Origin of the sequence: Pseudomonas sp. B392_1p, from assembly GCF_052245235.1 — a bacterium.
GTDB lineage: Bacteria > Pseudomonadota > Gammaproteobacteria > Pseudomonadales > Pseudomonadaceae > Serpens > Serpens gallinarum.
The window spans coordinates 168,635-215,226 of sequence record NZ_JBQPXM010000008.1; the positions used below are offsets into that span (position 1 = coordinate 168,635).

The following is a 46,592-nucleotide window of genomic DNA, read 5'->3' on the forward strand; positions in this document are numbered from 1 at the left end:
CGTGCAGGTCAACGGCGGTGGCACCCATCAGGAATGCCTGGATGTCGGCTACGCCGTGGCCCATTCGCCCCTGATCAAGACCGCGCTGTTCGCGTCCGACCCCAACTGGGGACGCATTCTCGCGGCTGTCGGCCGCGCCGGTGTGCCCCAGCTGGACGTGGGCAAGATTGATGTCTACCTCGGCGAGGTTTGCATCGCCAGTCAAGGCGGTCGCGCCTCGACCTACACTGAGGAGCAGGGCGCAGCAGTCATGGCACAAGCCGAAATCACCATTCGGATCGAGTTGGGCCGTGGCGCGTGCAGTGAGACCATCTGGACGACCGACCTGTCCCATGAATACGTGAAGATCAACGCGGAATACCGCACCTGATCGGCTGGCCGCAGGCTGCACGTTCGCCGGGTGGGTAGGCGCGTTACGGAACCTGTTGGACGGCTCCGTCACCCATCCACCTTGCAATACCTGGCAGCTTGCGGAGGCTGTTATGTCCCTGACTCTGATAATCGGCAACAAGAACTACTCCTCCTGGTCGCTGCGGGCCGCGCTGGTCTTGGCGCTGACCGGCGTGCGGTACCAGGAACGGCGCATTGTCCTCGGCCAGCCTGAAACCCAGGCGCGGCTGCGGGAGTTCTCGCCCAGCGGCAAGGTCCCCGTACTGTTTACCGAGCTGGGCCCGGTGTGGGACTCTCTAGCGATTGCCGAATACCTGGCCGAGCGATTTCCCGAGGCCCATTTGTGGCCGCGCGGCGAGTATGGCCGGGCTCTGGCGCGTTCGATGTGCGCGGAAATGCACAGTGGCTTCGTGGCGCTGCGTACCCATCTGCCTATGGACCTCAAGCGCCAGGTCGAGCTGACTGATCTGCCCAGCGACGCCCGGGTTGATATCGAACGCATGTGCGCCTTGTGGCTGAGTTGCCGACAACGGTTTGGCGCCGACGGCCCCTTTCTCTTTGGCCATGCAAGCATTGCCGATGCGTTTTTTGCCCCTGTGGCCGCGCGCTTTCACAGCTACGCAGTCGAGCTGCCCCCCGTAGCGGCAGACTATGTGGCGATTATTTATCAGTGGCCGGCTTTCCAGCGCTGGTACCGGGCGGCCCTGCAGGAAACGGAGACCTTGGAATGAAACGTGTACATGTGGCCGCGGCGGTGATTCGTGGCGGCGACGGCCGCGTGCTGCTCGCCCGGCGCCCGGATGACAAGCATCAGGGTGGCTTGTGGGAGTTTCCGGGCGGCAAGGTGGAAGAGGGCGAGCCTGTCTTCGAGGCGCTGGCCCGCGAGCTGCACGAAGAGTTGGGGATTGTCGTGCGCGCGGCACAACCGCTGATTCAGATTCCCCACGATTATCCTGACAAGCACGTCCTGCTGGATGTCTGGGAGGTCACGGCTTTTGACGGCCAGCCCCATGGTGCCGAAGGTCAGCCGCTGGCCTGGGTGGCGCCCCGGCAACTGTCGGAGTACGAGTTTCCCGCAGCCAATGCGCCCATCGTTGCCGCCGCGCGGTTGCCGGAGCATTACCTGATCACGCCGGAGGGCCTGTCGGCGCAGGAATTGCTCACGGGGCTGAAACGGGCGCTGGAGCGTGGTGTACGGCTGATTCAACTGCGCGCACCGGCCATGTTTGATGCGCAGTACCGGGACTTGGCCGTGGATGCGGTTGGGCTGTGCGCCGGGCGTGCGCAACTGATGCTCAAGGGACCGCTGGAATGGTTGGGGGATTTTCCATCCGCAGGCTGGCACCTGAGCAGCCAGCAGCTACGCCGCTACGTTGAGCATGGACGGCCCTTCCCACCGGAGCGCTGGCTAGCGGCGTCCTGTCACAACGCTGAAGAACTGGTCATGGCCGAGCAGATGGGCGTGGACTTCGTCACGCTGTCTCCCGTGCTGCCTACCGAGACTCATCCCGAGGCTGCGCCATTGGGCTGGGAACATGCTCGAGAGCTGACCCAGGGCTGCACGCGACCGGTGTTTTTTCTCGGCGGGCTGGCGCCGGACGGTGTGATGCGAGCCAGGGAATGTGGGGCGCAGGGCATCGCTGCGATCCGAGGGCTTTGGCCGCAGGGCTAGCGGGTAGGCTGACCCCTTCTCAGTTCCGCCGCGCAACTCATCGTGAAACTGCCCAGCGCCGCTTGGCGGTTCTTTCTTATGGGGAAACGGGTGCCTGCAGAGCCTGCCTTGACAACAAGCAGGTGCTCTGAACAAAGCTGGCCCAAATATTGTATGAGGCGTCCTGCAGACGTTGATAGCGGAGCAATGCCAATTTTATGGCTTTGTTCGTGATGCGCGTGTGCATCCTGCCGGTCTGCCAACCAGTGCATGACCAGGCGCTAAGTGAGCCCTCCTGCTGTGCGTGTGGGTTCTGTAGTTGGCCAATCGTGGATTCATCATGCAATTTATCCAATCCAAGCGGCTTGTGACGAGCCTGAGCATTCTCGGTCTGATCGGTGTGTTCGCATTTGCCTGGTTCGACAAGCCCGGCGTCGAGCTGGCAGGTTTTGCGGTTGCGCAGGCAGCACTTCCCGCTGATTCAGCTCAGGTACCGGTCTACACCAGCCGTTTCGCATCATCGGACCTGGATGATTTCGTGCATTCCTCAGCTGTCGCCGCACTGCCTGACGGTGGTTTGATGTCGGTCTGGTTTGCCGGCACTCGCGAAGGCGCCGCCGACGTGCAGATTCGAGGGGCGCGCTACGATGCGCAGACCGGGGAGTGGGGCGAGGAAATGGTCCTGGCTACCCGTGAATCGACCCGTGATGGAATCCAGAAATACATCCGCAAACTGGGCAACCCCGTCATTGTCATGACGCCTGACAATCGCCTGTGGCTGTTTTATGTCTCGGTATCGCTGGGCGGCTGGGCTGGCAGCGCGATCAACGCCACTTACTCGGACGACCTGGGCACCAACTGGTCGACGCCGCGCCAACTGGTTACCTCACCCTTCCTGAACATCAGCACGCTGGTGCGCAGCGCGCCGGTGGTGCATGCCGATGGCTCGATCGGTCTGCCGGTCTATCATGAATTTCTTGGCAAGTTTTCCGAATACCTGTACCTGGATCGCGATGGCCAGGTGATCGACAAATTCCGCATCAGTCACGGCACGGATAATTTGCAGCCGACCGTGGTGCCGCTGGATGAGCAACGCGCGGTGGCGATGTTGCGCTATGCGGGCAAGGGAGAACGTCACGTACTGGCCAGCCGCACCGAGGATGGCGGTCGCACGTGGAGCGAGCCGCAGGCGCTGCAGCCGCAAAACCCGAACTCCTCCTTGGCGGCGGTGGGCACGTCAGGCCATGGTCTGCTGGTGGCCCTGAACGACCTGAGCAATGGTCGGTTCCGTCTGAGTTTGTATGGCACTGATGCAGACATGAGCCAATGGCGTCCGGTCGTCGAGCTGGATCAGTCGCCGGACCCGCAGGGCAATCCCTTTGCCGAGGCGGAATACCGCAACCTGATCAGTGAAGAGTTCATGCGCTCCAGTGGCGAGCGCCGCCAGGGCCTGCTGCCGGCCTTCATGTCCAATATCGATCAGCGCAACTGCAAGCGTGGCGAGTGCGATTTCGAATACGAATACCCCTATTTCATTCGCGGATCGAACGGGTTTTATCACGTGGTCTATTCGTGGAATAACACTTTCATCAAACACGTCAGTTTCAACGATGCTTGGCTTGAGGAACGTCTGTAATGCTTGATTTATGGCATATCCATCTCAGTTTTGCCCTGGTGGCGTTCCTGCTGCTGCCCACGGGTAAATTGTCGTTGCGCACTCAATGCATTGTGCTGGCCGGTCTGCTGCTGATCAGCTATGTGCCGGTGGACGATCTGCCACTGGCCATTTACCTGCGCACGCTTGCCCATGATGTGTCGATCGTTACCCTGCTGGGATTGGGTTGGGTCACCCTGGTGCGCTTGGGCTGTGTCGAACGCCTGGCAAGCCCGCAGCGCTGGCAGCTCATCGTGCTGTTTGGGGTGATGGGGTTAGTGCTTTATCCCGCCACATTGGGAATGACACCTTTCGATCCGTATCGCCTCGGGTACAATCCGCGCGCAATGATTGTGGTGATTGGAGCGCTGGCCCTGCTGATGCTGTACTGGCGCAACGGGCTGGCGGTGGCGATGCTCGCGCTGGCCACGCTGGGCTTCAGCCTGGAGCTGATCTCGTCGGATAACTATTGGGATTACCTGCTCGATCCGTTTGTCGCGATGTACTGCTGGGGTGCGCTGTTTGTCGGCGCTGTCCGGCTGTGCTTGCCGCGACGCGCCAACGTCCTGGCGGACTGAATCACCCGAGCAAAGCTGCGGTTCTGCGTTTTTGCGCAGGACCGCATTGTCATTTGTGGAAAGGCCCCTCCGGCTTTGGAACGTACATTACCAGCATTGTTAGCGAGCCACGAGCTGCCGGCGGCGTGCCTGGAATAAGAGGTGGAATGATGGATTGGCTGCAATCGCGCCGTTTGCACTATGTAGTCGGCGCAGTCGCGCTGCTGTTCGCGCTGTTCGCCGCGTTGCGGTTAATGTTCTTCTTTGGCTTTTCCGGGCTCGACAGCAGCGCCCTGAGCGGTGTTGAAGCCGTACCCGAAACCCTAAGCATCGGCCTGCGTTTCGACCTGCGCCTGGCGATCCTGGTGCTGCTGCCGGTCGCCGTCCTGGCCTGGCTGCCCCGCTGGAACCTGACCCGCGTAACGGTGCTGCGCTGGGTCGCTCGTGCTTATCTGGCCTTGGCGCTGGCCGCGCTGCTGATGATCTATATCATCGACTTTGGCCACTACGCCTACTTGGGTGTGCGCATCAATGCCACGGTGTTCCGCTTCCTGGAGGATGCGCAGATTTCCACCGACATGGTCTGGCAGACTTATCCGGTCGTGTGGATCACCCTGGGCTGGCTGCTGACCAGTGCACTGGCCTGGTTCGCCCTGGTGCGTCTGGAACGCATCACCCTGGATCGCCCCGCCAAGCGTCTGAAGAGATGGTCGCTGGTCTGGGGCAGCGTTGTGATGGTGCTGGTACTGTTTTTCGCGTTGCTCGGGCGTATCTCGGGTGTGAACCTGGAAAACCCGGTGCCGCTGCGCTGGAGCGATGCATTCTTCTCCGGCGACAACCAGGTGTCCGCCCTGGGCCTGAACCCCGTTCTGTTCCTGTATGACACCTCTCGTGTGTCACGCACGCCTTATGAGGAAGACGTGGTGCGCCAGTACTACCCGGCCATCAGTCACTACCTGGGTGTGCAGAAACCGGATGCCCAAGCGCTGAATTTCCAGCGTACGCAGGCACCGCAGCCTTATCAATTGCAGGCTGAGCGTCGACCGAATGTGGTCTTCGTCATGCTCGAATCCCTGGGTACCAGCGCAGTCGGTGCCTACGGCAATCCCCTGAACCCGACGCCGAATATTGATCGCCTGGCCAAGGAGAGTTGGTTCTTCGAAAATTTCTACGTGCCGGTGACTGGCACGGCCAAAACCGTGTGGGCGAGCATTACCGGGATTCCCGATGTATCCCGCGAGCAAACCGCTACCCGCAACCCGTTGATCACCAATCAGCACACCCTGATCAATGCGTTGGAAGGCTACGAGAAGTTTTACCTGATCGGTGGCAACTCCGGTTGGGCAAACATGAATGCCCTGGTTCGTCAAAGCATTGACGATGTGCAGCTGTATGAAGAGCGCCATTGGCAATCGCCACTGGTGGATGTCTGGGGAATTTCCGACCTCGACCTGTTCAAGGAGAGCGACACGATCTTGCAGGCGGTTGCCGACGACACGCCGTTCTTCGCTTATATTCAGACCGCCGGCAACCATCGTCCTTTTACCATTCCCAAGAACAATGACGGCTTCCAGGTCAGCGAGCTCACTCAAGACGAGGTTCGTGAGTACGGTTCGGTCACCAAGGCTCAATATGAAGCCGTGCGGCTGCTCGACTTCAACATTGGTCGACTGATGGAAATCGCCAAGGCCGGGGGCTGGTACGACGACACCATCTTTGTCATGTTCGGCGACCACAACACGCGCATCACCCAGTTGCCGCACATGCCGCCAGCCTTCGAAAAACTGGGGCTGGAAAGCAACCATGTACCGTTGTTGATTCACGGGCCGAAATGGCTGCAACCCAAGACGTTTGACGAAGCTGTCGGCCTGGCTGACCTACTGCCGACCGTTGCCGGCCTGCTGGGCTTCGAGTTCCAGAACGGCACCCTGGGCCGTGATATCCAGCAGCCCGCCCCAGAAGGCGAGCGGGTGGTGCCCCTGGTGTTGCTCGAAGGCACCTTCCCAATCATTGGCGGGGTCACCAAGGATTTCCTGGTGCAGATGAACCATGACGGCAGTAAGCCGACCATGCACGATCTCGCCTCGCAAATGCCTCTGGATAATGTCGCCGACGAGCATCCGGAAGAGTTCCAGCGGCTGTTGGAACTGACCCACGGCTTGCATGAAGCGGCGCGCTTAATGATGTATCAGAACGTACGCTGACGGCAGCTGACTAACCCAAGCCTCGCGCAGGCGAGGCTGACGGGCCGCGCAAGGGTCCCTGTCTATCGCAAAGCGTTGCGCTTGCCCGCAACGCTTTTTTTATGCCTGCTATTCAGGCTTGGCCGCAGCCTTCCACAGCACCTCGGCGACCTGCTGGCGAAGAGCAATCACGCGTGCGGCGACGAATAACAGGTCAGACATGCGATTCAGATACGCGAGCAGCACCGGGCGCAGCGTTTCGCTGGCGTTGAGGTGCTGGCAGCGCCGTTCGGCTGTGCGCGCGACGCTGCGGCACAGGTGGGCCTGTGCGATCAGCCGCGAGCCACCGGGCAGGATGAATTCCTTGAGCGGGCCGACTTCGTCATTCCAACAGTCGATGACGTCTTCCAGGCGGGCAATTTCACGCTCATCCACGGCCTGGTACTCCGGCATCGCCAGCTCTCCGCCCAGGTCAAACAGGCGATGTTGGCAGGGAAGCAGCACGTCGCTGACTTCGGCAAGGCCAGGCCAGCGAGCCTGCTGTTCGGCCAGATCGGCAAGCAGTAGGCCGAGCTGGCAGTTGAGGGTATCAACCTCGCCCATCGCCTCGACGCGCGGATGATCCTTGCCAACCCGGCGGCCATCGGCCAGGCCGGTCTCGCCGCTGTCGCCGGTACGGGTGTAAATCTTGGATAAACGGTATCCCATGGGGTTTAAAGTCCTGAACTGAGAGGTTCGGCCAGTGGCAGACGCAGTGTGAATGTCGTGCCCTGACCCGGTTTGGAACTGACTTCCATCTGGCCTTTGTGGTTGTTGGTAATGATGAAGTACGAAACTGACAGGCCGAGCCCTGTGCCCTGACCTACTTCCTTGGTGGTGAAGAAAGGCTCGAAGATACGCTTGCGCACGGCCTCATGCATGCCCACGCCATTGTCTGTCACCTGAATTTCCGCCCAGGGTGGAGTGTACCGGGTACGCAGGGTGATTTGTCCCGGCGGCCCGCCTTCGCGATGGTGGATAGCCTGGGCGGCGTTTTTCAACAGGTTGAGCAGCACCTGTTCCAGTTCATTGGCGATGCAGGGCACCGTCTCCAGCTGTGGGTCGAATTTTCGCTGGATGAGCAGCGATTTGAAGTCGAATCCCTCACTGAGATCGAAATCATTGCCGGCGATTTCCACTGCTTGATCGATCAACTGGGCGAGATTGCAGGGCGCCAACACACGGTCACTGCGCCGGCTGAAGTTGAGCATGTGGGAGACGATGCGCGCCGCACGTGTGCCTGCGCTCTGAATGCCATCGAGCAGGTGTGGAATTTCCCGAGCGCTCAGGTAATGACTGATGCGCTCCAGGCTGACTCCGCTTTCCAGTGCCTGTTGGCGGTTCTTCTCCAGGTCGGGCGACAGGCGTCGGCGAATGTTCTGCACGTTGTGCAGGATGGCGCCCAGCGGGTTATTGATTTCATGGGCCATGCCGGCGGCCAGGCTGCCCACCGAGAGCATTTTTTCCGACTGCACCATGGCGTCTTCCAAGGCCAACCGCTCGGTGATGTCGTCGATACGGATCACCACGCCGCGCCCGACCTTGCCGCTCAGCGGGTAAAAGGTCAGCGTGTAGTGGCGTAGCTCGCCATGGCGCGGCAAGGAAACCCGTTCGATGCGTTCGACCTTGCGCCGTTCCGCCGTCTCGCGCAACTGGGCGAGAAACGGCTTGAGCAGCGGGAAGGCCAGCAGCACCGGCTGGTTCAAGGCCTGCTCCAGGTCGGTGCCGGACAGTTGGCTGGCTTCGTGATTCCACTGGGTGACATACAGCTGATCATCAAGGGCGATAAGGGCCGAAGGCATCGAGTCGATGATGCTGTTCAGGTAATTTTGAAAGCCGGTGAGCTGTTTTTCGATCTTGCCGCGTACCTGCACTTCGAGCTCTAGCTGGCGGTTGGAGTGCCGGGTTTCCTCGGTCAGTGAGCTGGCATGGTCGAAGGCATTCTGCGCTTCGTCGCGCGCCCGCTTGAGTTGCTGCTCGCGAGACTGCATGCGCGACAGCATGGTGTTGAACGCCTCGGCCAGGCTGCCGATTTCATCCTGGTTGCCGGGTGCGGCACGTAAGGCATAGTTCTCCTCGCGGGTGACCTGACGTGTCAATTCCTCCAGGCGCCGGATAGGCTCGGTCACCAGGCGGCGAATCTCGCGCACCACCACCAGCCAGAGCAGGATGCTGAGCAGCAGGATTGCCAGGCTGGCACTCAGCGTGCCGGTATAGAACGCGCCCGGCAGTTCGCTGGAGGCGACCAGCAACAGATGGCCCGGCGGCCCCTCGGCTTGCGGCAACTCGATCAACAGGTTGGTGCGAAATTCGGTCAGGCGCCACAGCTCCAGGCGCTCCAGATGTGCGGGCAGATCAAGCTGCTCGCCCCGCTGAAGCTGTGCCAGGTTACGGCCTTGCGGGTCATACAGCGCCGCTGCCCGCAAGGGTTCATAAGGTTGCAACCGCTCCAGCAGGGCGTGGGCATGGGCGGGCGAACTCAGTGCCTGGCGGCTCAGCGCGGGACTGGCGATCAGTTGGCCGAGAGCCTGCATCGCTTGAGGCGTAACGCTCTGCTGGGAAATCCAGTAGGCGGCGCTGATAAAGGTCAGGTTAGCCGCAAGCAACACCGCGCTGAGCAACACCAGCAAGGCGACGAGCAGTTTCTGCCCGACCGGGAGATTGTCCAGGCGCCGACGCAGGGACATGAGAACTTCGCAGAATGGCTTGAAGGTTCCGGCAGGGTAGCCGGGCTTCAGGCGGTGGGCAATCCGCGAGCGCGCAGATGGCCGAGCAGGCGCTGCTGCAGGTCGTTCAGGTAGGGCAGCACCAAGCCCAGGCGCCGCGCCGCGGTGCAGGCATAGCCGAGCAAATAGGCGATTTCCGTACGACGCCCGCCAGCAACGTCCTGATGCATTGAGGAGTAATTGGCGGCGGTGGCCTGAATGACCTTGAGCACTTCCTCGTGCAGGCCCACGGCAGCCTCGGCATGACCCTGAGTGCGTAGCAGCAGGTCCAATTCAGCGCACAACGCTTTGACCTCGGCGCCATGCTCGGCCAGCTCGCCGTTACGGCAGTCGAGCAGGACGGTGAGCGGATTGATTGCACAATTCAGCGCCAGCTTGCGCCACAGGCGCGCCTGGATGTCGTGGGTCCACTGATGGGGAATGCCGGCGCTGGCCAGCTCACTCAGCCAGGCCGGTGGAGTGGGGTTATCGGGGTCGCCGAGCCAGGTTTGGCCTTGTCCGGCGAACACCACGCGAAAATCACCGTCGCGGTAGGCGCCCTCGGTGCTCGAAGCCCGAATGCAGCGAGCGTGGGGAACATGGGCGGCGACCGCGTCTTGGCTGCCCAGACCATTTTGCAGCAGGATCAGCTCGGCACCTGCCGCCAGGCGCGGCGCCACGGCCTGGATAGCGGAAAGGGCGTCATAAGCCTTGCAGGCCAGCAGCAGGCGGCTGATCGGCTCGCAAGCCTCGAGGCTTTGTGCCGGCAATGCAATGTGCTGGCTGTGTCCTGCTTCGACCAGCGTCAGGCCGCCGACGGCCTCATAGGCAGCCAGCCGCTGGGCATTGCGCAGCAGCAGGGTAACGGGGAAGCCGGCGCGGGCCAGACGGGTTGCCCAGAGGGTGCCCAGGCTGCCGGCGCCCAGAATGTGCCAAGTCATCAAGTAGTGCCTTTCATGCAAAGTGATGCGAGAAGGGGCGACGATAGCGCTTCAGGGCGTCAGGGGAAATGACGCGTATCAGCGAGCGGTCAGATGCTGCACCGCGATGCGCCCGCCGGCATGGGCCTGAGGTAAATGTTGCGCAGCCTGTGTCATCAGGTCTTCGGGGGTTTGCGGCAGCGCCTCGGCGTCCAGTCCGACGAGGCTGATCACGGCGTTGAGTTCCACCAGGCCTTCGCGTGTCTTGAACGGTTGCTGGCTGAAACCTTTGGCCAGACGGGTAAAGCTGTTGGCACGGCATTCGTTCAGCTCGCTGAGCAGAGCGATCAAGGCGAAGTGCTGATCGTCCAGGCGTACCAGGACGTCCAGAGGACGAACCAGCAATTGCAGACGTCGGGCGATGCCCGACAGCAACTCCTGGTGGAAAGCATCGCCATGACGCGTGCGCAGCTCCAGCAGTTTGGGCAGGCCAATCAACACATAGCACAGCGCGCCGCCGCGCGAGTCGATCTGGCGCAGGCTGTCGGCGAGTTTCTGGCGCAGGTAGCGAAGATTGCCCAGCCCGGTCAGCGGGTCCACCAGGTTGCGTTGTTCCAGGCAGGCAATGCTCTGGGTCAGCAGGCGGTTCTCCTGCAACAGGCGGTGAAGGGTATTGCACAGCCGGTCGCCGGCATAAATGCGCGGCACCAGTTGCTCACTGAGCTGAGTCTTGCTGATGAAATCATCGACACCGTGGTCGAAGGCTTCGCCCAGGGCGTTATCGCCTTCCTTGCCGGTGAGCAGCATGATGTAGGTGTAGTGATCGGACATCTCGTCGAGCTGGCGTACCCGGGCAGTCAATTCCAGGCCGTCAATGTCCGGCATCAGCCAATCGGCGAGCAGCACACCGGTCGGGCGTTCCTCGATCTGCTGCAGCGCCTGCTCGGCACTGCTGGCAAAGCGCACGTCCTGGTAACCGGCCTGGGACAGGGTGCGGCCGATCATGGCGCTGGAGAACTTGGCGTCATCCACCACCAGAATGCTGAGCTGGGGATTGGGCATGGGCAGGGCTCTGAAAAGGGGCGTGGCAAGGCACCGGGTGCGTATAATGACTGCCTCTTCTCAACCGTCAAGCTGGGTGCGCTCCGTTCCGTGAAGCCGGTCGCGCCAACTTTTGGAGGATTCTCATGCCATCGTTCGACGTAGTGTCCGAGCTGGACAAACATGAACTGACCAACGCTGTGGACAACGCTATCAAAGAGCTCGATCGTCGCTTCGATCTCAAAGGCAAATGCAGCATCGAAAGCAAGGACAAGGCACTGACGTTGACCGCCGAAGCCGAGTTCATGCTCGAGCAGATGCTTGACATCGTGCGCAGCAGCCTGATCAAGCGCAAGATCGACTGCCAATGCATGGACACTGAGGAGCCCTACGCTTCAGGCAAGGTGATGAAGCAGGAGGTGACGTTCCGCGAAGGTATCGACAAGGAGTTGGCCAAGAAGATCGTCGCCCACATCAAGGAGCTCAAGCTCAAGGTGCAGCCCGCCATTCAAGGCGAGCAGGTGCGCATTACCGGCAAGAAGCGTGACGATCTGCAGGAGGCCATCGCCGCCCTGCGTGCCAAAGAGTTCGGCATGCCGCTGCAGTACAACAACTTCCGCGATTGATCCTGCTGCGCGGTTGAAATTTCAAAGGCCAGTTCCGTAAGGGGCTGGCCTTTGTTTTTTTGGGGGGGGCGGGTTACGTCAGGGTGTGCGGGATTCGCTAAGCGCGTCCTCGGAGGGCTGTTGGCGCTCGCGCCCCCACTGCAGGCCGATCAGAACCAATGTGGGGATGCCGAGCAGGGCGGTCAGCACGAAGAATTCCTTGTAGCCGAGCATTTCCACCAGCGCTCCAGAGTAGCCGCCAATCAGCCGTGGCAACAGCAGCATGATTGAGCTGAGCAGAGCGTATTGTGTGGCCGAGAATTTCAGATTGGTCAGGCTCGACAGGTAGGCGACGAAGGCCGCGGTGGCCAGGCCGCCGCTGAAGTTGTCGCAGCTGATGGTCACCACCAGCATTTGCAGATTGGCTCCCAGGCTGCTCAGCACGGCGAACATCAGGTTGGTGACCGCAGCGGCCACTCCGCCGATGAATAGAATCGGCATGATGCCGAAACGCACGATCAACAGGCCGCCGGCTCCGGCACCCAGCAGGGTCATGATCAGGCCGAACAGCTTGCTGACACTGGCGATCTCGTCCTTGGTGAAGCCCAAGTCAATGTAGAAGACGTTGGCCATCACGCCCATTACCGTGTCGGAGAGCCGGTAGGTGGCGATCAGGCCGAGCATCAGCAACGCCTGCCAGCGATAGCGGGTGATGAAGTCGTTCACCGGGGTCAGCACCGGCGCTAGGCTGCGGCGACCCAGGGTAGACAGGCACAGGGCGGTGAGAATGCCGTAGAGCAGGGCGCGCAGGAAGGCGCGGTCTTCGGTGATCAGCTCGCTCGGGTTGTCGCCAAGCAGGGTTTGGAAGCCCGTGTTGTAGAGCTGGGTGAACAGGGCCGGCACGGACACCAGCAGCACGATCAGCACCATTACGGACAGCAACTGGCGCCTAAACCCGTAACGCTCGGTAGTCTGCTGCACTTGCGGAGTCAGCGGAGGTTCGCGCATCCAGATGCTGGTGATCAGGCCCGGCAGCATCAATAGCGCAAACAGCAGGTACGTGCTGCTCCAGGCGCTGAACTGATAGTCGCCGCCGGTGGAGCCAAACCAGCTGGCGAAATACAGAGCACCGGCCGTGGCGAGCAGGGCGGCGACGCGATAACCCGCCATGTAGCTGGCGGCCAGCGCAGCCTGACGGCTGCCATCGGCGATTTCCAGGCGGTAGGCATCCACGGCGATGTCCTGGGTGGCCGAGGCGAACGCCACCAGCACGGCCAGGGCGATCAGCCAGGGCAACTGGTGCTGGGGGTCGAAGAACGCCATGCCGACCAGCCCGAGGGTAACCAGCAGTTGCGACAGAATCAGCCAGGAACGTCGTCGGCCAAGGCGGCCGAGCACGGGCAGGCGCCATTGATCGAGCATGGGCGCCCACACCCATTTGAAGGCATAGGCCAGGCCGATCAGGCTGGCAAAACCGATGGTTTGCAGCGAGACGCCGGCTTCACGCAGCCACACCGACAGGGTGGCGAACACCAGCATGTACGGCAGCCCGGCAGCAAAACCGAGCAAAAGCAGGGCCAGTGTGGCCGGGCTGGCATAGGCGTTAAGGGCGTCGCGCCAGGAGCGTTTGGGCATGGAGGTCCGAACAGGAACAGACAAAGTTCTGCACTCTAACCGTAGATATCCGTTGGATGCCAGCCGTAACGCTGCATATCGACTCGATCGCCAGCCAGAATCAGACCTTCGGTACGCAGCCGAGCCCGCTGCTCGGCACCCGCCGGCGTTGCGGCTGGCAGGCTGAGACGCCCGCTGGCCGCGAGTACCCGATGCCAGGGCAGGCGGCTGTCATCCGGTAGCTGAGAAAGCGTACGACCCACCCAGCGCGCGGCGCGCCCCAGCCCTGCCAGATGCGCCAGGTGGCCATAGCTCACCACCTTGCCGTACGGCACCTGTGCGAGCACCAGGTACACCGCTTCGCGTCGGGCCTGGGGACTGTTCAGAGGATCAAAGCTGGGCATAGCAACCTGCGGGGCCATGGGAAGAAAAAATAATAGAGCGCGTGGATTAGCTCCGATTTATGAACTTATGGGTACGTTCATCGGTCCGCTTCTCCCCGAGCGGCTTATTCACGGATAATGCTCGGCTTTGTTTCGCCAGTCGACGGTTGGAAGTATTCATGTTGTCCCGTTCCCTGTTGTGTTCTTTGTTGCTATTTACTCTTGTCCCGGCCAGCGCTGATACCCTCTGGCTGAAGAATGGCGACCGGCTGACCGGCACTATCAAGGCCTTTGATGGCAGCAAGCTGGTTATTTACACCAGTTTTGGTGGTGAGCTCGCCGTGGACTGGTCGTCTATCGCCACCCTGGAAAGTACGCGGCCGCTATTGGTCAAGCAGGATGAATATTACGGCGAAATAGCCAAGTCCCTCGATCCCGCTGAGGATGGCTATGTCACCCTGGTCAATGGCAGCCAGCCGCGGACAGTGGAGCTCAGCAGTGTCCGGCAAATCGTCAAGCCAAAACCTTTGCTCACTGACCTCAGTTGGAGCGGGACGCTTGATGTGGCATTGAATTATAAAGACGCCGACAGCGAGACCGAGGATCATCATGTCAGCCTCGACACTAAATCCCGCCATGGCCGCTGGCGTCACAACACCACGGGCAAGTACAACCGTGAATTAAGTAATGACGTCGAGACTGAGGACAACTACCAGCTGGGTTACGCCCTCGACCACTTCATTGATGACAAGTGGTTCTGGCAGGGTCGCTTCGACTACAAACGCGACAATATCCAGGATCTGCGCCGCCAGCGTTCCCTGGGTAGCGGTCCCGGTTACCAGTTCTGGGACAACGAACTGGGCAGTTTTTCCCTGGCCTCACTGGCCAACCGCAGCGACTACACCTATGTCCACGGCGAGGACCGTTTCCATGCGGTGAGCCTGTACTGGAATTACAACCGCTACCTGCTGGGCAAACGCTTCGAGCTGTACAGCAAGGGAGAGGTCGGCAAGCCGCTGAATAACGTTGCCGATTACTCGCTGGATGGCGAAGCCGGGGTCCGTTACAAGGTCACCGACTGGGCTTGGCTGAACATGCGCGCCGAGCGGGATCTGATCAAGGGTGCTGAAAACAAACAGCTGGACGAGACCCGGTATCTGCTCGGCTTTGGCGTAGGCTGGTAAGCCGGCACTAGCGCCCTAACCGGCGCAGTTCATCAGACTCCACCACACGCACCCCCTGCCCATCCTCCAGGGCCAGGCGCCACAGGGCATGGGCCAGGCGGTTTGCTTCGATGCCGCGCCATTTGCCAGGCAGCAATTGTGCAAACGGCGCGGCGAGCCGCTCGCCCAGGCGAAAGTCACTGCGCTCGCCAAGCAGCAGCGACGGTCGGGCCAGGGTGAGCTGCGGCCACGCCTGGGCCCTGAGGGCCTCTTCCATTTCACCCTTGATACGGTTGTAAAACACAGTCGCCTGCGGATCGGCGCCCAGGGCGCTGACCACCAGCAAATGACGTGCACCCAATTCGCGGGCGCGCTGGGCAAAGGCGACCACCAAATCGAGATCGACGGCGCGAAAACCACTCTGCGTGCCGGCCTTCTTGATCGTCGTGCCCAGGCAGCAGAACGCGGTGTCGATGGGCCCAGTCAGCTGCGGCAGCAGTTCGCTCAATTCACCGACCGGATTGTCCAGGCGCGAGTGTTCCGCCAAGGCGCGGCGGCTCGGCGCCAGCACACGCTCCACAGTAGGTTCGTCGAGCAACCGGTCGAGCAGGTGTTCGCCTGTGAGTCCGGTGGCTCCGGCCAACAGAATGTGGCGTGGCGTGTCCATGCGTATCTCCTTGGGATTTCAAGGTGGGCGATTAGTGGCCGCCGTGTCGATAGTGCTGCCAGTGTGTCAGTACCGCGGGTGGCGCCCACAGTTGGGGGTGCGAAGGCTCGAAGCCGTCTGCGAGCTCGCGTGCGGCAACGCTTTTTCGGGCCTGCTCGAACGCCAGGGCCAGGTCATCGGTCTGCTGCAGCGCTTCGGAAAACAGGGCGCGGCCGAAATAGGTGAAGTCATTTTCTTCAGAACAACCAAACGATACCCGGTCGGCGCGGGCGGCGGTCATCACCAGGGTCTTGTCGTCCTTGAGCGGCGCAATGAAACCGCCGGAATAACAGGCGGAAATCACCACCACCTTGTGTCGGTCGGCCAACGGCCGCAGCAGGGACGCCAATTCGCTGGCCGGCAGGTCGAGCAATTGCAGGCGCGGCATATCCAGGTGCAATGCGTGGTCCGGGGAGCCGTGGCTGGTCAGGTAGAGGAACAGCAGGTCTTCCGGGCCGCTGCGCTGTGCAATCGTTTCCAGGGCGCGCTTGAGATTTTCGCGGGTGGCCAAGGGGCGGTCGGCCAGATGGTCACGATGATTGGTCAGCACAATTTGCCCATGGGCCGCGAAGCGTTCGCGCAACAGCGTGGAGACATAGTCGGCCTCGCGCATGAACACGCTTTGCTTGCCGTCGCCGGCCAGGGTCAGGCTGTACAACTCAACGGCTGGGGTGGACGCGGGCAGGCTGGCAAGGGCGTTATCAAATAACCGGCCCTGTTCGAGCAGTGCCAGTTCCATCGGGTCGCTCAGTCGCTGGCCTGCGTCATCCAGAACACGTACGCCCTCTTGCCAGATGCCGCTCAGTTGACTGCCGTCGGGGCGGGTCAGGGTGCCGGGGCCCTGGTAACGCCAGCGGTGGAATTCGCCCAGAAAATGACTGCCGTCGGCGCCACGATACTCACCTGGACCGCTGAGTGCACCGTCGCGAAACTGGCCGCTCCAGGTCTCGCCCTCGCCATTGCTGAAGACGCCATCGCCCTGGAAACGCTCCTCGACGAAGGCACCGATATACAGCGTGCCGTCGATGCCCTGGAACTGTCCTTCGCCCTCCAATAGGCCGTGCTCGAAGACACCGCTGTAACGATTGCCCTCAGCATCCACCAACACACCCGTGCCGCTCATTTCGCCGTCGCTGAAATAACCCTGGTAATGGCTGCCGTCTGCCCACTCCAAATTACCGAGACCGTGGTAGCGGTCGTTGAGAAACTCACCGCGGTAATGAGCATCGGCCAATTCGAGCACGCCGCTACCTTGCAGGCGCCCATGAGCAAATTCACCCTGGTACAGGCTGCCGTTGCTGTAGGTCAACTCTCCCATGCCATGGAACTGGCCTTGGTGGAAATTGCCGACATAACGATCGCCGCTTACGCCTTGCCAGGTTCCAGCACCGTGAAACAGGCCGTCTTTGAATTCACCCTCATAAAAGCTGCCGTTGGCGTAATCGAGGCGGCCCTGGCCCTGCAAGCGCCCATCGACCAGCGCACCGCGATAGCGCCCGCCATCGGGCAGCAACGCCGTGGAGGAAGTCGTCGGCGCGCTGTCGCCACAGGCGACCAGCAGCGAGGCAAGAGCAAAGCACAACGGTACGCGCATGGTCGCAGGTCCATTAACCGAGTGAGGCGGAGTGCAGTATGCCGCAAAGTGGGGCGGCCAGAGCAGACCGGTGAGAGCGCACACGTGCCTGGCGGGAGGCATATAATGCCGGGTTGTCCCCCCGTCGGAGGTAATTGATGTTGTTACGTGGCTTGACCTGGCTAATCCTGTTTCAATTGCTCGGGACGGCGCTCAATGTGTTGTTTCTCCCCATCCTGCCAGGGCCGATCATCGGCCTGTTGTTACTGTTCATTGCGCTCATCTGGCGCGGTGAAATCAGTGAGTCGCTGAACAGCGCCTCGATGACGCTGCTGAATTACCTGCCGTTACTGCTGATTCCGCCAGCGGTGGGGGTGATGGTTTATGTCGATGCCATTGCCGCCGACCTGTGGGCGATAGTCGGTGCGCTGGTGCTGTCGCTGGTGGTTTCCCTGGGCTTCACGGGTTGGCTGATGCAAAGACTCATCGACCGCCAAGCCCGCCGGAGCACTGACCCATGAGCCTCGATTACCACGCTGCCTGGCAGGCCGTCATCCACCATCCGCTGTTCGGTCTGGGCATTACCCTGGCCGTTTATCAGTTGGCGCTGGCCGGCTATGAGCGGACCCGCTCGGTGCTGTTTCAACCGGTGCTTTTTTCCATGGTGGTCGTCATCGGCGTGTTGCTGGCCTGCGGGCTGGCCTATGACGAGTATCGCGACAGCGTGTTGCCGCTGACTCTATTGCTGGGGCCGGCCACGGTCGCGCTGGCGGTGCCGCTGTTTCTCAATATGCGGCGGATTCGCCAGCTGTTCTGGCCGATCGTGCTGACCCTGTCGATTGCGGGCGTATTCGCTACCCTGACGGGAGTGCTGGTGGCCTGGCTGCTGGGCGCCGAACCGTTGATGCTGATGACCCTGGCGCCCAAATCGGTCACCTCGCCGATTGCCATGCTGGTGGCCGAGCAGATCGGCGGCGTGGCGGCCCTGGCCGCCGTGTTCGTGATGATCACCGGCGTGCTCGGCGCGATTAGTGGTCCGAGCATATTGCGCAGGCTGCGTGTTACCCACCCGGCGGCACAAGGGATGGCGCTTGGCTTGACCGCGCACGCCGTGGGTACTTCGCGGGCCCTGCAGGACAGTACGGAAAGCGGCGCGTTCGCCGCGTTGGCGATGAGCCTGATGGGCGTGACCACCGCGGTGATCCTGCCGCTGGTGGTGGCGCTGATTGCTTGAGGAGACGCCCATGAAGCTGCCCTTGTTTCCCCTGGATACCGTGCTGTTCCCCGGTTGCATCCTCGATCTGCAGCTGTTCGAGGCGCGTTACTTGGACATGCTCAGTGCCTGCATGAAGCGTGGCGAAGGGTTTGGTGTGGTCACTCTGATCGAAGGCGAGGAGGTCGGCGCGGCGCCGAGCTCGTTTTCCGGTGTTGGCTGCGAAGCGCTGATCCGTGACTGGCAACAGCAGCCCAATGGCTTGCTGGGTATCCGCGTCGAAGGCGGTCGGCGTTTCAACGTGGAGGATGCCGAGGTGCAGCACGATCAGTTGACGGTCGCCGAGGCCCATTGGTTGGCGGAGGGTCAGGACATGCCATTGACCGATGAGCACGCCGACTTGCTCGGTCTGCTCACGGCACTGGGCGAACATCCGCTGGTTTCCTCGCTGGAGATGGGCGATATGCCGAGCGGTGTTCAAGCTCTGGTCAGCCGCCTGGCCTACCTGCTGCCATTCAGTCGCGCGCAGAAGCTGAGCCTGCTCGAGTGTGAGGATGTCGCCGAACGCCTGAAGCGTCTCAATAGCTGGCTGGAAGATTTGCAGCGTTAGGGGCTATTCCCGCTCGCAGCGAAGCGGGAAGTGCTGACCCTGTTGAGGTGGTCTCAGCGGTAGCGGTACGACTCCAGGGCCGCAGGCAATTCCCAGGTGGCGATGCCGCCCAGCAGCGCCAGGCAAGCGGGCAGAATAATCCACCAGGCCTTGGACGGCAGAGCGGGCAGTGGAGAATGCCATTGCGCCAGGCTGAGACTCGCGGCGCACACCGTGGCGGCCAGTAGCGCCCCAGCGAGTACGTCGCTGGGCCAGTGTACGCCCAGGTATACGCGCGACAGGGCAATCAGCGTGGCCGGCAGAATGGTCAGCAGCAGCCAGCTCAGGTGCAGGCGCGGGGGTTGTCCACGTCCGGCCAGAATGCCCAGGCTCAGGAAGAAGGCGAAGGCGGCCGAGCTGTGGCCACTGGGAAAGCTGAAGGTAGCCAGCGGTTCGAGCAGTACATCTGGACGCACCCGAGCAAATAGTGCCTTGAGCAAACCGTTGCACAGCGCGGTGCCCAGCAGGGTTCCGAGCGTGAAGACGAAGGCTCGCCATTGCTTGAGCATGGCCAGCAGCGCGCACAACAGCACGCCGCAATACAGCTGGGTGCTGAAGTCGCCCAGGCGCGTGACTAGTACCATAACGCGATCGAGGCCAACGCTGCGCTCGGCTTGAATCACTTCCAGCAGCCCCTTGTCGAAGGCATCCAGAGATGGCCAGCCGAGGAACAGCGCCAGCAGGGCCAGCGCACATAACGTGGCGGTCAAGGGCGTAGCCAGGCGCTTGCGGCGCAGGCTCAGTTGCAGACTGATGATCAGCACCAGGCTCAGTCCGGCGGTGACCACGCCTGCCGATGACCAGAAACCTTCTGGCAGCGGCAGGCGCAGGGCAGCCCCGGTGGCCCAGCCCGGCACCAGGTAGGCAATCACCCAGCCGGCGGCGGCCAGCATGCTAACCAGGCAGAAACGCATGAATGGCATGTCGAGCATGCCGGCAATCATCGGCAGCATCGGGCGCAGCGGCCCGATGAAGCGGCCGAGCAGCAGACTGACCGTGCCGTAGCGCTCGAAATACAGCTCCGCGCCGACCATCCATTCCGGGTGATGACGCAGGCCGGGCAGGCGCCGGATGTTCTGGTGAAAGCGTCGGCCCAGTCCGTAGGAGAGCAGGTCGCCGAGCAGGCCGCCCAGGTAGCCGAGCAGCAGGGTTTCCCACAGGCTCAGCACGCCGCTGCCGGCCAAGACCGCGACGGCGAACATCAAGACCGTGCCGGGCACCAGAATGCCGGCAATGGCCAGGCATTCGACACAGGCAATGATGAAAATGGCCAGTCCCAGCCATTGCGGATTGCTGCCCAGCCAGAGGTTGATGCTGTCGAACCAGGGTCCCATGGATGCAGCTCCCATTGCGAAGGCGCGAAGCATAGCAATCCGGGTGGGGGACAGTGCAGGGGCAAATTGCTTTCCCCCGCGAAAAAGCGCGGTCGACCCTGGACATGAAGCGAACGGCAAGCGACTCGCGACGACCCCGCCGGAGCTCTGTGGGGCGGATGTCGCTTTCACATCTACCCATTCCGTTCGGTGGACAATGGAAACACGTTATCCCCCGGAGGTTGGCCGTGCTCGTGAAATTCCTCTGGAAGCCGCTTCAGGCGATGCGGAACGCCTTGGCCGCGTCTTGCAGGCGATCGGCCAGGTTCAGCAAATCTGCCCCTTGCTGGCGCGCTTCAGCGATACGGATGAGGTTGGTGTGGCCGAGCTGGTTCAGTTGTTCGCTATGGTCGTGAATATGGCTCACGGCGCCGGACTGGTCCGCGGTCGCTGCGGCAATTCGCTGGGCCGTCTGCGCGATGCTCTGAATGCTCTGCACCACTTCATGCAACGCCCCATCCGCCGCTTCGGCTTGGGCGGCGCTGCGTTCGGCCTGCTCAACCTGGTTGTGCATGGCACGCAGTGAATCTGCAGCGGCCCGCTGCAGCTGCAGGATGCGTTGCTGAATCTGCTCAGTGGCTTCGCCGCTGCGTTGCGCCAGGGTGCGCACTTCAGCGGCTACCACCGCAAAACCGCGCCCGCTGTCCCCTGCACGGGCTGCTTCGATGGCGGCGTTGAGGGCCAGCAAGTTGGTCTGCTCGGCAATATCGCGGATCACCGTCAGCACCTGTTCGATGCTGGAGCTTTCCGCCGCCAGTTGTTCAATGCCGCGCGCGTTGCCGCGCACCGCGTCTACCAGGCTGCGTAATTCGACCAGGCTGCTGTCGATTACCTGTTGCCCTTCCCGTACCGCCTGACCCGCTGCCTGGGTGGCGTCAGCTGCCTGATCGGCGTCGCTGGCCATCTGTTGAATGGTGTGCTCCAGCGAGCCCAGCGCTTCGCTTACCTGAGCATCGCCTTCGACCTGTTGCTCGGCGCTTTGGTGCAGCGCTTGGCTCAACGTGGCCAGGGCCTGGCTGCTTTCGCCTACCTGGCCTGCGTGTTGGCGCAGGCTGCCGACCAGTCCCGCCAAGTAGTCGCGCAGCCGGTTCAGCGAGGCGGCAATGTGCTGGATCTCATGCAGCCTGGAGCGCAGCATCATGGGGCGAGTGAAATCGCCTTTGGCCCAGGCTTCCAGTGCCGGGACGAGACGGCCAAGGGTTTGGGTCAAATGCTGCTGCAAGGCGTAGACCAGCAACGCAGCCAGCAGAATCAAGCCAATGGCCAATCCCTGCAGCAGGGCGACTTCGCTCTGAATGCGTCCATGTTCATCGCGCACGGTGGGCTCGAGTGTGGCCACTGCGTTCTGCAGGTTGGCAACGAGTTCCAGGGTTCGGGTGTGCAATTCGCCGCGCTGACGAATCAGCGCGCGCGTGCTATGCAGTTCCGCCGGATAGCGTGCAATCAGACTACTCAGCTCGCGCTTGAGGGCAATGCCTTGGTCTTCGCCGGAGCCCTCATTCTCGTCGGCGCTGGACAAGTCCAGCAACGCGGCGAAATGGTTGGCCGCCGACGGGCTTTGATCGTAGACGCCGAGCAGCGGTAGTTGTTGCAGCTGCTCGGCCCGCTGGGCGAGGTTGCCGAGCGCCTGTTCCACGCTCGCAGCTAGATCATCGCGGCCACTGCTCACCAGGTTGGCGCGTGCCTGGCTGAGGCGTTGCAGCTGCAACGCTGCCTCCAGCAGTGTGGCGTGATAGCGCATCGAGTCGAGCCCATCGGCGGCGTCTGCATAGTGGGCCAGTTGCGCCAAGGTAGCGTTGAGTTCGCGTTCGGCCTGCACCAGCAGACCTTGGGGATCGCCGGCCAGCTTGCCGGCTGCCAGCAGGTCTTCGGCGGTATACCGACGCAGTTCGGCGAAGCTCGGCCGCAAGGTTGCGGTCAATGCGGGAGGCAATTGTTCAAGACTGGCTGCGAGGTCGTCCAACGCTTGCAGTGCGGTGGCATGACGCACGGCATCACCCGTGTCGAGATAGCTGTGCACCTGACGGGTCAGGTGCTGGAGCTGCTGGGACAGCCCCAGGTACTGCCCCATCAGCACATAGGGGCGCTCCAAGGCACGCTGCGACCACCAGAGTGTTGCACCCAAAGTCAGGCAGACGCCCAGCAGCAAGCAGGTAATCAAGGGAGACAGCAACTTCAGGCGCATCCGCAACCTCGGCTGGGTTTTGAACTGTAATGCCCTGAAGTTATTGCATTTTTATGACGTTATCGTGAAACCCGCCGACAGGAGGGGGCCAAACAGGCGGACCTGATTACGGCCGCCACGCTTGGCCTGATACAGCGCCTCGTCGGCCTGTTGGCCGAGCGTCGCCGTGTCCTGATCGCTCAGCTCCGCGATACCGCAGCTGAAGGTACAGCTCAGGTCATCGGGCTGGGCCGGATGGCGCAATTCGGCGAAGCGCTGGCGAATGCTGTCGAGCACCTTGGCGGCGGCGGTGGCGGTGGTATCCGGCAGGATCACCGCAAATTCTTCGCCACCGTAGCGGCCGATCAGGTCGGTCTTGCGCAGGCGTTGCTTGAGGAACAGTGACAGGCTTTTGATCACGCGGTCGCCCATGGGATGACCATGCTGATCGTTGACCTGCTTGAAATGATCGATGTCGATCATTGCAAAGGACAACGGCCTGCCGTCGCGGCGGGCACGCACGCCGGCATCTTCGAGCAGCTGCAGGATATGCGTGTGGTTGTACAGGCCGGTCAGGCTGTCGCGCACCATGTGGGCTTTCAGGTTGCGGGCGCGCTGAGCACGGTTGCGCACCGTGGCAATCAGGTGATGGGGCGGGGTCGGCTTGGTGAGGAAATCGTCGCCACCTTCATTCATCGCATCGAGCTGTTTGTCCAGGTCGCTTTCGGCCGACAGGTAGATGATGGGCACGCTGACGTAGCGTTCATCCTGGCGGATCAGCCGGGCCAGCTCGGGGCCGGTACAGTCGGGCATGTAGAGGTCGAGGATAATCAGGTCGGGTTGGAATTCGGCAAGGATTTCCAGGGCATCGATCGGTTCATTGAGCGCGCGAGTGATGATTCCTGCGCTGTTGAGGATGCGCTCGGTATGCGTGGCCTGGGCACGCGAGTCGTCGATCACCAGGGCACGGTAGGGTTCCTGGTGGGCGCTGTGGGTGAGCGTTTCGATTTTTTCTAATAAGCAGGAGGCATCCAGGTTGCCGCTGAGCAGAGCCACGCCCCCGGCGCGTACAGCGGCCAGGCGGGTTGGCGCATCGGTTTCGCCTGGGTTGAAGAACAGCACCGGTAACTTGTCGCTGCGCGCCTGCTGGAGCTGCTGGATCAGGTGCAGGCCTTGGCGGGGCCCGGCAAAGTCGAAGTCCATGACGATAGCCGCCGGGTGGCGCTCGCGCAGTGCGGTGTGGAAATGTTCGGGGGTAGTCAGCGAGTGCGCCACCATGCCGAAAAACTCCAATTGACGAACCAGGCGTGAAGCCCATTCCTGATCCAGCAGCGCCAGGTAAATCGGCTTGCGCAACGAAGGCAGAAAAACCTGCTTGTCGTCGCCATAGCGCAGCCCGGTGCAAGCCAGGCGCTGCAGCAACTGATCAAGATCGCTGATCAGGTCACTGTCGAGTCGGCCCTGGTTGGCTTCGGCTCGCTCCACGCAGTGCTGGATGCCCCGCGCCAGTTCCACATGCTCGACTTGTCCAAAGCGTTCGGCTTGGCGCATCAGCAGCAGGTTGGCTTCGGCAAGCGAAGCCAGATCTGCAGGGTTCCAGTCGCCGCGTTGCAAACGCTGCCAGAATTCCAGGACCTGACGGGCCTGGTGGATCACGCGTTGGGCAAAATGCTGTTTGAGACGCAGGCTGGGTTCATGTTCGCTCATGGTGCGCGACTCTTGTTGATTAGAGGCACAGGCTATCCGTTCCGGGCGGCGGCGATAAGCCACATTTGAGCACGCTGCGTAGCAGCTCTCACAACGTCGCGCCGGCAAGCTGCCGGCCTTCCCTATATAGTGGGTACCGGATCTCAAAACATGCTGGCGCGCAACCCGCTGGATGGGTCACGGTCGAATCCCTGCACTGAAATAAACTGGAAGGACACTGCCATGTTGGACTGGAAGAACCGCGGCGGCGGCTCAAACGACTCTGTAAACGCTACCGGCGCGACGGCCAAGGAACGCAGCTGGCTGGGGCGTGGCCTACTCATCGTCATCGCTGTGCTCCTGCTGGTCAGTTGGGTCGTCGGCTGGTACTGGAGCCGCGAGCCCGCGCCTTTCGCGGTGCAACAGCACACCCAGGCCGCAGCGCAGCAGGCCCAGCGTCAATTGGTGATTGGTTACACCACGGTGGAAACCCTCAAACAGGTGGCGCGCACGCTGCTCGACAAGCCGGGCGGCTACCTGAGCAATGACATCGCCCCGCCGGGTTTGTGGCTGGACAACATGCCCAGCTGGGAATATGGCGCGCTGGTGCAGGTGCGCGACCTGGCGCGGGCGTTGCGCAAGGACTTTGCCCGCTCGCAGTCGCAGTCCACCGAGGACCCTGACCTGGCCAAGGCCGAGCCGCTGTTCAACTTCGACAACAACAGTTGGGCACTGCCGCCGTCGGAAGGCGAATACCGCCAGGGTATCCGCGCGCTGGATCGCTATCTGGCGCGGCTCTCCGATCCGGCCCAGACCCATGCACTTTTTTATACCCGCGCCGACAACCTCAACAACTGGCTGGGTGATGTCGCCACTCGCCTCGGTTCACTGTCCCAACGCCTGTCTGCGAGCATTGGTCGGGTACGCCTTAACGCCGATCTGGAAAACACCGGCGCCGGCCAGTCGCTGCAGCTCAGCGAAGACATTGTGGAAACGCCCTGGTTGAAGATCGACGACGTGTTCTACGAAGCGCGCGGTCAGGCGTGGGCGCTGTCACACCTGCTGCGCGCCATCGAAGTGGATTTCGCCGACGTGTTGGCCAAGAAGAACGCGACCATCAGTGTGCGGCAGATCATTCGTGAGCTCGAAGCCGCTCAGGAAACCATCTGGAGTCCGATGGTGCTCAACGGCAGCGGCTATGGCGTGCTGGCCAACCACTCGTTGGTCATGGCCAACTACATCTCACGAGCCAATGCCGCAGTCATCGATCTGCGCCAATTGCTTAGTCAGGGGTAACGATGTCGATTAGCGCAGCCGAACAGGCGCACCGGGCGGCGTCGGATGTCGAATCCGTCGCCTGGGTCGACGAGCAGGACCGGTTGCTGGGTTGCCTGCCGCGCGCCGAATTACGCGCGCGGGGCCTGATTGGGCGCTGCACGTTCATTCTGCTGTTCAATTCGGCCGGTGAGCTCTGCGTGCATCGGCGGGCCCTGAGTAAAGCGCTGTATCCAGGCTACTGGGACGTGGCCGCCGGTGGCATGGTGGATGCCGGAGAAGACTATGCCCAGGCCGCGGCCCGTGAGCTTGAAGAAGAGCTGGGCATAGCCGGGGTCGAGCTGCGGGCCCATGGTCGTTTTTTCCACGACACACCGGGCAATCGCCTGTGGGGCGCAGTGTATTCGACGGTTTCCGACGCCGCGCTGCACCTGCAAGCCGAAGAAGTACTGGAAGCGGTCTTTCAGCCCGTAGATCAAGTGTTGGCGAGCATTCCAGGGCAGTCTTTCTGCCCGGACTCGCTGCAGGCGCTGCGCCTGTATCTGGATTCCCTTTCGTAAGCTGGCCGCGCCCCCGTCGTCTGGCTGGATACGCAAGGCACGGCGGCCGCCCATCGGCTCGGCAGCGGCGCGCCAGAAAGACACCCCACTGGCGGGGTGCTCATCCAGCTGTGGTGAACTCGCCTATCTTTTTGAATCGAGCGACGCCGCCTTACAACTCGGCGCCGTCGTCGCCTGTGCACCGATGGGGGCAGGGCGTGTTTGTCGTTACACTGCGCGCCCCGTGCTCTTGCGAGGACTTAGTAATGTCCAAGAAAACCTCTTCCTTCGCCGCTTTGGGCGGTTTGGTTTATTCCACCGATGCCGGCCGGCATTGTCCCGATTGTGGCCAGCCGCAGGCCGCTTGCATCTGCTCGCAGAGCCAGATTCCCGCGGGCGACGGTATTGCCCGTGTCCGCCGCGAAACCAAGGGTCGCGGCGGCAAGACGGTCACCACCATCACGGGCGTGCCCCTGGCCGAACCGGAGCTCAAGGAGCTGGCCAGCGCGCTGAAGAAACGCTGCGGCTGCGGTGGCGGTCTCAAGGAGGGCGTAATTGAAATCCAGGGTGAGCATGTCGACTTGCTGCTGGACGAACTGATCAAGCGTGGCTTCAAGGCCAAGAAATCCGGCGGTTGAGCGCCGGTTAAAAAAAGCGGCAGCGGATAGTTTGCCCACCCTTCCCATTCCCGTATTGAGCTGTCAGGCTCTGGGCGACTTTGAGGTTTGCTGGAGAAAACAATGGCTCGACGTACACGCAAGGACGATGGCAGCAGCTGGACCGTAGCGGACAGCCGCAGTGTCTATGGCATTCGTCACTGGGGCGCAGGCTATTTTGCGATCAATGATGCCGGGCGGGTGGAAGTTAACCCACGCCCCGGCCTCGGCAAGCCCATCGATGTCTTCGAGCAGGTGCAGCAATTGCGCGGCAGTGGTTTGTCGCTGCCGTTATTGCTGCGTTTTCCCGACATTCTTCAGGACCGCGTGCGCCAACTGACCGGCGCTTTTGACGCGCATATCGAGCGGCTCGACTACCAGAACCGCTACAGCGCGCTATACCCGATCAAGGTTAACCAACAGGAAGCGGTGGTGGAAAACATCATCGCCACCGAAAACGTCGCCATTGGTCTGGAGGCCGGTTCCAAGCCTGAGCTGATGGCGGTGCTGGCGCTGGCGCCCAAGGGCGGCACCATCGTCTGCAACGGCTACAAGGACCGCGAGTTCATCCGCTTGGCGCTGATCGGCCAGAAGCTGGGTCACAACGTGTTTATTGTGATCGAGAAGGAATCCGAGGTTGCGCTGGTCATCGAGGAGGCAGCCGAACTCAAGGTCGCTCCGCAGATCGGCTTGCGCGTGCGCCTGTCTTCGCTGTCCTCGTCGAAGTGGGCCGACACGGGCGGTGAGAAATCCAAGTTCGGTCTGTCTGCCGCGCAGTTGCTGACAGTAATCGAACGCTTTCGCGCCGCCGGGCTGGATCAGGGCGTGCGTCTGCTGCATTTCCACATGGGCTCGCAGATCGCCAATATCGCCGATTACCGCCAGGGTTTTCGTGAAGCGATCCGTTATTACGGTGAGCTGCGCGCGCTGGGACTGCCGGTCGATCACATCGACGTCGGCGGCGGCCTGGGCGTGGACTACGACGGCACCCACTCGCGCAACGCCAGTTCGATCAACTACGACATCGATGACTACGCCGCCACCGTGGTCGGCATGCTCAAGGGCTTCTGCGACCTGCAGGACCTGCCGCATCCGCATATCTTTTCTGAAAGCGGCCGGGCGATGACTGCCCATCACGCGGTGCTGGTGGTGCAGGTGACCGATGTCGAGCGCCACAACGATGAAACGCCCGTCATCGACGCCGAGGTGGAGCATCCTGAGACGCTGCAGGAGTTGATCGGGTTGCTGGGTGACACCGACCCGGAAATGGTCGCCGAGACGTACTGGCGAGCCACGCATTTTATTGGCGAGGTATCGAGCCAGTATTCCGCCGGCAAGCTCAGCCTGCCGCAGAAGGCCCTGGCCGAGCAGTGCTACTTCGCCATCTGCCGGCGCCTGTACAATCAGCTCAAGGCCCGCCAACGTTCGCACCGCGCGGTGCTCGATGAGCTCAACGACAAGCTGGCAGACAAATACATCTGTAACTTCTCGGTGTTCCAGAGCCTGCCGGACACCTGGGCAATCGACCAAATCCTGCCGATCACGCCGTTGCATCGCCACGATGAAGAGCCGCTGCGCCGCGCCGTGCTGCAGGACCTGACCTGCGACTCGGACGGCAAGATCAAGCACTACGTAGACGAACAGAGCATCGAAACCAGCCTGCCGGTGCATGAGGTACGCCCCGGCGAGGATTACCTGCTCGGTGTGTTCCTGGTCGGGGCCTACCAGGAAATTCTCGGCGACATGCACAACCTGTTCGGCGACACCGACTCGGTGAATGTCTATCAGCGTCCCGATGGCAGCGTTTACCACGCCGGCATCGAAACCCACGACACCATTGAGGACATGCTGCGCTACGTGCACCTGTCGCCGGAAGAACTGATGACCTTCTACCGCGACAAAGTGGCCAGCGCCACGCTCACTGCCCGCGAACGCACCCAGTTCCTCGATGCGCTGCGCCTGGGCCTGACGCGGTCGTCGTACCTGTCCACGTGATTACCCAACCGTAGGGCGGTCGCGCCGCTCTACGGTTGCGGTGTCGGCGCAAACCAGCGGTCATGGCGCGCAAGTCGCCAACCCATAGTAGCCAGACAAAGGCCGCGGATGCCCATGAAGGTCAGGAACGCCAGCCACAGACCATGATTGCCCATGGGGCGCAACGCCAGCCCCAAGGGCAGACTCAGGGCCACGGCGATGAGCATGGCATTGCGCATTTCGCGGGCTCGCGTGGCACCGATGAACAGGCCATCGAGCAGGTAGCTCCAGACCGCAATCAGCGGCAGCAGAGCCAGATACGGCAGGTACCTATGGGCCACCGCGCGCACCTCGGCAATATCGCTCTGCAGATTGACGAACACCTCGCCACCACTGAAAAACAACAGGGCAAAGAGCAGGCTGGCCAGCAGCGACCAACCCCCGCTGATCACCAAGGCGCGGCGCAAGGCAAGCCGGTCGCGAGCACCGATGGCGTGCCCGCACAACGCCTCGACTGCATGGGCCAGGCCATCCAATGCGTAGGCGGTGACCAGCAGCCCATTAAGCAGCAAGGCATTGGCCGCCACCGTGGCGTCGCCCAGGCGTGCGCCTTGCACAGTGAACAGAAAGAACACGCCTTGTAGCGCCAGGCTGCGGATAAAAATGTCCCGATTCACCGCCAGCAGCGGGCGCCAGTTACGCCAGCGGCGCAGTGCGTGAACGTCCAGCCGGCCCGTTTGCTGACGCAGGGCCAGGCGCGTCAGCAGCAGGCCGAGCAAAACCCCGCTCCATTCGGCGAGCACCGCCGCCCAGGCAGCACCGGCCACGCCCCACTCGAGGCCAAGCACAAACCACAACGACAAGACAATATTGGTGATGTTTGTGGTGAGCAGCACGGCCAGAGGTGCGCGGGCATTCTGCGAGCCGAGGAACCAGCCGACCAGCGCATAGTTGGCCAGGGCGGCGGGCAAGCCGAGCAGGCGGATATGGAAGAATTCGCGCGTCAGGTCGTGCAGCTCGGCTGAGGGGTTCATCAGCCCGAGGGCAGAGGTGCTCAGCGGTACCGCCAAGCTGCCTAGCAGCAACGCCAGTAGCACAGCCAGCACCAGGCCCTGTAGCAACACCTGTCGCAAGGCGCCGCCATCTTCACGCCCACTGGCCTGGGCGGCAAAGCCTGTGGTACCCATGCGCAAAAAACCCAGGGTGCCGACGATCATCACATACAGAGTACTGCCCACCGCTACCGCGCCGAGTTGGTGGGCGTGGGGCAAATGGCCGGCCACGGCCGTGTCGACCAGTGCTACCAGCGGCACCGACAGATTGGACAGGATCATGGGAACGGCCAACGCCCAGACCCGGCGATGGGTCGGAGCATGGCGCCAGGCATTCAACATCACGGACATAAGGCACTCCACAGCGACCGCCGACTATAACGGTTGCAGGCACAGCGGACATGCACAGCGGAACTGAAAGTCCCGGTTAGCGTTCTGAACGCTGCTAGTCTGAGCAGGCTTGGGGCAATAAATGCCCTTGGGCAAGCCACACTCCTTTTCCGCAATCCAGAGGTCCAGAGCTTCGCATCTGGGCCTATCGGTGTGTCTGAAAGGGCGTGGGAACCCCTGCCAGGATGGCGGAGAAGAACGATAAGGAGATCGGCAATGAAGCGCTGGCAATGTCGCCGGCTGGGTACCGGACTGTGGATGATCGTGCTGGTTGGGTTGGCCTGGTCAATGTGGACTTATCGCCTGGATGCATTGGGTGTGTTGGGCGCCGCTTTACCAGAGTGCTTCGACGAGAGCGCGAGCCCAGCAACGGCAGAGCCGTATGAGACCTTCGAGCAAGGCATACGCCGCCAGTACGATGGGGCGGGGCGCTTGCTGCGTGAGTTTCAGGTTGATGCCGCCGGCAATCTGCAAGGGGACCTGCGCGAGTTCTACAGCACTGGCACGGTGCGTTACCAGATGGCCCACGTGGATGGGCGCCGGATGGGCCTGGAAAAATTTTATCGCACGGACGGAGGTCTGAGCCGGATTGCCTGGATTGATGCCAATGGCCGCGAACGGGCTGCGGCGAGTTTTCTTGCCGACGGTCAGTTGAGCAACCTGCAGTGCGGCCATCGACCCTTGCTGGAGGAGTTGGATCGGCAGTGGTGCGGATTTGCCGGGCAACCCAGCGAAGTGGTGCTGCACGGAGAACATGGGCCGGTGAGGCAGGAAAGCTGGCTGCTCGGTGAGCTGCAACGTCGCGACGAGCTGGACGAATGGGGGCGTTTGCGCAGCTCCTTTCGGCTGATCAATGACGAACAGCTTACGGTGCGTTATTTCCCCAATGGTCAGTTAAAAGCGGAAAGTACGTTTCGTGGACGAGGCCGGAACCAGGCCGAAGGTCTGCGCGAAGGACGGGAGCGAGAATGGGCAGAAAATGGCCAGCTCGTGCAGGAAACTGTCTGGAAGCAAGGGCATATCACTCACAGTACTCAGTGGTATCCCAACGGAGAGCTAAAGGAACGCCGCTTTGTGAAACCTGGCACCGAGGCGACGTCGCAGCCGGTGCTGCGGGTCGAGCACTACTGGGAAAACGGCAAGCTCAGCTACCGCGGCGCCCAGAGAGGAGGCGTTGGCGTGGGCAGCCACAAGCGTTTTGACGAGCAGGGACGTTTGCGACTGGAAATTCGCCTGGATCCCAATGGCACGCCGTTACTGCGCATCGAGTATGACCCCCAGACCGGCGCCGTGCTGCAGTCCGAACATCTGCAGCCAAAGCAAGGCGGGACCTCCGACACTGCTGCGCCACATGGGCGAGGCTATTTCTGAGGCGCGTATTGAGCACCGCAACCGATTGGCGCGTCTCAGCGCTGGGCCGGTGCAGGCCAATCGAGTATGCCCGAGTCACTGAAACGCGCCGAGCCGAGCATGCTGCCGCCGAGCTTGCCGCGGATCACATAGGGCACGCCCTGGCCGGGCTGATAGCCTGCCAGCCCCCAGGTCTGACGCAGGGCCGAAAAGGCGGAAATGGTCACCGGGACTTCGATCAGTGTTTCGCCGAAACCGGCCACCCTGCCACGCTGATCGCTCACCCCGCTGGCCAGGGGCTGACCGTTGATATCCAGCTCCAGTGCCACGCCCTGAAAGTCGATGCTGGTGTCATTGGGGTTCTGCACGCGCAATTTCACCTTGAAGCGCATTTCCAGACCTTGCCCCGGTAAAGGTTCCAGGCCGGCCAGGTCGATCTTCAACGGGTCGCGAGGCGCCAGGCTGGCGCAAGCGGCAAGCGTAGCCAGCAACAAGGTGCTGATCAGCAAACGCGAGATTCGGGACAGCGAACGACTGGGCATTGAGGGCTTCCGCTACGGCTATGGGAGAGGTTCGACCTTTAAGATGTTGCTTTGCTCCCGAAGATCGGCGCCGAGTGTAGCGCACGGCAGGTCGTGCGTTCTGGGCAATCACGGCTTATACCGGATCACCTCGCCGGCACAGATGAATGGCCGCATCAGGTAGAGTGGCGACCGTTACATTCTCACGCGCCTGGTCAATCGAGTCGGTATAATCCGGCGCCGCCTTCTTTTGGCGATCCTGTTTTGCTGCAAACCCAACCGTCTGAGTTTAGTGCGTGCCAAGCCGCTCCGACATGCTCGGATGGTCGACCTTTGTATAGCTGTCAAAAAACTGGGTAACCCTAGAATACGGTGAGCGATTAAAAAGCGGACGTTAAGCGCGGCATGATTCCTTGTGAGGTTCTGTAGGTTGGGTGGTAGCGACATGGCGTTAGCCTCCCACGCTTGAAGTCCTGACACACTCGAACCGTCAGGGCGCTATGTGATGCGCTGCAGATCCTCATAGGCGAGCATTAATTCAGAGGTGGATTTCATGACAACGGATCTAAAAAAGTACATTCGCAATGCTGCTTTCCTGGACAAGGTTGTATCGGCAGAAGAAGCAGCATCGTGGATCGAAGACGGCATGACGCTGGGTATGAGTGGTTTCACTCTGTTTGGTGAACCGAAGGAATTCCCTCGGGCACTGTCCGAGCGTGGCCAGAAAGAGAAGTTCAAGGTCAACCTGTTCACCGGCGCTTCCATGGGCCCGGCCGCCGACCAGTCCATGGCTGAGGCGGGCATCATCAACAAGCGCATTCCTTATCAGGGCAACCCGGTACAGCGCAAAAAGATCAACGCCGGCGAAGTGCTGTACATCGACCAGCACCTGTCGCACATGGCTGAACTGATCCGCCAGGGCGTCCTGCCGCAAGTCGACTACGCCATCATTGAAGCCGCTGCTATCACCGAAGACGGTCAGATCATTCCGACCGGTTCCGTAGGCAACTCGCCGATTTTCGTACAAACCGCCAAACACGTGATCATCGAGCTGAACACGTCTGCTCCGCGTGAGTACGAAGGCATGCACGATATCTACGTGCCGGGCGCCGCCGGTGAGAATTCGCGTAAAGATATTCCTGTGTACGACATCAGCACCCGAATCGGCACCGTGGGCATTCCGGTCGATCCGGCCAAGGTGCGCGGTATCGTACTGTCCAGCCAGCCGGATATCCCTTCGCCACTGTTCGAGCCGAACGAAGACACCCAGCAAATCGCTGACAACCTGCTCGACTTCCTGCGCGCCGAAGTCAAGGCAGGTCGCCTGACCAACAGCCTGGCTCCGCTGCAGTCCGGTGTGGGTTCCGTAGCCAACGCCGTGCTGAACGGCATGCGCACCTCCGAGTTCAAGGACCTGGTGGTTGCTTCGGAAGTACTGCAGGACGGCGTCTTCGACCTGATCGACGCAGGTGTGGTCAAGTTTGCTGCGGGCACCGCGTTCTCGCTGTCCAAGAAGCGCGTCGAGAACCTGGCTTCCGACATGGCCAAGTACGCCGGCAAGGTGGTGTTCCGTCCGCAGGAAATCTCCAACCACCCGGAAGTGATCCGTCGCCTGGGTATCATTTCTTTCAACACCGCACTGGAAGTGGACATCTACGGCAACGTGAACTCCACCCATGTCAGCGGCACTCACATGATGAACGGCATCGGCGGCTCGGGTGACTTCGCCCGTAACGCGCGTATCAGCATCTTCGTGACCACCTCCACCGCGAAGAACGGCAACGTTTCCTCGATCGTGCCGTTCGTGACCCACGTCGACCACACCAACCATGATGTCGACTGCATCATCACCGAACAGGGTTTTGCGGACCTGCGTGGTCTGGCCCCAGTTGAGGCGGCCGAGCGCATCATCAACAACTGCATGCACCCTGATTACAAGCATCAGGCAATGGCTTACCTCGAAGAGGCGAAGGCCCGCGGCGGCCATACCCCGCACGTGCTGGAAAAGGCTTTCTCCTGGCACACCAACCTGGCCGAACACGGCACCATGCAACTGAAGAAGTAATCGACACGCACCACCTAAAATCCGATGTCGGGTATCCGGCATCGGATTTTTTGTTTTTGACGTTCACACTCGGCCGGGCTCGAGCGAGTTGGCGCGCCGTCAGGGCACAGTCATTTTTGCCACTGATCAGATTGGCGAGGGCGTCCTGCTCACCCCGTACCTCAGCGCAGCCCTTTTCCAGAGCGTGATGGCCAGTGCGCAAGGTGCGCCACACGCAAATCGCCGCGGCTTCTGAACAAGACATCCCGCTGGAAAACCGGATAATGGCGGCCAATTCGTCCTGCTCGTCATTCTGGTAAACCACATGGAAATCAAGGTCAACTTTCTCGACAACCTTCGGCTTGAGGCCAAGTTCGATGATTTCACGGTGGTGGCTGATCAACCTATCCGTTACAAGGGCGATGGCTCCGCGCCGGGCCCGTTCGATTACTTTCTAGCCTCCTCGGCCTTGTGTGCGGCCTACTTTGTAAAGCTGTACTGCCAGACGCGGAACATCCCCACCGAAAATATCCGCCTTTCGCAAAACAACATTGTCGATCCGGAAAACCGCTACAACCAGATCTTCAAGATCCAGGTCGAGTTGCCGGCGGACATCTCTGAAAAAGACCGCCAGGGCATCCTGCGTTCTATCGACCGTTGTACGGTAAAGAAGGTGGTGCAAACCGGGCCTGAGTTCATCATCGAAGAGGTGGAGAATCTCGACTCCGACGCCCAGGCGTTGCTGATGGTAAATCCGGATTCCGAGACGAGCACCTATATCGCGGGCAAGGATCTGCCGCTGGAGCAAACCATCGCCACCATGTCCGGCATTCTGGCGGACCTGGGCATGAAGATTGAGATCGCCTCGTGGCGCAATATCGTGCCCAATGTCTGGTCGCTGCATGTTCGCGATGCGCACTCGCCGATGTGCTTTACCAATGGCAAGGGCGCGACCAAGGAAGCCGCATTGGCATCGTCGCTGGGCGAGTTCATCGAACGCCTGAACTGCAATTTCTTCTACAACGACCAGTTCTGGGGCGAAGACATCGCCAATGCGGCGTTTGTGCATTATCCGGAAGAGCGCTGGTTCAAGCCGGGTCGTAACGATGCGCTACCGGCTGAAATTCTCGACGCCCACTGCCTGGCGATTTACAACCCGGATGGCGAATTGCGTGGCTCGCACCTGTACGACACCAACTCGGGCAACGTGGAGCGTGGCATTTGCGCGCTGCCCTATGTGCGCAAGTCGGATGGCAAGGTGGTGTATTTCCCGACCAACCTGATCGAAAACCTGTACCTGAGCAACGGCATGAGTGCCGGTAATACCCTGGCCGAAGCGCAGGTGCAGTGCCTGTCGGAAATTTTCGAGCGCGCGGTAAAGCGCGAGATTATCGAAGGTGAGATCGCACTGCCCGATGTGCCGGACGCGGTATTGGCAAAGTACCCTGGCATTCTGGCCGGCATCCAGGGGCTGGAAGAGCAGGGCTTTCCGGTGCTGGTGAAGGATGCGTCGCTGGGCGGACAATTCCCGGTGATGTGCGTCACCCTGATGAACCCGCGTACCGGCGGCGTGTTTGCCTCGTTCGGCGCACACCCCAGCTTGGCAGTGGCGCTGGAGCGCAGTCTGACGGAGTTGCTGCAAGGCCGCAGTTTCGAAGGCCTCAACGATTTACCGCAGCCGACTTTCGAAAGTCACGCGGTGACGGAGCCGAACAACTCTGTTGAGCATTTCATCGATTCCAGCGGCGTCGTCTCGTGGCGCTTTTTCAGTGCCAAGGCTGATTACGAGTTCGTCGAGTGGGACTTCTCTGGCCAGGGTACTGACTCCAATGCCGAAGAAGCCGCGACCTTGTTCGGCATCCTCGAAGACATGGGCAAAGAAGTGTACATGGCGGTGTATGAGCACCTGGGCGCAACCGCCTGCCGCATGTTGGTGCCGGGTTATTCCGAAGTTTATCCAGTGGATGACCTCATTTGGGATAACACCAACAAGGCTCTGTTCTTCCGCGAGGACATCCTCAACTTGCATCGCCTGGACGACGACGAGCTGCAAGCGCTGGTTGAGCGGCTGGAAGAAAGCGAACTGGATGATTACACCGACATCAGTACCCTCATCGGCATTGAATTTGATGACAACACGGACTGGGGTCAGTTGACGATTCTCGAATTGAAGCTGCTGATCTACGTTGCCTTGCAGCGCTTCGACGAGGCGAAGGAGCTGGTGGAAACCTTCCTGCAGTACAACGACAACACCGTCGAGCGTGGCTTGTTCTACCAGGCCCTGAACGTGGTGCTGGAAGTGGTGTTGGACGACGAGCTGGAAATGGCCGATTACGAAGCCAACTTCCGCCGCATGTTCGGCAGCGCCCGCATGGACGCCGCGCTGGGGTCCGTTGAGGGCAGCGTACGCTTCTTCGGCCTGACGCCGACGAGCATGAAACTTGAAGGCCTCGACAGGCACTTGCGGCTTATCGACAGCTTTAAAAAGCTGCATAAGGCGCGGGCGAATGTGTCGGCTCTAACCCATTAAGCGCGCTGACAAGAAAAGCACCTTCGGGTGCTTTTTTTGTTGCTGGCTTTCTGTCGACCGCAACCTCGCTGAATTCAGCGAGTTTCGGTCGATTTCTGCGGTTAAGAGCGTGTGGCCTGCTTCGTTTAGCCTTGGGCAACCCTGGAATAAGGGTTTGAAAGAGAGCTCCGTGCGGACCCACACCCTTGGCCTTGAAAATTTGGATTCGGTTTCATACTCCTAAATCTGTCCTCTTCCGGGTTTCCTTACCGTTGGTCTCCTTTTCAGTTGCTTTTCCGTTAGCGCATTCATGGGGTGGCACGCTCAGTCGACATAAGCATTAAGTATCATTGCAGTGTACGAAACACTGAGAGTGCAGCGGAGTGAAGGCTTGAAAGGCAAAGCGGGATTTTTAACAGGCTCCATACTGCTTCTTGCGCTGATGCCCATGTGGGCCTTCGTTCTGAATGAGATCAAGCATGAACGCGCCTCGACCGAAAGCGCTGCGCGAAATGATGCGATGAACCTGGCGACAGCCTTTGAAGCGCATGTGCACAGCGTGATCAGGCTGATGGATATCATTTTGTTGGATATGCGCGAGGACGTGCTTGAGCATTCCGACTTTCACAGCTATGTCAGGGGAGAGGTGGAGCCCTACGGCAGCTTCGTTGCGCAGTTTGCCGTGATTAACAAGGAAGGTCGGTTGATGTATTCCAATCTCGCTCCGGAAGCCGAGCCAGTGGATCTGAGCGACCGTGAACACTTCCGTATTCACCGTGACAACCCCGACGTCGACCGTTTGTTCATCAGCAAGCCGGTGCTGGGTCGGGTATCGCAACAGTGGACGATTCAGTTCACCCGCCCCATTCTCCAGAACGGCCAATTTGCCGGTGTACTGGTGCATTCCGTGCCCACCAGTTTCTTTGCCGACTACTACGAGCAAATCGATGTTGGGCCAAACGGCAGCATTGTGTTGCTTGGCACTGACCGCAGCGTGCGCGCCATCGCCTCCGGCTCGCCCATCATCGAGCGTTACGGTCAATTCAAGGTGCCCCAGAGCAAACCCTACTTTGACGCGAGCAGCCCCGAGCGTGGCTATTTCGAGGGCGTAAGCAGCCTTGACGGCGAGTACCACCTTGGTGCTTATCGGCGCCTCAACGAGTATGGCGTCGTGGTGGTTGTGCTGTTGGCTCCTAAGGATTTCTTGGCGGCCTACCGGGAGCGCAGGGAATTGCTGATCATCTCGGCGGGCGTCATTTCGGTGCTGCTGTTCGCTGCGGGGATTTTGATCTTCGTGCTGAGTCGTCGGTATTTTCAAAACACCGCCAGCCTTCGCCAGGCCCATGATCAGCTGTCCCAGTTTGCCAATACTGACGCGCTGACCGGCGTGAGCAGCCGCCGCTCATTCCTCCACAGGCTTGAAGCAGAACTCGCTCGGACTGGTCGTCATGGTGATTGTCTGAGCCTGCTGATGTTGGATATCGACCATTTCAAACGCGTCAACGACTGTTATGGGCACCCCATCGGCGACGCGGTGCTCAAGCAATTCACCACCATCTGCACCCGCATGCTTCGCTCGCGTGACCTTTTTGGCCGGCTCGGCGGCGAGGAGTTTGCCATCGCCTTACCGCACACGGACGCCGAAGGCGCACGCTGCGTCGCCGAGAAAATTCGCCTTGCCATCGCTCAGGCACCGATCATGACTCCAGGCGGGACCATTCCCATCACCGTCAGCATGGGTTTGGCGTGCACGCACGTAGATCGTATTGATGTCGATCAGCTAATCGCCAAAGCCGACGGCGCGCTTTACGCAGCCAAGCACGAGGGTCGCAATCAAGTACGTGTTGCGGGTGAGCAGCAGGGTCAGTTTTAGATTGCCCTGCTGTCTCAGCCGCAAAACGGGTCGACTCAGCGTTTGATCAGAGAAATCTTCGTGCCTTCGATGCTGACTCCTGCCATCAGCCCTTGCTGGTCGAAGATGAACGCATAGGCATCATCCTTCAGTGTCGTACTCGACAGGTTCTTCGCGACGCCTTCGTCAACCACAACCACGGTCGGCCCTACACCGATTTCCCAGCCTTTGCTTTCGCGCACGTAGTTCAGAGCTTTGTCGGTCATTAGGAACACGGCATAACCGTAAGACTGGGCACCGGCCTGCAGGCCCCAGGATCCTGATACGGAGTTGTAGTAAGCATCCACGGTTGAGCCGCGCATCAACACGCCTTCGCCATAACTACCTCCGAACACCAGCCCTGCCTTGACGATATTCGGGAAGACCAGAACGGCCTTGGCGTTGCTCGAAATGGTCTCGGCAAAGGGGTGGGTCTTATAGAGTATTTCCAGGGCCTGCCGGGCGTCGGCATCCAGGTCTTCGGCAGTTGCGGCGCTTGCGTTGTTAAGCAGGCTCGCTAATGCCAGCCAGAAGGTCGCGAGAATGATTGCGAAATAGAACCTCAGGGGGTGGGTCATTTTCATGCTCCTCTCTACGGTAAAGCATCGATGAGTCCCGCCGAGCGGGTGCATGATCCGGAAGCAAATGCCGCCCGGTCGACCGCGCGCGTATGAGGCTGAACTAACCTTTTGGCGGTCTGCAGAACGGATAGTTCCGGTGGTCGCTATGCAGCGATGATCCCGTCGCCGGCCGGCCAAGGCAGCTTTAGAGCCGTTCAACATCTACGCCCATGCGGGGACTGCATGTCCGAATCCAGGGTTACGCGTCATACGCCTGTCGGTCGATTAGCTTCAGTGCTGGGTGCGCAGGTATTGATCGTCACGTTAGCCCTATCACCAGGCGAAATGGTTCTAGGTGAGACCTGCATTGCCGGCGGCGATGATGTCGAAGGCTCTGCCGAAAGGGCAGGTCCTGCCATCGTCACAGGCAATTCGGCTGAACAAGAGAGTGCACAGTTGCTCACAGCCGCGCGGTTGATCATCCCGGTTATGGATGTCCTGCGCGTGAGTCTTCGGGATTCCTTCCACGAATGCCGCGGCGAGCGCCGACACGAAGGTATTGATATTGCGGCTGCTCTGCGAACCCCAATCATCGCCGCCGGCGATGGAACTGTAGCCAAGCTATTTAATAGCGTGGCTGGCGGGCTCACGGTCTACCAGTTCGATCTCGACGAGACATTTGTTTACTACTACGCACACCTGGACGCATTCGCTCCCGGGCTAAGAGAGGGCGCGGCGCTGAAGCGCGGGGACCTGCTCGGGTATGTGGGGGTGACAGGCAACGCTGCGGCGGATGCGCCGCATCTGCATTTTGAGATTCTACGGTTGGGACCCGACAAGAAGTGGTGGGAAGGCGAGGCGGTGAATCCATACCCATTCCTCAATAATGCGGAGCGCTGACCGGTGGGATGGGTGCTGGGGGTATGAGTAAGAAAAAGCCTTGTGGCCGGCTTGGTTTAGGTCATAACCGCTCTGGAATAAGGGTTTTGAAGGGACTTCGTGCTGACCCGCACTTTGACTTGGTTGGCCTCTGATCTCCCAAGACTGGCTGCTATCGGCCCAAAAAAAGCGGCCTGTTCCGCAGTGGCTTATCAGACCACCTATTGAAGCCTTGATACGTCTCCAAAATAGGTGCGATCCGCAGCCCAACTCTAAGCGCGCCGCTCTCTCGCCTCGATCATGAGTTAAATTTGTCTTAATAACCAATTAAATGAGATTGCCTCATTTGTCATCAGTGGTGAAAATTCCCCCAGACAAAGCCCCCATTGATGGCCTCGGTACAAAAGTCTTTAGCCACAAGACCGATGCCAACAGTTAGGATTAATTTTAAGCATCAGAGCGACTGGACATATGAGCGCCGATTTCAAGTTCTCCGTTTACAGCATTGGTTTTGATGAGCACTACGTGCCGGCCGAGAACACTCGTCTGACCACCAACTTCGCCAATTTGGCCCGAGGTGAGCGCCGCCAGGAGAATCTGCGCAACACCCTGAAGATGATCAACAACCGCTTCAACACGCTGGCGTATTGGGACAATCCTACTGGCGACCGCTACTCGGTCGAGCTGGAGATCATCTCGGCTGCCATCGAGCTCGACGGGCAGGGCGCGGATCAGTCCCTGCCGCTGATCGAGGTGCTCAAGACCAACATCATCGATCATCACAAGAACGAGAAGATCGACGGCGTGGTCGGCAACAGTTTCTCCTCCTATGTGCGCGACTACGACTTCAGCGTGCTGCTGCTCGAACACAACAAGAACCAGCCCGGCTTTAGCACCCCCGAGGGCTTTGGTGAGCTGCACGGCAAACTGTTCAAGAGCTTCGTTAGCTCAAGCGCCTACCGCGAGAACTTTAAAAAGCAGCCGCTAATTTGCCTGAGTGTCTCCAGCACCAAGACCTACCAGCGCACTGAAAACCAGCACCCGGTCCTGGGCTATGAGTACCTGCAGGACGAGTACTCACTGACCGATGAGTACTTCGACAAGATGGGCTTGGCTGTGCGCTACTTCATGCCGGCCAACAGCGTGGCGCCCTTGGCGTTCTACTTCTCCGGCGACCTGCTGGCCGATTACAGCGACCTCGAGCTGATCGGCACCATCAGCACGATGGATACTTTCCAGAAGATCTACCGTCCCGAAATCTACAACGCCAACTCGCCGGCCGGCAAACACTACCAGCCCAGCCTGAGCCATGAGGACTACTCGCTGACGCGCATTGTGTATGACCGCGAAGAGCGCAGCCGTCTGGCCATTGAGCAGGGACAATTTGTCGAAGAGAAGCTCATCAAGCCCTACCAGTCGACGCTGGAGCAGTGGGTCAAGCGTTTCGCCGCCTGATTTTTGTTGAAGGAATTACCCTTGTGAAAAAGTTACTACCGACCTCCACCGCTGGCAGTCTGCCGAAACCGTCCTGGCTGGCAGAGCCTGAAACGCTCTGGTCGCCTTGGAAACTGGAGGGCGAGGCCTTGTCGGAGGCCAAGCAGGATGCCCTGCGCGTGTCCCTGCAAGAGCAGCTGCATGCGGGCATTGATATCGTCAGCGACGGCGAACAAACCCGCCAGCACTTCGTTACCACCTTCATCGAGCACCTGGAAGGCGTCGACTTTACCAAGCGAGAGACGGTCCGCATCCGCAACCGCTATGACGCCAATGTGCCGAGCGTGGTAGGCGATGTATCGCGTTCAAAGCCGGTATTTGTCGAAGATGCCAAGTTCCTGCGCGGCCAGACTACCCAGCCGATCAAGTGGGCGCTGCCCGGCCCGATGACCATGATCGACACCCTGTACGACGGTCATTACAAGAGCCGTGAAAAGCTGGCCTGGGAATTTGCCAAGATCCTCAACCAGGAGGCCAAGGAGCTGGAGGCTGCCGGCGTCGACATCATCCAGTTTGATGAGCCTGCCTTCAACGTGTTCTTCGATGAGGTCAACGACTGGGGCGTAGCCACCCTGGAGCGCGCGCTGGAAGGGCTCAAGTGCGAAACAGCGGTGCACATCTGCTACGGCTACGGCATCAAGGCCAACACCGACTGGAAGAAGACCCTGGGCAATGAATGGCGTCAGTACGAAGAGGCCTTTCCAAAGTTGCGGAAGTCCAAGCTCGACATCATCTCGCTGGAGTGCCAGAACTCCCGCGTGCCGATGGACCTGATCGAGCTGATTCGCGGCAAGAAGGTCATGGTCGGCGCCATTGATGTGGCCACCGACAGCATCGAAACCCCTGAGCAAGTGGCCGACACGCTGCGCAAGGCACTACAGTTCGTGGATGCCGACAAGCTCTATCCCTCGACCAACTGTGGCATGGCACCATTGTCGCGCCGCGTGGCCCGCGGCAAACTGCACGCACTTAATGCCGGTGCCGAGATCGTGCGCCGCGAGCTGTTGGGCTAAGCCTGCACGCTCTGGCTCACAACACCTGTGCGCCCCGTAAGCGGTGCGCGCAGATGTTTTTATGGCGTTCGAGCTCCTACGTTTCCCCTCTGTATGTGCTGTGGCTTTGCCCAGGCACTCCTGTTTCGCCTCTGTAGCTAGGATCAGTAATGTCTCTCGGCAGCCCAGTCATCGAACCTTTGAGCTTTCGCAAAGCGCTCGGGCACTTCGCATCAGGAATCACCGTGATCACCTCGGACGCCGGTGATGAGCCGGTGGGCTTTACCTGCCAGTCGTTCTACAGCGTCTCGGTCAATCCGCCGCTGGTTTCATTCAGCGTGATGGCCACGTCATCGAGCTACCCGAAAATCCGCCAGGCTGGTCGCTTTGCCGTCAACATCCTGTCCGATGAGCAAACCACGATTTCCAATCAGTTCGCCCAGCGCGGCGCAGACAAATGGCAGGGCATCGACCGGCAAACCTCGCCCTTGGGCAATCCGCTGATTGGCGGCTGCCTGAACTGGTTGGATTGCGAAATTCGCGCCGAGTACGAGGCGGGGGATCACGTGATCGTCGTGGGAGAGGTGAAGGCGCTGAATGTGCATGAGTCTTCTGAGTATTGCCCCTTGCTGTATTTCAAGGGGCAATACTGCACGCTCGATAAGCCCAGCCACTGCTAAAGCGCCCTCGGGTCGATTCTGTTAAAAAAGTCCCGTTGCGATATTTTCCTAAGAAAGAGCGTGAGCGACGTTGAAATCTAAATCACTCAGCGGACGTAACTGTCTTGGTTTTTGCGTAGCAACACTTAAACCAGATGTTTTTCGAGCGTCTGAATAGCCGCGCTCTCAGAAACTGACTTTTTCAACAGAATCGGTCGATAGCGGCCTGTCCGTCTGCTCGATTTGAAAGCGCCGTAAGCGGCCTAGAACACGTTTCGAGGCCGCTTCCGAGAGGAGCGTTAGCCATCAAGCACTGATCAGGGCTTGGCTAGATAACCGGGCAGTTCCTCTATCCGCTTAATCCAACCTTCAATGTGGCTGTACGGTCTTAGATCCACATCGCCTTCCGGGGCTAGCGCGACGTAAGGGTAGACCGCGCAATCCGCAATCGGGGGCCGACCAATCGCAAGCCAGTCATTTCGCTCTAGGTGTTTTCGGTCGATGGGGTTTAGCAGAGGCTGAAGTTATGCCGCGCTGGGCAGGCGAAAAGCAGATACAACGACTAAGGCCACCTTCGGGTGGCCTTTTAGCGTTTGGGGGTAATACTTCTCTGCTCAGGTGGGCGTGTTGCTGGTGGCGCGAGCCGCAGGGAGGTGTGAAGTGAACAAGCTATCAATTGTGGGTGCCGGTTTGGTGGGTGAGGCGGCGGCTCTGATCATTGCCCGGGAAGAGCTTTGTCGTGAACTGATGTTGATTGATGTGCAGGGTGAATTGGCACAGGGCAAGGCGCTGGATGTCTGGCAGGCGGCAGTTGAGTCAGGTTCTGATACCAGGGTTTACGGCGGGTCCAACGCCGAAATGCTGCAGGATTCTGACCTGGTGGTCATTACGGCGGGTGTGCCTCGCAAGCCTGGGCAGTCGCGCCAGGATGTGTTGAGTATCAATCTGCCAATTCTCGATGCCATCATGCGGGATATTAATCTTCATGCTCCGGAGGCGACGGTGTTGGTGGTGTCGAACCCGGTCGACGTGCTGACTTATCGGGCCTGGTGTCTTAGTGGGAAAGGACGCGACAGGGTGTTCGGTCAGGCAGGGGTGCTGGATACGGCGCGCATGAAGTGTTTCATTGCCGAGGAGACAGGGTTTTCTGCTCGGGATATCACGGCGTTGGTGCTGGGAGGGCACGGCGATAGCATGGTGCCGCTGATGCGATACTGCGCGGTCGGTTCGGTGCCGCTGTCTCACTTCCTGTCCAGTCAGCTGATTGAGCGGATTGTGGAGCGCACACGTCAGGGGGGCGGCGAAATTCTGGGATTGAAGAAGGTGGGGAGCGCCTGCGATGCGCCGGGCGTGGCCATTGCGCAGATGGTGGATGCTATCGCCCATGGGCGAAACCGCATTTTGCCGGCGGTCGCGATTCTTGAGGGCGAGTACGGGCGAACAGGGATTGCCATGGGTGTTCCCTGTGTACTGGCAGACAAGGGGATTGCGCGCGTGATCGAGTTGCCTCTGGATGCACAGGAGCAGGTGATGTTCGACCACTCTGCAGATCATGTGGTGCGTGATATTGCTGAAATGAATGCATTGTGAGCGGGGATGCGAGGGGGCTTCGGGGCGCAACGAGATTCGTCTCCCGGGAAGAAGAGTTACTGAGGTCTAGCCGAAGCGCCCAAACGGACCCCAGTAAACAGCACGAAGACCGCAGCCAGGGCTATCACCCCGCCGATTTGCTCGGCCACTCGCATGGCGATGGGCGAGGTCACTGATTTCGGCGCCGGGTCATCAGCATCATGCGCTCAACGCTAAAGGCCCAAGCCAGCGCCACGCCCAGCGCGGTGGCAAAGGCGCCGGTCACGATCAGAGTGGATAGCGTCGGCAAGAGGCTGCGAAGAAGCATATCAACGGGGCGTAGAGACCGCGGATGTAGGAATTAACTGCTCGGCTACAACGCTGAGATTGTTTAGCAGGTCTGCGGAATCCTTCTCGATCCGCTTGTGCAAAAAGATGCGGTTGGCCAGGCGACCGAATAGGTGAGAGAAACGGTACTCCAGCGTGCGAGTGAATCGAGTTTTCGTCGAAATCGTACTGCATTCGTAGGTCAAGAACATGACCAGGCCGTATCTACCGCGCGCCCGCGCTTTCCAGCGCTGTCCTGGCACGTATTCGATGACATCCCAGAGCAGATGGCCGGCGCGCCCGCCTGTGTATGCAAAATGGGCTCCGGCACAGAGGACACCGCTAGGGCCTTTGATGGACACCGGATAGGGATGCCATTCGTGCCAACGCGTCGGAACGGCCAGATAGCTCAGCACCCGCTCTTGCGAACGGTTGATATCGATATGGTGCTGCATGGAGGTCATGTTGTGGTCTTCTTCGTGCCCCTCTTTTTCCCAGTAGAGCGTCCCGTATATCCAGTCCCAGAGTGGAAACACGATGTTGAAATTGAATGTGTGCATCAAGTCGCGAGCGTGGTGCAGTTCGTGTAACCGACGCATGTGGCGGATCCACGGCAGCTTCGAGACGGGGTGTTGTTCTGGAAGGTGTTCGCAGGCATGCAATGCTTCGTAGGCGAGATAGCCGAGCAGCAGCGTTCCGCTAAAAAGGGCTGCCACATTGGTATTCCAATGGCCCAGCACCCAATAGCTCGCCAGGGTGAGCGCTGCAAACACGACTATCAGCCAGGCCGGAAACAAAATCACCCGCCAATCTCTGGCCCCTTCATAGCTCATCTGTCCGTAGGTGAAGAAGCTGTGGTGATCGCCGGTATGGCGTTGATAAAACATCTTGCTGAAACGACGTTTGACGTGGCCCAGATTTTTATGAATTTTGTACTCGCCCCAGTTTTGAAGCAGTAGTGCCGCCGGCACCGCCAGCCACTCCCAGGACTTGACGCCCTCGGTCCGACTCCAGAGAAATGCGATGCAAAGCGCGCCGAACAGAAAAACAAAGCCGCCATGCAGCCAGGCGCTGTAGCGGGGGTTGATGCTCGCGCGATACCGCGCACGAAAGCCGGTCGTATCGAACTGCATATCCGTACCCATCCAGTCGAGGAATTGACAGGACAATATTGCGGGAAGCATTATTTTTCTAATGGATATTAAGAAAGAGCTTTATTCGTGATTACGAATTTGCGTCAGATCGATTTGAACCTGCTCCTGGTGTTCGACGCACTGATGCAGGAGCAGAACCTTTCCCGAGCTGCCGTGCGGTTGCACCTAAGCCAATCAACCGTTAGCAACGCCCTGGCTCGCTTGCGCATTCAGCTCGGCGAGCCGCTGTTCCAACGCACCTCACGAGGGATGGTGCCCACCCCGCAGGCGCAGGCCATCTATGGGCCGGTTCGCCAAGCGTTGCATTTGCTGCGTATCGGACTGGGGCCGCAGGAAGAGATTGATGTCGAAAGCGATTTAACCTTTCGGGTGTCGATGAATGACTATGCGCAGGCGGTGTTTCTGCCAGGTGTGCTTTCGAGGTTGCATGCCGTAGCGCCGCGGTTGGTGCTTTCTGTGCACTCGGACGATGCGGACATTTTGGTCAA

Annotated in this window: 40 protein-coding genes and 2 pseudogenes (1 of these 42 cut by a window edge); 25 read left to right on the forward strand and 17 right to left on the reverse strand. The window is 60.4% G+C overall.

The genetic code is table 11. The features are described from left to right. The 6 genes from argJ to ACTV8E_RS13270 all read left to right on the forward strand — a co-directional run. A protein-coding gene (gene argJ, locus ACTV8E_RS13245; protein ID WP_251834897.1) for a bifunctional glutamate N-acetyltransferase/amino-acid acetyltransferase ArgJ crosses the window boundary here: on the forward strand, positions 1-370 show its final stretch. It extends 848 nt beyond the left edge of the window; only the last 370 of its 1,218 coding nucleotides appear in the window; its start codon lies beyond the left edge, outside the window; its stop codon occupies positions 368-370. A 112-nt stretch (positions 371-482) separates the two neighbouring features. Beyond that, positions 483-1,121 (forward strand): glutathione S-transferase family protein, encoded by a 639-nt coding sequence (locus ACTV8E_RS13250; protein ID WP_443199771.1) that lies wholly within the window; start codon positions 483-485, stop codon positions 1,119-1,121. Next, positions 1,118-2,062, forward strand: a complete 945-nt coding sequence (locus tag ACTV8E_RS13255) for a Nudix family hydrolase (protein WP_443199772.1) — start codon at positions 1,118-1,120, stop codon at positions 2,060-2,062. The genes ACTV8E_RS13250 and ACTV8E_RS13255 overlap by 4 nt, the downstream gene beginning before the upstream one ends. Positions 2,063-2,381: 319 nt before the next feature. Further along, positions 2,382-3,677, forward strand: a complete 1,296-nt coding sequence (locus ACTV8E_RS13260) for a sialidase family protein (protein ID WP_273536660.1) — start codon at positions 2,382-2,384, stop codon at positions 3,675-3,677. Continuing rightward, positions 3,677-4,273: a hypothetical protein gene (locus ACTV8E_RS13265; protein WP_251834901.1), complete on the forward strand. Its 597-nt coding sequence runs from the start codon at positions 3,677-3,679 to the stop codon at positions 4,271-4,273. Before ACTV8E_RS13260 ends, ACTV8E_RS13265 begins: the two co-directional genes overlap by 1 nt. A gap of 149 nt (positions 4,274-4,422) precedes the next feature. After that, positions 4,423-6,456, forward strand: a complete 2,034-nt coding sequence (locus ACTV8E_RS13270) for an LTA synthase family protein (protein WP_443199802.1) — start codon at positions 4,423-4,425, stop codon at positions 6,454-6,456. Between the two features lie 108 nt (positions 6,457-6,564). On the opposite strand, the gene ACTV8E_RS13275 is transcribed toward ACTV8E_RS13270, so the two are convergent. From ACTV8E_RS13275 to ACTV8E_RS13290, 4 genes are all read right to left on the reverse strand, one after another. After that, the gene (locus ACTV8E_RS13275) at positions 6,565-7,143 is read right to left on the reverse strand and encodes a cob(I)yrinic acid a,c-diamide adenosyltransferase (protein WP_443199773.1); all 579 of its coding nucleotides are present in this window, start codon (positions 7,141-7,143) and stop codon (positions 6,565-6,567) included. Between the two features lie 5 nt (positions 7,144-7,148). Continuing rightward, a complete protein-coding gene (locus ACTV8E_RS13280; protein ID WP_251834903.1) occupies positions 7,149-9,161 on the reverse strand; it encodes a HAMP domain-containing sensor histidine kinase in 2,013 nt (670 codons plus the stop codon). 47 nt (positions 9,162-9,208) lie between these two features. After that, the gene (locus tag ACTV8E_RS13285; RefSeq protein WP_443199774.1) at positions 9,209-10,120 is read right to left on the reverse strand and encodes a putative 2-dehydropantoate 2-reductase; all 912 of its coding nucleotides are present in this window, start codon (positions 10,118-10,120) and stop codon (positions 9,209-9,211) included. 78 nt (positions 10,121-10,198) lie between these two features. Then, the gene (locus ACTV8E_RS13290) at positions 10,199-11,161 is read right to left on the reverse strand and encodes a response regulator (RefSeq protein ID WP_273536669.1); all 963 of its coding nucleotides are present in this window, start codon (positions 11,159-11,161) and stop codon (positions 10,199-10,201) included. 125 nt (positions 11,162-11,286) lie between these two features. Here ACTV8E_RS13290 and ACTV8E_RS13295 point away from each other — a divergent pair, with 125 nt between their 5' ends. Next, positions 11,287-11,766, forward strand: coding sequence for a YajQ family cyclic di-GMP-binding protein (locus ACTV8E_RS13295; protein ID WP_443199775.1), 480 nt, complete (start codon positions 11,287-11,289; stop codon positions 11,764-11,766). Positions 11,767-11,844: 78 nt separating this feature from the next. Here the strand turns inward: ACTV8E_RS13295 and ACTV8E_RS13300 are convergent, their stop codons facing one another. Together ACTV8E_RS13300 and ACTV8E_RS13305 are read right to left on the reverse strand one after the other, a co-directional pair. Then, a complete protein-coding gene (locus ACTV8E_RS13300; RefSeq protein ID WP_251834907.1) occupies positions 11,845-13,380 on the reverse strand; it encodes an AmpG family muropeptide MFS transporter in 1,536 nt (511 codons plus the stop codon). A 35-nt stretch (positions 13,381-13,415) separates the two neighbouring features. Further along, positions 13,416-13,781, reverse strand: coding sequence for an MGMT family protein (locus tag ACTV8E_RS13305; RefSeq protein WP_443199776.1), 366 nt, complete (start codon positions 13,779-13,781; stop codon positions 13,416-13,418). A gap of 140 nt (positions 13,782-13,921) precedes the next feature. Here ACTV8E_RS13305 and ACTV8E_RS13310 point away from each other — a divergent pair, with 140 nt between their 5' ends. Continuing rightward, positions 13,922-14,926, forward strand: a complete 1,005-nt coding sequence (locus ACTV8E_RS13310; protein WP_251834909.1) for a DUF481 domain-containing protein — start codon at positions 13,922-13,924, stop codon at positions 14,924-14,926. Positions 14,927-14,933: 7 nt separating this feature from the next. Here ACTV8E_RS13310 and ACTV8E_RS13315 read toward each other — a convergent pair whose 3' ends face one another. Both ACTV8E_RS13315 and ACTV8E_RS13320 read right to left on the reverse strand, forming a co-directional pair. Continuing rightward, on the reverse strand, positions 14,934-15,572 hold the full coding sequence (locus ACTV8E_RS13315) for an oxidoreductase (protein WP_251834910.1): 639 nt from the start codon (positions 15,570-15,572) through the stop codon (positions 14,934-14,936). Between the two features lie 31 nt (positions 15,573-15,603). Next, complete coding sequence (locus ACTV8E_RS13320) at positions 15,604-17,205, reverse strand: C13 family peptidase (RefSeq protein WP_251834911.1); 1,602 nt, start codon at positions 17,203-17,205, stop codon at positions 15,604-15,606. Positions 17,206-17,342: 137 nt separating this feature from the next. On the opposite strand from ACTV8E_RS13320, the gene ACTV8E_RS13325 reads away from it, so the two are divergent. From ACTV8E_RS13325 to ACTV8E_RS13335, 3 genes are read left to right on the forward strand one after another with little or no spacing between them, the layout of a single operon-like run. Then, complete coding sequence (locus tag ACTV8E_RS13325; protein ID WP_251834912.1) at positions 17,343-17,705, forward strand: CidA/LrgA family protein; 363 nt, start codon at positions 17,343-17,345, stop codon at positions 17,703-17,705. Then, entirely contained in the window at positions 17,702-18,418 is a 717-nt protein-coding gene (locus ACTV8E_RS13330; protein ID WP_251834913.1) for an LrgB family protein, read from the forward strand. The genes ACTV8E_RS13325 and ACTV8E_RS13330 overlap by 4 nt, the downstream gene beginning before the upstream one ends. A gap of 10 nt (positions 18,419-18,428) precedes the next feature. Continuing rightward, complete coding sequence (locus ACTV8E_RS13335) at positions 18,429-19,007, forward strand: LON peptidase substrate-binding domain-containing protein (RefSeq protein WP_251834914.1); 579 nt, start codon at positions 18,429-18,431, stop codon at positions 19,005-19,007. A 53-nt stretch (positions 19,008-19,060) separates the two neighbouring features. On the opposite strand, the gene ACTV8E_RS13340 is transcribed toward ACTV8E_RS13335, so the two are convergent. The 3 genes from ACTV8E_RS13340 to ACTV8E_RS13350 all read right to left on the reverse strand — a co-directional run bounded on the left by ACTV8E_RS13340 (position 19,061) and on the right by ACTV8E_RS13350 (position 24,290). After that, complete coding sequence (locus ACTV8E_RS13340) at positions 19,061-20,380, reverse strand: bifunctional DedA family/phosphatase PAP2 family protein (RefSeq protein ID WP_443199777.1); 1,320 nt, start codon at positions 20,378-20,380, stop codon at positions 19,061-19,063. 256 nt (positions 20,381-20,636) lie between these two features. After that, positions 20,637-22,604 carry a methyl-accepting chemotaxis protein gene (locus ACTV8E_RS13345; protein ID WP_443199778.1) on the reverse strand — a complete coding sequence of 656 codons (1,968 nt, stop codon included), beginning with the start codon at positions 22,602-22,604 and terminating at the stop codon, positions 20,637-20,639. A gap of 51 nt (positions 22,605-22,655) precedes the next feature. Beyond that, on the reverse strand, positions 22,656-24,290 hold the full coding sequence (locus ACTV8E_RS13350) for a diguanylate cyclase (protein ID WP_443199779.1): 1,635 nt from the start codon (positions 24,288-24,290) through the stop codon (positions 22,656-22,658). 222 nt (positions 24,291-24,512) lie between these two features. On the opposite strand from ACTV8E_RS13350, the gene ACTV8E_RS13355 reads away from it, so the two are divergent. The 4 genes from ACTV8E_RS13355 (at position 24,513) to speA (ending at position 28,734) form a co-directional block, all read left to right on the forward strand. Then, positions 24,513-25,565 carry a DUF2333 family protein gene (locus ACTV8E_RS13355; protein ID WP_251834918.1) on the forward strand — a complete coding sequence of 351 codons (1,053 nt, stop codon included), beginning with the start codon at positions 24,513-24,515 and terminating at the stop codon, positions 25,563-25,565. 2 nt (positions 25,566-25,567) lie between these two features. Beyond that, on the forward strand, positions 25,568-26,104 hold the full coding sequence (locus ACTV8E_RS13360) for an NUDIX hydrolase (RefSeq protein ID WP_443199780.1): 537 nt from the start codon (positions 25,568-25,570) through the stop codon (positions 26,102-26,104). A gap of 245 nt (positions 26,105-26,349) precedes the next feature. Further along, on the forward strand, positions 26,350-26,721 hold the full coding sequence (locus ACTV8E_RS13365) for a translation initiation factor Sui1 (RefSeq protein ID WP_273536685.1): 372 nt from the start codon (positions 26,350-26,352) through the stop codon (positions 26,719-26,721). A gap of 102 nt (positions 26,722-26,823) precedes the next feature. Continuing rightward, positions 26,824-28,734 (forward strand): arginine decarboxylase, encoded by a 1,911-nt coding sequence (gene speA / locus ACTV8E_RS13370; RefSeq protein ID WP_251834921.1) that lies wholly within the window; start codon positions 26,824-26,826, stop codon positions 28,732-28,734. A 29-nt stretch (positions 28,735-28,763) separates the two neighbouring features. Here speA and ACTV8E_RS13375 read toward each other — a convergent pair whose 3' ends face one another. Next, a complete protein-coding gene (locus ACTV8E_RS13375; protein ID WP_443199781.1) occupies positions 28,764-30,116 on the reverse strand; it encodes an MATE family efflux transporter in 1,353 nt (450 codons plus the stop codon). Positions 30,117-30,371: 255 nt separating this feature from the next. Between ACTV8E_RS13375 and ACTV8E_RS13380 the strand changes: the two genes are divergently transcribed. Next, complete coding sequence (locus ACTV8E_RS13380; protein ID WP_273536688.1) at positions 30,372-31,526, forward strand: toxin-antitoxin system YwqK family antitoxin; 1,155 nt, start codon at positions 30,372-30,374, stop codon at positions 31,524-31,526. A 35-nt stretch (positions 31,527-31,561) separates the two neighbouring features. Here ACTV8E_RS13380 and ACTV8E_RS13385 read toward each other — a convergent pair whose 3' ends face one another. After that, positions 31,562-32,047: an LEA type 2 family protein gene (locus ACTV8E_RS13385; protein WP_443199782.1), complete on the reverse strand. Its 486-nt coding sequence runs from the start codon at positions 32,045-32,047 to the stop codon at positions 31,562-31,564. A 532-nt stretch (positions 32,048-32,579) separates the two neighbouring features. Here ACTV8E_RS13385 and ACTV8E_RS13390 point away from each other — a divergent pair. The 3 genes from ACTV8E_RS13390 (at position 32,580) to ACTV8E_RS13400 (ending at position 38,452) form a co-directional block, all read left to right on the forward strand. Then, positions 32,580-34,091 carry a succinate CoA transferase gene (locus tag ACTV8E_RS13390; RefSeq protein ID WP_443199783.1) on the forward strand — a complete coding sequence of 504 codons (1,512 nt, stop codon included), beginning with the start codon at positions 32,580-32,582 and terminating at the stop codon, positions 34,089-34,091. Between the two features lie 304 nt (positions 34,092-34,395). Next, positions 34,396-36,600 carry an OsmC domain/YcaO domain-containing protein gene (locus ACTV8E_RS13395; protein ID WP_443199784.1) on the forward strand — a complete coding sequence of 735 codons (2,205 nt, stop codon included), beginning with the start codon at positions 34,396-34,398 and terminating at the stop codon, positions 36,598-36,600. 370 nt (positions 36,601-36,970) lie between these two features. Continuing rightward, a complete protein-coding gene (locus ACTV8E_RS13400; RefSeq protein WP_443199785.1) occupies positions 36,971-38,452 on the forward strand; it encodes a sensor domain-containing diguanylate cyclase in 1,482 nt (493 codons plus the stop codon). Between the two features lie 35 nt (positions 38,453-38,487). Here ACTV8E_RS13400 and ACTV8E_RS13405 read toward each other — a convergent pair whose 3' ends face one another. Beyond that, on the reverse strand, positions 38,488-39,048 hold the full coding sequence (locus tag ACTV8E_RS13405; protein ID WP_443199803.1) for a YSC84-related protein: 561 nt from the start codon (positions 39,046-39,048) through the stop codon (positions 38,488-38,490). Positions 39,049-39,273: 225 nt separating this feature from the next. On the opposite strand from ACTV8E_RS13405, the gene ACTV8E_RS13410 reads away from it, so the two are divergent. The 4 genes from ACTV8E_RS13410 to ACTV8E_RS13425 all read left to right on the forward strand — a co-directional run bounded on the left by ACTV8E_RS13410 (position 39,274) and on the right by ACTV8E_RS13425 (position 43,075). Next, positions 39,274-39,930: a M23 family metallopeptidase gene (locus ACTV8E_RS13410; RefSeq protein WP_443199786.1), complete on the forward strand. Its 657-nt coding sequence runs from the start codon at positions 39,274-39,276 to the stop codon at positions 39,928-39,930. Between the two features lie 450 nt (positions 39,931-40,380). Then, positions 40,381-41,364, forward strand: a complete 984-nt coding sequence (locus ACTV8E_RS13415) for a DUF1852 domain-containing protein (RefSeq protein WP_443199787.1) — start codon at positions 40,381-40,383, stop codon at positions 41,362-41,364. A 23-nt stretch (positions 41,365-41,387) separates the two neighbouring features. After that, positions 41,388-42,416, forward strand: a complete 1,029-nt coding sequence (locus ACTV8E_RS13420; RefSeq protein WP_251834931.1) for a methionine synthase — start codon at positions 41,388-41,390, stop codon at positions 42,414-42,416. A 149-nt stretch (positions 42,417-42,565) separates the two neighbouring features. Beyond that, the gene (locus ACTV8E_RS13425; RefSeq protein WP_443199788.1) at positions 42,566-43,075 is read left to right on the forward strand and encodes a flavin reductase family protein; all 510 of its coding nucleotides are present in this window, start codon (positions 42,566-42,568) and stop codon (positions 43,073-43,075) included. A 296-nt stretch (positions 43,076-43,371) separates the two neighbouring features. Here ACTV8E_RS13425 and ACTV8E_RS13430 read toward each other — a convergent pair. Next, positions 43,372-43,545 (reverse strand): annotated as a pseudogene (locus ACTV8E_RS13430) (glutathione binding-like protein); the annotation flags it as partial. Between the two features lie 169 nt (positions 43,546-43,714). Between ACTV8E_RS13430 and ACTV8E_RS13435 the strand changes: the two are divergent. Next, complete coding sequence (locus ACTV8E_RS13435; protein ID WP_443199789.1) at positions 43,715-44,644, forward strand: malate dehydrogenase; 930 nt, start codon at positions 43,715-43,717, stop codon at positions 44,642-44,644. A 62-nt stretch (positions 44,645-44,706) separates the two neighbouring features. On the opposite strand, the pseudogene ACTV8E_RS13440 reads toward ACTV8E_RS13435, so the two are convergent. Further along, a pseudogene (locus ACTV8E_RS13440) lies at positions 44,707-44,930 on the reverse strand (LrgB family protein); the annotation flags it as partial. Positions 44,931-44,952: 22 nt separating this feature from the next. Then, a complete protein-coding gene (locus tag ACTV8E_RS13445; RefSeq protein WP_443199790.1) occupies positions 44,953-46,083 on the reverse strand; it encodes an SRPBCC family protein in 1,131 nt (376 codons plus the stop codon). An 87-nt stretch (positions 46,084-46,170) separates the two neighbouring features. Here ACTV8E_RS13445 and ACTV8E_RS13450 point away from each other — a divergent pair. Beyond that, positions 46,171-46,592, forward strand: a 422-nt coding sequence (locus ACTV8E_RS13450) for a LysR family transcriptional regulator (protein ID WP_443199791.1), incomplete at its 3' end; no start/stop codon positions are given.

Excerpts from the sequence above, each read along its gene's own strand:
- ACTV8E_RS13250 (WP_443199771.1), top strand. The coding sequence starts at position 483 with ATGTCCCTGACTCTGATAATCGGCAACAAGAACTACTCCTCCTGGTCG.
- ACTV8E_RS13255 (WP_443199772.1), top strand. The coding sequence starts at position 1,118 with ATGAAACGTGTACATGTGGCCGCGGCGGTGATTCGTGGCGGCGACGGC.
- ACTV8E_RS13260 (WP_273536660.1), top strand. The coding sequence starts at position 2,382 with ATGCAATTTATCCAATCCAAGCGGCTTGTGACGAGCCTGAGCATTCTC.
- ACTV8E_RS13265 (WP_251834901.1), top strand. The coding sequence starts at position 3,677 with ATGCTTGATTTATGGCATATCCATCTCAGTTTTGCCCTGGTGGCGTTC.
- ACTV8E_RS13270 (WP_443199802.1), top strand. The coding sequence starts at position 4,423 with ATGGATTGGCTGCAATCGCGCCGTTTGCACTATGTAGTCGGCGCAGTC.
- ACTV8E_RS13275 (WP_443199773.1), bottom strand. The coding sequence starts at position 7,143 with ATGGGATACCGTTTATCCAAGATTTACACCCGTACCGGCGACAGCGGC.
- ACTV8E_RS13280 (WP_251834903.1), bottom strand. The coding sequence starts at position 9,161 with ATGTCCCTGCGTCGGCGCCTGGACAATCTCCCGGTCGGGCAGAAACTG.
- ACTV8E_RS13285 (WP_443199774.1), bottom strand. The coding sequence starts at position 10,120 with ATGACTTGGCACATTCTGGGCGCCGGCAGCCTGGGCACCCTCTGGGCA.
- ACTV8E_RS13290 (WP_273536669.1), bottom strand. The coding sequence starts at position 11,161 with ATGCCCAATCCCCAGCTCAGCATTCTGGTGGTGGATGACGCCAAGTTC.
- ACTV8E_RS13295 (WP_443199775.1), top strand. The coding sequence starts at position 11,287 with ATGCCATCGTTCGACGTAGTGTCCGAGCTGGACAAACATGAACTGACC.
- ACTV8E_RS13300 (WP_251834907.1), bottom strand. The coding sequence starts at position 13,380 with ATGCCCAAACGCTCCTGGCGCGACGCCCTTAACGCCTATGCCAGCCCG.
- ACTV8E_RS13305 (WP_443199776.1), bottom strand. The coding sequence starts at position 13,781 with ATGGCCCCGCAGGTTGCTATGCCCAGCTTTGATCCTCTGAACAGTCCC.
- ACTV8E_RS13310 (WP_251834909.1), top strand. The coding sequence starts at position 13,922 with ATGTTGTCCCGTTCCCTGTTGTGTTCTTTGTTGCTATTTACTCTTGTC.
- ACTV8E_RS13315 (WP_251834910.1), bottom strand. The coding sequence starts at position 15,572 with ATGGACACGCCACGCCACATTCTGTTGGCCGGAGCCACCGGACTCACA.
- ACTV8E_RS13320 (WP_251834911.1), bottom strand. The coding sequence starts at position 17,205 with ATGCGCGTACCGTTGTGCTTTGCTCTTGCCTCGCTGCTGGTCGCCTGT.
- ACTV8E_RS13325 (WP_251834912.1), top strand. The coding sequence starts at position 17,343 with ATGTTGTTACGTGGCTTGACCTGGCTAATCCTGTTTCAATTGCTCGGG.
- ACTV8E_RS13330 (WP_251834913.1), top strand. The coding sequence starts at position 17,702 with ATGAGCCTCGATTACCACGCTGCCTGGCAGGCCGTCATCCACCATCCG.
- ACTV8E_RS13335 (WP_251834914.1), top strand. The coding sequence starts at position 18,429 with ATGAAGCTGCCCTTGTTTCCCCTGGATACCGTGCTGTTCCCCGGTTGC.
- ACTV8E_RS13340 (WP_443199777.1), bottom strand. The coding sequence starts at position 20,380 with ATGGGACCCTGGTTCGACAGCATCAACCTCTGGCTGGGCAGCAATCCG.
- ACTV8E_RS13345 (WP_443199778.1), bottom strand. The coding sequence starts at position 22,604 with ATGCGCCTGAAGTTGCTGTCTCCCTTGATTACCTGCTTGCTGCTGGGC.
- ACTV8E_RS13350 (WP_443199779.1), bottom strand. The coding sequence starts at position 24,290 with ATGAGCGAACATGAACCCAGCCTGCGTCTCAAACAGCATTTTGCCCAA.
- ACTV8E_RS13355 (WP_251834918.1), top strand. The coding sequence starts at position 24,513 with ATGTTGGACTGGAAGAACCGCGGCGGCGGCTCAAACGACTCTGTAAAC.
- ACTV8E_RS13360 (WP_443199780.1), top strand. The coding sequence starts at position 25,568 with ATGTCGATTAGCGCAGCCGAACAGGCGCACCGGGCGGCGTCGGATGTC.
- ACTV8E_RS13365 (WP_273536685.1), top strand. The coding sequence starts at position 26,350 with ATGTCCAAGAAAACCTCTTCCTTCGCCGCTTTGGGCGGTTTGGTTTAT.
- speA (WP_251834921.1), top strand. The coding sequence starts at position 26,824 with ATGGCTCGACGTACACGCAAGGACGATGGCAGCAGCTGGACCGTAGCG.
- ACTV8E_RS13375 (WP_443199781.1), bottom strand. The coding sequence starts at position 30,116 with ATGTCCGTGATGTTGAATGCCTGGCGCCATGCTCCGACCCATCGCCGG.
- ACTV8E_RS13380 (WP_273536688.1), top strand. The coding sequence starts at position 30,372 with ATGAAGCGCTGGCAATGTCGCCGGCTGGGTACCGGACTGTGGATGATC.
- ACTV8E_RS13385 (WP_443199782.1), bottom strand. The coding sequence starts at position 32,047 with ATGCCCAGTCGTTCGCTGTCCCGAATCTCGCGTTTGCTGATCAGCACC.
- ACTV8E_RS13390 (WP_443199783.1), top strand. The coding sequence starts at position 32,580 with ATGACAACGGATCTAAAAAAGTACATTCGCAATGCTGCTTTCCTGGAC.
- ACTV8E_RS13395 (WP_443199784.1), top strand. The coding sequence starts at position 34,396 with ATGGAAATCAAGGTCAACTTTCTCGACAACCTTCGGCTTGAGGCCAAG.
- ACTV8E_RS13405 (WP_443199803.1), bottom strand. The coding sequence starts at position 39,048 with ATGACCCACCCCCTGAGGTTCTATTTCGCAATCATTCTCGCGACCTTC.
- ACTV8E_RS13410 (WP_443199786.1), top strand. The coding sequence starts at position 39,274 with ATGTCCGAATCCAGGGTTACGCGTCATACGCCTGTCGGTCGATTAGCT.
- ACTV8E_RS13415 (WP_443199787.1), top strand. The coding sequence starts at position 40,381 with ATGAGCGCCGATTTCAAGTTCTCCGTTTACAGCATTGGTTTTGATGAG.
- ACTV8E_RS13425 (WP_443199788.1), top strand. The coding sequence starts at position 42,566 with ATGTCTCTCGGCAGCCCAGTCATCGAACCTTTGAGCTTTCGCAAAGCG.
- ACTV8E_RS13445 (WP_443199790.1), bottom strand. The coding sequence starts at position 46,083 with ATGCAGTTCGATACGACCGGCTTTCGTGCGCGGTATCGCGCGAGCATC.